This is a genomic window from Bradyrhizobium sp. Kon10 (assembly GCF_055807395.1).
This window is the reverse complement of sequence record NZ_JBVVOZ010000014.1, coordinates 110,868-166,416: the sequence shown is the minus strand read 5'-3', so window position 1 is coordinate 166,416 and position 55,549 is coordinate 110,868. Positions and strand designations below refer to the sequence as shown.

Genomic DNA, 55,549 nt, shown 5'->3' with positions numbered 1-55,549 from the left:
GCAGTTGCCGACTCGCGGTGCTCGCTTTGACCATTCGCTCTTTGCTCGCGTGAGGGGACGTCGCGCATGAACTGGGCATGGACCACTTCGCTCGACGAAATCTGGCGCTCGCCGGCCTTTCCGATGTGGATGACGCTGGCGGCTGCCGGCTTCTTCGGACTGATTCTCCTGATCACGCTGGTGCGTGCCGAGAAGTCGGTCGCCAACGGCGCGCTGACCGTCATCACGCTGCTCGCGATCGGCATCGCGGTGGCCGCCACTATGCGCGTCTATGGACCGACTGGGCCGACCACGCCCAGCGAAGTCCGCGCCCAGGCGGTGGCAGCGGCGAACTTGCCGGCGCTGTCCTGCCTCGACGATCTCGCCGGTGATGCCGTACTCGCCGGGTGCGAGAAGGCGTTGTTCGGCTCGCCCGATGCTGCGGCTGCCGCCGTCTCCTACACCGCGGCCCGAATCGATCGGCTGACCGCGCTCGGCGATGCCGCCTCCGCGGACAAGAACCTGACGCCGGACATGAAGGTGCTGCGCAAGTCGCTGGAGCGGGACCGCTACGGCTTCGTCGCGCAGGTGCTGGTCGCGCGCGACGGCTGCACCCAGTTCGATTGCGCCACCTTCCGCTCGCTGAGGGATCAGCAACAGGTCGCCGCCAACATGGACGCCCATCTCTACGACATGCTGGTCGCGCGCTACGCGCCGGCCTGGAACACGCCCGCCACGGGACCGGCGATGCCGGCCGCGGCCGCGCTCGCGGCGCTGCCGCAGACGATGCCGACGGGCAAGCCGACCAATGCTGAGTTCCCGAGCGCCTCGTCGACGCCACCGGTGAGCATAATGAATCCGGAGCCGGCGACGCGCCCGGCGCCCGCCGCAAATGCTGCTGCTGCCCCGGCGCCGCGCGCAGCGGCCGCAGCTTCAGCTCCTGCCGCGAAGAAGCCGCCGGCGCCGAGGGCCGCGCGTGCCAGCGCTCCGGTTCCGCTGGCGCCACCGGCCGCCGCACCGGCTCCCGCGGCTGCGGATAACCAGTAGATCGGCTTTGAAAACCCGCGGCCGGCCCGTTAATGCTGGGGCATGCCACTTCATCTGATCAAGCTTGCCGTCGGCTGCGACTCCGTCAAGGAATTGAAGGGGTGGATCGCCGAACGGATGCAGACGGCCAAGAAAAAGGGCCTGCCGCAACATCACATCCACATCACCCGCATGGTGCCCAAGCGTGACGCCGAGATCCTCGCGGGTGGCTCGCTCTATTGGGTCATCAAGGGTGAGGTCGCCGCCCGCGAAAAGATCATCGGCATCGAGCCGTTCCGCGACAAGGACGGGATCGGGCGCTGCAGGATCGTGATGCAGCCCAAGGTGATCTCGGTGTCGCCGCGGCCGATGCGCCCGTTCCAGGGCTGGCGCTATCTCGCCGACGATTCCGTGCCGGCCGATCTCGGCAAGTCGGCTGCCGGCACCATCGCCGCGATGCCGGAGCCGATGCGGCGCGAGCTGCGCGATCTCGGATTGCTCTAGACCGCGATATTGTCGATCAGCCGCGTCGTGCCGAGCTTGGCGGCGACCAGGATCCGCAACGGTCCGTCCCCGCTCGAGGTGACCGGCACCAGCATCTCGGCATGGCGCAGCTCGAAATAGTCGAGCGCAAAACCGGCCGCCTTGATCATCTCGGCGCCGCGCGCCATCGCGGGCGCGATCGGTTCACCGGCCCGGATGCGCCCGGCGCTCTCCTTCATGGCGCGGAAGAGCATGGTCGCCGTCTGCCGCTCGTCGGCTGAGAGATAGACGTTGCGCGAGGACATCGCGAGCCCGTCGCGCTCGCGCACCGTGCGCGAGCCGATGACCTTGACGCCGAGGTCGAGGTCGCGCGCCATCTGCGCCACCACCCGCAATTGCTGAAAGTCCTTCTCGCCGAAGATGGCCACGTCCGGCCGGCATTGCGTGAACAGCTTGCCGACGACGGTGGCGACGCCGCCGAAGAAGTGCGGCCGAAAGCGGTCCTCGAGGCCGGCGAGCGCCGGTCCCTCCGGCACGATGCGGGTCGCAAAGCCCTGCGGATACATCGCTTTCACGCCTGGGTGCCAGACGATGTCGACGTCTTCGGCTGCGAGCCTGGCGATATCGGCCTTCCAGGTTCGCGGGTAGGCGCCGAAATCCTCGGTCGGCGCGAACTGGGTCGGATTCACGAAGATCGAGACCACGACGCGGCTGGCGCGCCGCTTGGCGAGGCGAACCAGCGACACATGGCCGTCATGAAGCGCCCCCATGGTCGGCACCAGCGCGACCGTGGCGTTTCGCTTGCGGAGATTGTCGAGGGCGCGTCGCAGGGTGGGGACCGTGCGGGCGATCAAGGGGCCTGCTGACATCAGTACTCGAGGTGGTTGGGCGCGACCGCCTAATCTTAACAAGCGGCGATCGTGGACGCCACGCATCGACATGCCGCACAGCATCCCGCGCAGCGCCGCTCGGGAGTTCGCGACATTGTGGGCTGGATCACAGACGCGATACGGCAGCGCGATTCATGATGAAGAGCGGCGCGCTGCGATTTCGTTATCCTGTCACGCATTTAACTTGACCGCAGACGCGGCCAACTCGAAGATATTCGTTAGGGGTGTTGAGGATCGCTATGCTTGTGCAGGCTAGCCAAGGGCAATCCGGCTCGGCGCACGTCGTCGTGCTCGGCAACGAGAAAGGCGGCTCCGGCAAATCGACCACCGCCCTGCACATCGCGGTTGCGCTTCTGAAGGCCGGCCAGCGCGTCGCTACCATCGACCTCGACTGCCGCCAGCAAAGCTTCACCCACTACATCAACAATCGCTCTGCCTGGGCGCGCCGCACCAGGCTCGACCTCGAGCTGCCGGTGCATCGCTGCATCAAGCTCGGCGAGACCATGCAGATTGCCGAGAACGAAAATTCCGAGTTCCAGCAGTTCATGGAGGCGGTCTCGGCGGTCGAGAGCAGCTTTGACTTCATCGTCATCGATACGCCCGGCACCGACAGCTACCTGATGCGCCTCGCGCACTCGATGGCCGACACGCTGGTCACGCCGATCAACGACAGCTTCCTCGACTTCGACGTGCTCGGCACTGTCGATCCCGCCAATTACGCGGTGACGGGCGAGAGCCATTATGCCGAGATGGTTCGTGACGTCAGGCGCAAGCGCCGCCAACTCGACGGCTCGAGCACCGACTGGATCGTGGTGCGCAACCGCCTCTCGATGCTCGGCTCCCGCAACAAGCAGCTCGTTGCCGACGGCTTGAAGGATTTGTCGCTGCGGCTCGGCTTCCGCTATGTCGACGGCTTTGCCGAGCGCGTCGTCTATCGCGAATTCTTCCCGCGTGGCCTGACGGCGCTGGACGAGATCGACGAGGCGACGCTCGGCATGCGGCCCAATCTCGGCCATCTCACCGCCCGGGAGGAGGTGACGAGCCTGCTGCGCCAGCTCAAGCTGCCGCTCGACGAACGCGGCCGCCGCCGTGCGGCCAATCGCGCCGAGTGGTTCAGCCAGGTCGACAGGCCGCTCGAGGTCCACGACATCCTCGGCGCCTGACGGCGGGCGGTACGGTGCTACTTGTGCGCGATTAGCACCGTCGGCTCCCGCCGGAACCGAGTCCGCGCAAACCCGTTTTCACCCGACGTTCACCCTGAAATTGAACGCGGCGGAGACGTGTTGCGTCGGATGATAGCCTGTTCCCTGATTTAGCCACCTGAGACGGGATGCCTAACAAACGTGTGCGTCGCACAATGAAAGGGCTGTCGGTTCACAAAATTTGGCCTTCCTGTCACGCTGCTGTGACGTATATTGGGGAATAGGCGCGAGGGGGCCAAAGAGCTCCCCGAACAAACACGGTTTCGACAGGGACTTCAGGTGAGACAAGCCTGAGGCTGAGGACGAAAATGAAGCGTGGAATTGCCGTTCTGGTTTGTGTCACTGCCCTCTGCGGCGTCGCCTATTTCACGGCGAGCAAGTGGGCGATCAGGCATGAGACCATCACTTTCTACGATGCTTCGCGCGACAACCGTCCCGTGCCTGTCGACATCGCGATCCGCCGCGACAAGGAAATGCAGGCCAATGCCGGCATGATCACGATGCCCGTCGCAGTGATCAATCACGGCAACACCGTCAAGAACACCGAGTACGGCTTCCTCGCCAACATTTTCGCTGCGCGCGGCTACCTCGTGGTCAGCCCGCAACATGATTTGCCGACCGATCCTCCGATGGTGACCAAGCCCGGCGAACTCTATGTCGGCCGGCTGCCGCAGATCCTGCGCGGTGTCGCCAACATCCACCTCGCGATGCAGGAGATGAAGAAGGTTCAGCCCAACGCCGACTATGAGAGGGTGACGATGGTCGGCCACTCCATGGGCGGCGACATCACGATGTATTTCGCCAAGCAGTATCCTGACGAGGTGAAGAAGGTCGTGACACTGGATAATCTCCGCGTGCCGTTCGTGACCGCGGGTAAGTTCAAGATCCTCTCATTCCGTTCCAAGGATCCGCAGTTCAAGACCGACCCGGGCGTGATCCCCACTGAAGAGGAATGCGAGAAGGCCGGTATCCAGGTCGTGAAGACGGAGTTCCAGCATAACGACATGCGCGACACAGGCCCGGATGACGCCAAGAACTCGATCCAGAGCATGCTGGACAAATTCCTGAGCGATACCGATAGCGCAGTAGCCCCGGTGGACACCACGTCCTCTCCGCCGAAGATCCTCGAGCCTGGTCCGGTCGCCCTGATGGCGCCCGCCAAGAGCTGAAGGCCCTCGGCCATCGTCGAAAACAAGTTCAAGGCGTCTGCCGGCATCCGCCTGCGGAGGCTTTGCTCATTGACCGGGCGGGGCGCGCTATCCACATTGGTGGCCTTGGGACCAATTGCGACCGCGGATGTCCGGCGAACCAGTCAAACCACGCAACAGCGATAGCGTTTCGGCGAAGGCCGAACGAGACGGCGCGTTGCCGCCGGCAAAGACATCGACTTCGGAGGACGTCGCCGCCTTCGTCGCTAAAGCGCGTGCGCTATCGCCGCATGCGCCTGGCGCGAAGGGGCGGCTTATCTTTGCGCTCGACGCGACGATGAGCCGGCAGCCGACCTGGGACATGGCCTGCGCGCTGCAGGCGGACATGTTCCGCGAGGCCGGGGTGCTCGGCAGCCTCGACATCCGGCTGGTCTATTATCGCGGGTTCAACGAATGCCGCGCCAGCGGGTGGATCTCCGACAGCGGCAAGCTTGCGGCGTTGATGAGCAAGATCGACTGCCGCGGCGGCGACACCCAGATCGGCAAGGTGCTGACCGAGGCGCGACGCGAGGCGGTCGCGTCCGGCGTGCGCGCAGTGGTCTTCGTCGGCGACGCGATGGAAGAGAAGGTCGACGAGCTCTGCGCCAAGGCCGGCGAACTCGGCATGCTCAAAGTCCCGGTGTTTCTGTTTCAGGAAGGCCATGATGCCGTGGCCGAGCAGGCGTTTCGCGAGATCGCGCGCCTGACGGGCGGGGCATGGTGCCGATTCGATCCCGGCGCGGCCGCGCAGTTGCGCGAGCTGTTGCGGGCGGCTGCGGCCTACGCCGCCGGCGGGCGCGAGGCGCTGTTGAAATTGTCCCGGACTGCGAGCGGTGCGGCGAAGCTGATCGGCCAGATGAAGTGAGCCGCGCTGGCGACGCTCGCGGCTGTCGCATGCATTCCGTGTGCGAGGGGTCTATATTCGGGCCATGACACTGATCGCCGGCGTTGTCGCCATTATCACCCTTTATCTGCTGCTCCAGATGTTCCGCGCCGCCAATCCGGCGGTGCTGGCGCGTACCATCAAGCTCGGCGGCGGCGTGGTGGCGCTCGCGGTTGCGGCCTTCACGGGCTTGCGGGGCGAACTGGCGGTTGCGATTCCGCTGGGAATATTCGGAGCCGGGCTGCTCGGCTGGACGCCGCTGGCGAATGCTGGCTTCGGCAATATCGGTGGACTATTCGGCGGCGGCGCCACGCGCCCGTCCGGCAAGACCTCGCGCGTGCGCTCGCAATTCCTCGACATGCGGCTCGACCACGATTCTGGCGAGCTCACGGGCGACATCGTCGCCGGGCCGCACGCAGGGCGTGGTCTCCACGAGTTCGATCTCGCTGGCCTGCTGGCGATGGTCCCGGCGTTCGACGCCGAGAGCGTGGCGTTACTGGAAACCTATCTGGACCGCCGGTTTCCCGCTTGGCGTCAGAACGCGCAGGGCGACGCGGCAGGGGGGCAGCGCCGCACGGCGGCGAGCGGCAAAATGACGACGGAGGAGGCCTATCAGATCCTTGGCCTGCAGCCGGGCGCGGGGCGCGACGACATCGGCCGGGCGCACAAGTCCCTGATGAAGAAACTGCATCCCGACCAGGGGGGCTCGACGTACCTCGCTGCCCGTGTAAACGAGGCCAAGGACACTCTGCTTCGTACGCATAACGGCTGACTCCGGCACCACGCTACAAACGCTCGTACCGCGTGAGCTCCGCTGCTCTGTTCGCCGTCGCCGATGCCCGCCATTGCGGCGTGGTTGATCCCTTGCGTAAAGTTTTAACCGTAAATCGTTGACGAGAGGTTGTCGTGGGAACAGCGGCATCACCGCGTCCCAAAAACAAAAATGCCCGCGTAAGCCGCGGGCATTTTGATTGGGGCCGGGCGAGAGATCAGTTGCGCACGGTCATGCAGGAGATCTCGGCGCGCTTCAGGGCGCGGCATACGGCCTCGGCCTGATCCCGCTCCAGCCCGGCGAAGCGGGCGCGATAGAGCTTGCGATTGTCCTTGGCCACGACCGGCTCGGTGAACGGATCTGCCCTGCTGAGCAATCCACGGGCCGAGCTGCGCGCTGCGTCGATGCGCTGCTGGGCTTCGTTCTCGCTTTCGAGCGCGCCAACCTGGACGATCCAACCGCTGTGGGTGACGACCGGCCTGGTCGGGGCGCTCATCTGGACCGGCAGCGGCGCCGGATCGGCCGAGGCGAGCTTGGCGGCCGCGGGAGCGGCCGGCAAGACGCCCAGGATGCCGTTGCCGGTGCCGAAGCCCGCCGGCTGCTCAGGCAATTCAGCGCGGGCAGCCTCGGCTCTAGCTGGCTCTGGCTTGTTGGCGATATCGGCCTTGGCGACGACCGCGCCGGAGGTCTCCGCGACGTCGTTGCGAGGCGTAATCGTGTTAGTGACCTGCGGCGCGACTTGTGTCGGAGCAGCGGACGCGACCTTCACGGTGCCGGCCTTGACCTGAACCGTCTTGACCCGGACCGGCTTCATCGGCTCGGACGATCCCGGAATGAGCGACAGCGGCTGGCTCGAGATCACGCCATTGGTGAGCGGCGCGGGCTCGATCCTGGATTCGGTGGACTTGGCCTCAGGCTTGGGCTGGGCCGGCGGCATCGCGGCGGTTGCGGCGGCTGCCAGCGCCGACAGGCGCGAGGCCGGACGAGGCGCGGGTGCCTCGGGTGCGGCCGTGGCCTGAACCTGCGGAGCGAGGCGGGCCGGGGTGTCGGAGGCGTCGGCGACATCGGTGCTGGCGTCGGCGCCGCTGCGCTCGGTGACCGCCACGACCGTGTGAGTGGTCGCGCCCTTCTCGAGATTCTCCGCGAGCAAATTGCGCATGATGGCGTCGCGCGAACCGCCGCTGCGCCCGCCGAGCACGACCCCGATGAGGTGGCGGTTGCCGCGGCGCATCGAGGTCACGAGGTTGAAGCCAGAGGCGCGGGTGTAGCCGGTCTTGATGCCGTCCACGCCCTCGACGCTGCCGAGCAGGTGATTGTGGTTGCGGATCGACTCGCCGCGCCAAGTGAATGAGGTGGTCGAGAAATAGCGGTAGTAACGCGGGAAGCGTTCCTGGATGGCGCGGCCGAGCGTGGCCTGGTCGCGCGCGGTGGTGACCTGCTCGTCGTTGGGCAGGCCGTTGGCGTTGCGGTAGATCGTCTTGGACATGCCGAGCGCGCGCGCCTTGCGCGTCATCATCGCGGCGAAATCATCCTCGTCGCCGCCGATCGCTTCCGCGATCACCACCGCGGCGTCGTTGGCGGAGCGGGTGACGAGACCCTTGATCGCGTCCTCGACGCGGATGGTCTGGCCCGCACGCAGATTGAGCTTGGTCGGATCCTGGTCGGCGGCGCGCTGCGACACCGGCATCTCGGTGTCCAGTTTCATCTTGCCGGACTCGAGACGCTCGAACAGCAAATAGAGCGTCATGATCTTGGTGAGCGAGGCGGGATGGCGCAGCGCGTCGGGGTTGGTCGACTGGAGCACCGCGCCGGAATTGCCATCGACGATGATCGACGCGAATTGCGGGCTATAGCTCTCGGAATCACCGTGATGCACCCGGTGGTGCGCGTAGTGGCGCCGGGAGCGCCGTGCGTCCGCGGCATCGGTCGTGAAGATCACGGCTGTGGTGACCGTGAGAAGTCCGAAGATGCCAACCCGCGCCAAGCGCGAGGAAGACCAGTTGTTACGAAGCATGGAACCCCGTCCCCGTTTGTGACTTGATCACCGGCTCGTGAGGCGAAATTGTGCCCTGCGGACCCGGGATCATTACCTGCTCAAGCTGTCCCTCCGCCGTTGCTCGCTGCGGGGGACGTTAGCCTGAGCCGCTGTTCTGGCTAAGGTGGTGTTCTCAAACGGCTTTTGACCGTCTGCGGAAGGTGAACACGTGCGGGAATCAGGGTAGGGGCCCGGGGTTTCCAAAAGCTTAAGAAAGCATTGCGGGAACAATCGGGAATTTCTGCAACTTGCATTCATTTTTGTGCGTCGCACAAGATTGTTGACTTTTTTGTGCGTTGCACTAATTGTGGGCAGAGTCAGGGAGCCGGGCTTCCGGACCAAAGCCAGGGAAAAGGGATCCAAGATGTTCAAGGTTGAAGACTTTCAGAACTACGGCAAAGAGCATTTCGAGCAGTATGTCGCCTCCGCCACCACGGTGCAGCACGGCATTCAGGCGATCGCCAGCGCCTATGGCGACTACACCAAGAAGTCGTTTGAAGACACCAAGTCCTTCGTCGAGAAGCTTTCCGGCGTGAAGTCGCTGGACAAGGCGATGGAAGCGCAGACCGATTTCGCCCGTTCCGCCTACGAGACCTTCGTCACGGAATCGCAGAAGATCGCCGGCCTCTACAGCGATCTCGCCAAGCAGGCGTTCAAGCCGGTTGAGACCATCGTGTCGAAGTTCACCCCGGCCGCCAACTGATCTTTCTGGAAGTCCTGGAATCAAAAGCCCGGCTGAAGCAGCCGGGCTTTTTTTAGTTCGGGAGCGGCGGCGGCTCCTAGGTGTGACGCGAAGCTTCGACGCAAGTTTGCCGATGTCCTTGAACACGAGACGGTCTGGGCCGCCGAGGCGATCAGGTCGAAATTCTCGGCGCTGCTGGCGCAACATTGCAGCACACGCGCTGCCATTGCCGCAGTCATTTTGGGCCACGCCGTTGAACTACGGGCAAGTTGGACCGTAGAAAAGCGGAGCCACTCCTCGCGCCAAGCCGCTGCGGTTCATGCGCACTCAGGTTCCTGGTCTCCACGTTCCAAGCAATCGCGTTGGAAGCTTTTGTCAAATCAGTCCGGATTGATTAACGTTCGCGGGGATCGCCGGGCCGGGAATCGGGGCTTCCGCGACGCATCGGCCGGATCTTCGCGCGCTTGCGGCGAGCCGGAAGCGGCCCCATATTCCCTGCAATCGATCCGGGTTGAACCGGACCGGTTGGAAGCGGCGATCCACCAAGGCGGCGCGCTGTGCGAGGCACCCAAGTCGCGGGCCTGCGCGGCGGACCGTCATTCGCTTCCGTGGGGAATTTGAACGCCTGAGCCATGCCGCAACTGACTTCCAGACCAGACCTGTCCGCGGCTGCCGCCGCCCACGCTCCCCGGATGAGCAACGACGAGAACCGTTCCGGGGGCCCGACGGGTCCGAACACGTCGGTGATCACCAAGGTCAAGCCGAAGACCAAGCGGCCGAACCTTTATCGCGTGCTGATCCTGAACGACGACTACACGCCGATGGAGTTCGTCGTCCATGTGCTAGAGAAGTTCTTCCAGAAGGACATCGAGGCCGCGACCAAGATCATGCTGCACGTCCATCATCACGGCATCGGCGAGTGCGGCGTGTTCACCTACGAGATCGCGGAGACCAAGGTGACGCAGGTGATGGATTTCGCCCGCAAGCACCAGCATCCCCTGCAATGCGTGATGGAAAAAAAGTAGGCGATCACGGCCTTCCTGGCCGGCGCATGTTCTGTGTAGCAGTGTGATCGTCGACTGATGCCTCCTGCATGTCCGTTGCGGCCGGCAAACGGGCGGAAATTTGTGCCGGCGCCAATCCCGCCCAAATGGGAACGGGTTTTGCATCGAAAATACCGCAGGTACGTCGCCGCCGACTCGCGGAACCGGTCTTACGCCGCGATCTTGGATAACTATATGTGACAAAGGTTGTTGTTGCCTGACCGGGCGATGGCGATCATGATGGTGGGGGCCATAGAGGACGCGAATGCCGACTTTTTCTCAAAGCCTTGAACAATCCCTGCATCGTGCACTGGCGATCGCCAACGAGCGTCATCACCAATATGCGACGCTCGAGCATCTCTTGCTCTCCTTGATCGACGATTCCGATGCAGCCGCCGTCATGCGCGCCTGTAGCGTCGATCTCGACAAGCTCCGCACGAGCCTCGTCAATTATCTTGAAACCGAATTCGAGAATCTGGTGACGGATGGCGCCGACGATGCCAAGCCGACCGCCGGCTTCCAGCGCGTGATCCAGCGCGCGGTCATCCACGTGCAATCCTCCGGCCGCGAAGAGGTGACCGGCGCCAACGTCCTGATCGCGATCTTCGCCGAACGCGAAAGTCATGCCGCGTATTTCCTGCAAGAGCAGGACATGACGCGCTACGACGCGGTCAACTACATCAGCCACGGCATCGCCAAGCGTCCGGGTGTCTCCGAGGCGCGGCCGGTGCGCGGCGTCGACGAGGAGACCGAGACCAAGGGCAGCGAGGACGCCAAGAAGAAGGGCGAGGCGCTCGAAACCTATTGCGTCAATCTCAACAAGAAGGCCCGCGACGGCAAGATCGATCCCGTGATCGGACGCAATTCCGAGATCAACCGCGCGATCCAGGTGTTGTGCCGCCGGCAGAAGAATAACCCACTGTTCGTGGGCGAAGCCGGCGTCGGCAAGACCGCGATCGCGGAGGGCCTCGCCAAGCGCATCGTCGACAGCGAGGTGCCGGACGTTCTGGCGGCTGCGACTGTGTTCTCGCTTGACATGGGCACGCTGCTCGCCGGCACGCGCTACCGCGGCGACTTCGAGGAGCGCCTGAAGCAGGTGCTGAAGGAACTTGAGGCGCATCCGAATGCGATCCTGTTCATCGACGAGATCCACACCGTGATCGGTGCGGGCGCGACCTCGGGCGGAGCGATGGATGCATCGAACCTGCTCAAGCCGGCGCTGGCCTCGGGCACCATCCGCTGCATGGGCTCGACGACCTACAAGGAATACCGGCAGCACTTCGAGAAGGACCGCGCGTTGGTGCGGCGTTTCCAGAAGATCGACATTAACGAGCCGACGGTCGAGGATGCGATCGCGATCCTCAAGGGCCTCAAGCCGTATTTCGAAGACTACCACCGGCTGAAATACACCAATGAGGCGATCGAGGCTGCGGTCCAGCTCTCCTCGCGCTACATCCACGACCGCAAGCTGCCCGACAAGGCGATCGACGTGATCGACGAGTCGGGCGCGGCGCAGATGCTGGTCGCCGAGAACAAGCGTAAGAAGACCATCGGTATCAAGGAGATCGAGACCACGATCGCCTCGATGGCGCGGATCCCGCCGAAGAGCGTGTCGAAGGACGATGCCGAGGTGCTCAAGCATCTCGAGCAGACCCTGAAGCGCACGGTGTTCGGCCAGGACAAGGCGATCGAGTCGCTTGCGGCATCGATCAAGCTGGCGCGCGCCGGCTTGCGCGAGCCGGAGAAGCCGATCGGCTGCTACCTGTTTTCGGGCCCGACCGGCGTCGGCAAGACGGAGGTGGCAAAGCAGCTTGCGGCAAGCCTCGGCGTCGAGCTGTTGCGCTTCGATATGTCCGAATACATGGAGCGGCACACCGTGTCGCGCCTGATCGGCGCACCTCCCGGCTATGTTGGCTTCGACCAGGGTGGTCTGCTCACCGACGGCGTCGACCAGCATCCGCATTGCGTGGTGCTGCTCGACGAGATCGAGAAGGCGCATCCCGACCTCTACAACGTGCTGCTTCAGATCATGGACCACGGCCGGCTCACCGACCACAATGGCAAGCAGGTCAATTTCCGCAACGTGATCCTGATCATGACCACGAACGCGGGCGCGTCGGATCTGGCCAAACAGGCGTTCGGCTTCACGCGATCCAAGCGGGAAGGCGACGACCACGAGGCGATCAACCGGCAGTTCGCGCCGGAATTCCGCAATCGTCTCGATGCCGTCGTGTCGTTCGGCCATCTCAGCGTCGAGGTGATCGGCACGGTGGTGGAGAAGTTCGTGCTCCAGCTCGAGGCCCAGCTCGGCGACCGCGACGTCACGATCGAGCTGTCCGAACCGGCCAAGGCGTGGCTGGTCCAGCACGGCTATGACGAGCAGATGGGCGCGCGGCCGATGGCCCGTGTGATCCAGGAGCACATCAAAAAGCCGCTCGCCGACGAAGTGCTGTTCGGCAAGCTCAAGGGCGGCGGTCACGTCCGCGTCGTCCTGGTCAAGGACGAGGCCGACGAGACCAAAGACAAGATCGGCTTCGAGTTCGTCGAGGGACCGGTGACGCCGAAGCAGGAGAAGCTGCCCGCCCGCAAGCGTCCGCCGGGCAAGTCCAAGCCGGGTGGTCCCGGCGGCTCGAAGGGGCCGACGTCGAAGGGACCGCTGGTCAAGGTCTGATCGCAGCTCGCAGGAATCGGAAAGGCCGGCTGAGAAGCCGGCCTTTTTCGTTTTGGCACCGCGCGGGCTCTCACCTGCCGGCTTCGGGTGCCTCCCTTATTCGCCGCGCAGGCGCTGGTCGTCTTGCACGCGGACATGCTCGGCGCCGCGCGCGCCCGTGGGTGAGAGCCGCAGCATGCTCAGCATGGCGCCGCACAGGGCGAAGCCGACGGCGGTGAGCAGCGCGATCCGGGTTCCCTCCAATGGATAGCGGCCGAGGAAGAGCGCTACCAGTGCCGCGCCCGTGGTCTGGCCGAGCAGCCGTGCCGTACCGAGCATGCCGCTTGCGCCGCCGGAGCGCTCACGCGGCGCGGCAGCTATCATGGTGCGGTTGTTCGGCGTCTGAAACAGGCCGAAGCCGGCGCCGGCCAGCGCCATCCGCCAGATGACGTCAAGCGGTGTCGGCGCTGCGGGCAGGAAGGCGAGCGCGCCGAGGCCGCAGGCAAACAGTGTCAGCCCGATGCCGCCGAGCAGGCCCGCTGGATAATGCTCGACCAGACGGCCGGCGAGGGGGGCTGCGAAGGCCACCGCGATCGGCCATGGCGTGATCAAGAGGCCCATATGCACCGCCGAATAACCAAACCGGCTCTGCAGGTAAAAGGGGATCGCGACGAAGGCCAGCATCTGCCCACAGAACGAAGCGATCGACGTCGCAATCGACAGCCCGAAGACGGGGATGCGCAGCAGATCAATGGGGAGAAGCGGCGAGGCCATGTGGGTTTCGCGGTAGATCAACAGCAGCCCGGCGACAATGGCGATTGCGAACTGGACCAGGCAGGTGACGAGCGCCTCGCCATGACCGACGCTGTCGATCGCGGCGATACCGACGCCGAACGTGATCGCCGAGAGACCCGCGCTCTGCCAGTCGAAGGAGCGGCCCGCGAGCTTGGTGTGGGGCAGGCTGCGCCAGCCGAACGCCAGCGTCACCACGCCGAGCGGCACGTTGATGGCGAATAGCCAGGGCCAGCTTCCAACCGCGAGAATGCCGGCCGCGATCGTCGGGCCGACTGCGGCCGAGAAAGCCACGACGAGCGCGTTGAGCCCGATGCCGCGGCCGAGCAGGCGACGCGGATAGGTGAAGCGCACCAGCGCCGCGTTGACGCTCATGATCCCGGCCGCGCCGAACCCCTGCACGATGCGCGCGATCGTCAGCAGCGGCAACGTATGCGCCAGCGCACAGAACGCGGATGCAAGCGTGAACAGCACGAGCCCAACCAGGTAGACACGACGATAACCGACGATCTCGCCCAGCGAGGCCAGCGGCAGCAGCGAGATCGTGATCGCGAGCTGGTACCCGTTGACGATCCAGATCGAGAAGGCCGGGCTCGCGTTCAGATCGGCCGCGATCGTCGGCAGCGCCACGTTGGCGATGGCGCTGTCGACCACGGCCATGATGATGCCGAGCGCAATGGTCAGGACCGCCTGATTGCGCTGCGGCTGCGGCAGGCCATCGGCATGCTCGATCGGGACAGATGACATGGTGGAGGCGTGGTTGATTCGAGCCGTAACTGATCTCCGGACTAGGAAATTGCGAGATGCATCGCAACCCGGCAGGACACGGACAGTTCCTGCTTCGGGAGCGGGTCCCCCGGCGCCGCGGGCATGGATCAGGACGGCTTTCGCGGCTTCACCAGCGCGATGCCGACTTTCCGAAAAGAAAGAGCACGACGAGGCCCACCGTCACCGCCGTCGAAGCGATCAGGACAGTGCGATCCCAGTCGATCCGCGTCCGGTCCGAGCGGTTGAAATTGAGAGCCGTGAACAGGGCCTTCATGGCAAATCGGCGCATCGGGCGGCCTCGCGAGGGCCTGCACGATGCCACGCCCGGTGCCGGCCGGCTTGATGCAGCTCAACTCAATGCCGCAACTGGCTCTGCCGGAAGTCGCGCGGCGACATGCCAAAATGCTCGCGGAAGACCCGGCCGAAATGCGAAAGATCGTTGAAGCCCCACGCGAAGGCGATCTCGCTGATGTGACGGTGGGCGAGCACGGGCGAGGCAAGGTCGCGCCTGCATTGCGCGAGGCGCTCGGCCAGCACATGGCGTTGGAACGAGGTGTCCTCGTCGGCGAGGAGATCATTGACGTAGCGCGGCGAAATGCCGAGCGCAGCAGCGGTCTCTGGCAGCGAGAGGTCGGGATCGGCAAGGTTACTGCGAATGTGCGCCTTCAACCTGTAGAGCAGCGCGGAGCGATGGGTCGAGGACGGCAACGAATGGTTGCCGAGCCGTTCGCTCAGCGACATCGCCAGCAGATCGACCGCCTGCTCCGACAGAGCGGCGGCATTGGTCGGCGCCAGCCGGTCCACGCTCTGGCAGAGCCTGAAGATAAAATCATAGGCGAGCCGCTCGAGCGGAACGTCGGCGCCGAACGAGATCGCGGTGAGTGACTCCGTGCCGCCGAGCCGCCGCTGCAACATCTCGCGCGGCACCTTGAAGATGGTCTGCGTGAACGTGTCGTTGAACTTCAGCTCATAGGGACGCGTGGTGTCGTATAGGGCGAACTCGCCGGGATGGATCAAAGTCTCGCGGCCGTCCTGGACGACGCCGCCGTCGCCGCAATTGCCGAGCGCGACGAGAACGAAATCCTGATCCGAGCGCGCGATGCGCGAGGGCGTGCGGAAAACGTGCTGGCGGTCGGAGCTGACCTCGGAGCACACGGCCTTGCCGAGCGAAGCCTGCGTGACCGAGCCGTGAAAGGCGCTGCCAAGGTCCGACTTGCAGTCGAGCCCGACAAAGACGTCGCAGACGATGTCCTGCCAGAGGGCGAGCCGGCGGTAGCCCGGGCTGCCTTCCGTCGTGAACTGGATTGGCATCGCGCAACCCTCCCTTTCACACCCAGCAAAACCGCATGGTGGCACAGATCCAGCCTGACCGCAGGCAAGTTCCGTACCGGGGTGGCAATTCCTTCCGGTCGAGTTTTTGTTCCGTCCTGGTCGAGCGCCCGGCCTCCCGGCTTGCTCAAACAGACTGCATCGGACGTGGCTTCCGATCAACCGGCAATGGAGGTGGCAATGGGCATCGAACATCCGAAATACAAGGTGGCGGTGGTGCAGGCGGCGCCTGCCTGGCTCGACCTCGACGGCTCGATCGAGAAGTCCATCGCCCTCATCCGGGAGGCGGCCGAAAAGGGCGCGAAGCTGATCGCGTTTCCGGAAGCTTTCATCCCTGGTTACCCCTGGCATATCTGGATGGACTCGCCGGCCTGGGCCATCGGCCGCGGCTTTGTGCAGCGCTATTTCGACAATTCGCTCGCCTATGACAGCCCGCAGGCCGAGAAGCTGCGCGCCGCCGTGCGCAAGGCGAAGCTGACGGCCGTGATCGGCCTGTCCGAACGGGACGGCGGCAGTCTTTATCTGGCGCAATGGCTGATCGGGCCCGACGGCGAGACCATCGCAAAGCGCCGCAAGCTGCGGCCGACCCATGCCGAGCGCACGGTCTATGGCGAGGGCGACGGCAGCGATCTCGCCGTTCACGCGCGATCCGATATCGGCCGCATCGGCGCGCTGTGCTGCTGGGAGCATCTCCAGCCGCTGTCGAAATACGCCATGTACGCCCAGAACGAGCAGGTCCATGTCGCGGCCTGGCCGAGCTTTTCGCTCTACGATCCCTTTGCGCCGGCGCTCGGCGCCGAGGTCAATAACGCCGCCTCGCGCGTCTACGCGGTCGAAGGCTCGTGCTTCGTGCTGGCGCCTTGCGCGACAGTATCTCAAGCCATGATCGACGAGCTCTGCGACCGGCCTGACAAGAACGCGCTGCTGCATGTGGGCGGCGGGTTCGCCGCGATTTACGGACCCGACGGTAGCCAGATCGGTGACAGGCTGGCGCCGGACCAGGAGGGGCTGTTGATGGCCGAGATCGATCTTGGAGCGATTGGCGTTGCCAAGAACGCGGCGGATCCCGCCGGGCATTATTCGCGGCCCGACGTGACGCGGCTGCTGCTCAACAAGAAACGATACCAGCGCGTCGAGCAATTCGCGCTGCCGGTCGACACAGTCGAGCCAACGGACATCGCGGCGGCGGCGAGCTGAGCATCTCGGGAGAGGGTATCGCCATGGACATCGAATCCGCAATTCCCGTGCACCTCGAATCGACGCGCTCGCGCCACAAGCGGGTGCCGGATGATTACCAGCCGCCATATCCCTCGTTCGTGGCGCGCTACAAGCCCGCAATCAGCCACGTCGTGATGGCCTATTTTGGCGTGCAGCATCGCGGCGCGCTGCCGGCGGCCGCGACGGAAGCGCTCGCGGAAATCGGCCGGTGCTTCACGGCCGAAGCCAGTCCCTCGCATTGGGACCGCGCGCACTATGTCGATCAGGCTGGTTACGACAACGTGGTCTCGGTTGCCTATTGGGACGACGTCGCGCGCTTCGATGTCTGGTTTGCAGCGGCGCGCGAGGCCTGGACCGGAAAGCAGCGAGACGGCATCGGCACTTTCATCGAGGTGCTGCGCCCGTCAGTCGCGCGGCACGAGACCTTGTTTTCGTCGCTCGGCCGGCCCGAGGGGGTCGCCGCCATCGCCGACGGCATGAGCGGGGAGGTGCAGGAGCACGCCTATTGGGGCGGTATGCGCGACCGCATCCCGCTGTCGCAGACCGACGCGATGGCGCCGGCCGGTGCGCCGGAGCTGATCCGCGATGGCGCGCGGCTGCGGGTTCAGGCGCATGACAATCTCTGCCTGATCCGCTCCGGTCAGGACTGGAGTGACACGGAGGCGTCGGAGCGGAAACTTTACCTCGACGACGTCGAGCCGGTGTTGCGCGAGGGCATGGATTTCCTGCGCGACGACGGCCTCGCGATTGGCTGCTTTGCAAACCGCTACATGCGCGTGCTCTCGGCTGACGGCAGTACGAGCGAAAAATCCTACGGCCAGAGCTGGTGGCAGAGCCTCGCCGCGCTGGAACGCTGGGCGGAGTCGCATCCGACCCATGTCAGGATTTTCGGCGCGGCGATGAAGTATCTCTCCGCGCTCGGGCCGTCGGCAAAACTGCGGCTCTATCACGAGGTCACTGTCGCAACCGCGGACGAACAATTCTTCGAATATCTGAATTGCCATTCGAAAACGGGCATGTTGGCGGCAGTCGAGACCGTAAGCGCCTAACCCAGGCAATGGCCGAGCAGTTCGGCGTGTGCGGCGCAGATGTGATGCGCGCCGGCATCCCTCAGCTCGGCCTCGCTGCCATAGCCATAGAGCACGCCGATCGCGGTCATGCCATTGCTGCGGGCGCCGATGACGTCATGGCTGCGGTCGCCGATCATGATGGCGCTGCTCGCATCGACTTTGGCCTCGTCGAGCGCGTAGCGGAGGAGGTCGCGCTTGTCGACCCGCGTGCCGTCGAGCTCGGAGCCGAACACCCGCTCGAAATACGGCTTCAGGCCAAAATGCTCGACGATGCGGGTGGCATAGACCGCTGGCTTGCTGGTGGCGACGAACATGCGCGGCGTTGTCGCTGCAAGCGTCGCCAGGGTGTCCACGATACCGGCATAGGCTTCGTTCTCGAACAGGCCGATCTCGCTGAAGCGTTCGCGATAGAGGAGCAGCGCGCGATCGGTCAGCTCGTCGCTCCCGGTGAGCCTTTTCAGGCTGGCGTGCAGCGGTGGTCCGATGCACCAGGTCAGTTCGTCCTCGGCCGGCACCGCGAGGTCAAGCCGCTGCAGGGCGTGCTGGATCGAGCGCGTGATCCCGGGCTTTGGGTCGGTCAGGGTGCCGTCGAGATCGAAATAGATTGTAGCCATGCTGGCGCTGCCCGTGTTGATAGTGGCGTCTGTTGATGCCCGTACCGCTTTAAAGCTCGCTATTGATGGAGGGCAAGCGTAGAGTCGTACGATCACCGCCCTTCCCACGGCTTCCATAAGTCTTGTGACTGCCCGATCCTCCGCAAGTCCGAAAGCGGCGCGCTACGGACGGCAGCGAGACCGGCATCGAACAAGTTCGCCGTCCCTGGTCGGGGTCGAGCAGATAATGGCGGAGGAGCACAGATGAACCAGCGACTTGAAATATTGAAGAAGGCCCGCGATCGCATGATCGAGGACCGAGACCCCCATGCGAAAGTTCTGGCCGCTCCCTTCGATCATGACAAGGCCGAGCGGGCGCGGAACAAATTCGTCGAGCTCCAAACGCTGATCGATGCCCTGGACCGCGCAATCACCGCAGAAATGCCGGTCTCGCCGCAGGACCGAAGCGGGCAGTAGCCGAAACCTTATTGCTGTCCCGCCCATTCGACGATCGCGGCCGCATCCGCACCGGCCCGGGCTTTCCAGGTCGTGATCGCGCCCGTTGCGGCCGTTCGAAGCGCTGCGATGAGCGACGCCGGCGCGGGCTCTGCGATGCGGACGCCGTTGTCGCGCATCCGCGCATAGTTCTCGGAGGTGCGATGAGCCAGCAGCGCGAACTGGCTCTGCTCGGTTTCGGCTGCGGCGGCCAGCACCTCGCCCTGCATCGGCTCGGACAGCGCGGCGAATGCCTCGCTGCGGATGAAGGCGATCGAGACCGGCATCGCGTAGTTGATGGCCGTGAAATACGGCAGGAAGTCCCACAGCTTGCGTCCCGCACCGCCATCACCAGAGGTGAGGAACGCATTCAGCCGATGCTCCCTGAGCGCCGTGATGGCCATGTCCATCGGCAAGAATTGCGCATTGGCGCCGGCCGCGCGCATCACCTCGGTCGAATTGCTGTCGTAGCCTCGCACGTTGAGCTTCGGTAAATCGTCGGCCCCTGCAAGCGACCCCTCCGACCAGAGGCCCGTCGCCGGCCAGATCGTCAGATAGAGCAGCTTGAGGCCGCGCGCTGCCAGCGCCTTCTCGTAGAGCGGGCGCGCCCGCGCATTAGCGATGCGGGCCATTTCGACCGATTGGACCAGGAAGGGCAGGGTGGACAGACCGAGGACCGGGTCGAGCCCGGAGAGCGCGCCCGCCAAGGCATCGCCGCCGGCGATCCGGTCGTCCAGCGCCGCGCGCGGCATGTCGCCCGAGCTGATCTTGAGCTCGTTGTCGAAGGCGTTGGTCACGGTGACGAAACCCTTCGTCCGTGCGGCGACGCGATCGGCGAAACTGGTGAGCCCGATCCCGGAAATGTTGTTTTGCGGGTATTCCGTGGTCATCCGCCAGTTGACCTGCGCCATGGCCGGCGCCGCGGACAGGACGAGCACGGCGAGGGCAAGGATCGCTTGGATCCGTTGGGCAGGGGAGCGCATTGGGAGAAACGGGTCAGGCCGCATATATTATCAACTCGTCGAACCATGGCACGATGCCACAACATGGCAGATCACCTTGTTGCATGCTGCGCCGGCGCGCGCCACCATCCTGCCTGTACGTGGTTGGTGCAGATCGTATTGCGCGTCATCGGTGTGCTGCTTGTCTCGCTCACACAGGCGGCGGCATGGGACAGTTCACCGGCAAAAACCGACGTCGCGGTGCCGAGCGTCGAGGAACTTGCGAGGCCGCCGGAGAAGCCGGCGGATGCCCGTGAGAGCGACACCCGGGAGTCGATCTGCCTGATCATCGAGGCTGCCGCGCGCGACGCCAACCTGCCGCTGGAGTTCTTCGCCCGCGTGATCTGGCAGGAAAGCCGCTTCCAGGCCGATGCGGTGGGTCCGACCACGCGCAGCGGCGAGCACGCGCAGGGAATCGCACAGTTCATGCCGGGCACCGCGAGCGAGCGCGGGCTGCTCAATCCGTTCAATCCGGTGCAGGCGCTGCCGAAGTCGGCGGAGTTTCTCAACGAGCTGCGCAACCAGTTCGGCAATCTCGGCCTGGCTGCCGCGGCCTACAATGCCGGGCCGCGACGGGTGCAGGAATGGCTGGCCGGCACCGGTGGGATGCCGGAGCAGACCCGCAACTACGTCTATGCCATCACTGGCGCGACGGTCGATGCGTGGGCCAAGGCAGGCGCGACCGGCAAAGGGCCGCCGAGTTCACCGCCGACGAGCTGTCGCGATCTGATGGCGCTGTTGAAGCGGGCGCCAAATCCCTTCGTCGCCGAGCTCGAGCAGCATGTGCAGCTTGCCGCCGCCAAGGTCTGGGGCGTGCAGCTCGCCGCCGGCTTCGACCGCAACAAGGCGCTGGCGATGTATTCCCGCGCCGTGACGCGCCTGAACGCCGTAATCGGTGACCGCGACCCGAGCCTGCTCTCCTCGGTGATGCGCAGCCGCGGCACGCGCCCCTTCTATCTGGTCCGCATCGGCGCCGACACGCGCAGCGAGGCCGATGACCTGTGCAACCGGATCCGCAAGGCTGGCGGCGCCTGTTTCGTGCTGAAGAACCGCGCCTGAGCGGGCACGGGGCGAATCTCTCTCCCTTGTCATTCCGGGGCGCGCCTCTGGGGCGCGGATCTCTGTGGCCGAATGCATTCCGGGCTCACGACTTCCTCGTGCCCCGGAATGACGGGTAGTGTCTTTGCCGGAGTGGTCACCGGTGAGGTCTTCCTGCTGGCCGGCAAGTGGTGGTTGGGCTAAAACCGCTTCCGAACAGCGAGGAAGTGGAAATATGGTTCGCCAAAACGAGCTCCGCGAGGGCGAGATCGCGATCGAGTTGCCGTCGACGCAGGATGCCGGACTGGTCTTCATTGGCCGCATCCGCACGCCCTGGACCTCACGGCTGGAGACGCCGCGGCAAGGCCGTCACGACGGCCCGGTGTGCCGGCTCGAGATTTTCGATCCGTTCGTTCCGGCGATCAAGGGTGTCGACTTCTACAGCAATCTCGAAGTGCTCTACTGGCTCGACAAGTCGCGCCGCGACATCGTCTTGCAGAGTCCGAAGAACAACCAGAACACCCGCGGCACGTTCTCGCTGCGCTCGCCGGTGCGGCCCAATCCGATCGGCACCTCGATCGTCAAGCTCGTCGGTATCGAGGGCAATACGATTTTGGTTCGCGGCCTCGACTGCATCGACAACACGCCGCTGATCGACCTCAAGCCCGACCGCTGCGAGTTCACGCCGCTCGCTGCGCCGCAGGCGGGAGACTTTCAGACGGAGTAGTCCGTCATTCCCGGGCGCGCCGAAGACGCGAGCTATGATGCGCAATTGCGCATCTGAGAATCCATCGGGCATCAGAGACGGTGGTGAAATGGATTCCGGGTTCGACGCTTTGCGTCGCCCCGGAATGACAGGTGGAGAAAGTCAACCCGCCTGCAACGCCGCGATCAGCTTGGCCGCATTTTCTTCCAGTACCTTCACGTCTTCCTTGCGGCTCGCGGGCGGCAGCATCGCCACGCCGTCGTGGCGGGGCATCACGTGCATGTGGAGATGAAAGACGACTTGTCCGCCAGCGGGCTCGTTGAACTGCTGAACCGTGATGCCGTCGGCCTTGAACGCCTTCATTGCGGCAGCGGCGATCTTGTGTGCGCCGCGGGCGACATGGGCGTAGTCGTCGGACTTGATATCGAGGATGTTGCGGGCAGGCACCTTCGGGATCACCAGCGTGTGGCCGGGTACGCGCGGCATGATGTCGAGGAAGGCGAACACGTGCTCGTCCTCATAGACCTTATGGCAGGAAAATTCGCCGCGCAGGATCTTTGCGAAGATGTTGTTGGGGTCGTAGGCGGTCATGGCAGCTCCTCGGCGGCTCCCTCAATTTTGCGCTTACTGTCACCAGCCACAGCGAACCGTCAAGGCGCCTCGTCGGCGCCTTTCCGGAACGGGCCGAGCTCGGCCAGCTCGCGGCCGGCTTCCGCGACGTAGGCGCGCTCGCGCTTGAGGTAATCGTCGATGGCGCGGCGCAGGCCCGGATCGGCGATGAAGTGGGCGGAATGGGTCGTCTGCGGCAGGTAGCCGCGCGCGATCTTGTGCTCGCCCTGCGCGCCGGCCTCGACGGCTCTGAGCCCGTGCTTGATCGCAAAATCGATCGCCTGATAGTAGCAGACCTCGAAATGCAGGAACGGATGATGCTCGACTGCGCCCCAGTTGCGCCCGAACAGCGTGTCCGAGCCGATGAAGTTGATCGCGCCCGCGATCCAGCGATTGTCACGGCGTGCCATCACCAGCAGCACATCTTCGCTCATGGTCTCGCCGATCAGTGAGAAGAATTCGCGCGTCAGGTACGGCCGCCCCCATTTGCGCGAGCCGGTCTCCATGTAGAATGTGAAGAACGCATCCCAGGCATCTTCGGTGATGTCTTTTCCCGTCAGCCAGTGAATGGTGACGCTGGCGGCGAGTGCGTCGCGCCGCTCGCGCTTGATCGACTTGCGATGGCGTGAATTGAGCGTTGCCAGGAAATCGTCGAAGCTTGCAAAGTCCTCATTGTGCCAGTGGAACTGCTGGTCGGTACGCTGAAGGAAGCCATGCTCCGCGAGCAGTTTCCATTCGTCCTCGCGGGCGAAGGTGACGTGCACCGAGGAGGCCTTGCTGACGCCGCACAGCGCGATGAGCCCGCTCGCCAGCGCCTCCGCAATGCGCTCGCGATCGACGCCGTCGCGGATCAGCAGCCGTGGCCCTGTCGCCGGTGTGAAGGGAACCGAGACTTGCAGCTTGGGATAATAGCGCCCGCCGGCGCGCTCATAGGCGTCAGCCCAGCCTCGGTCGAAGACGTATTCGCCCTGCGAGTGCGATTTCAGATAGCAGGGGACGATTCCGGCGACACGGCCGCCGATCTTGGCCACGAGATGCCGCGGTCCCCAGCCGGTCCGGATCGTGGCAGAACCCGATTTCTCGACAGCTGACAAAAACGCGTGTGAGACGAACGGGTTGTAGGCGGGTTTCAAGACGCTGGCGGAAGTGCCTGGCGGTCCGGATGAGGTTCCCGCGCCATGCCCGTTGCAAGCCTTGCCGGGATTGGCGCAGGCGTTCCAGTCTTCCGGCGACACTTCGCCAATCGAAGGTACGGCCTCAAGGGTGATTTCGGGGGATGTCATTGCGTCAAAGATCGTGCATTGCAGCAGCGACTTCAAGAGGGCGGCGCTAGGGTACGAACCCCTCAAAAATCATCTGATCGGCATACTGTCCGACGCGCGTCCGCTGCTCCGGCGTGCGCACGGTCCAGGCGAGCAGCGCGCAGCCGAACAGGTTCCGGGCGATCCATGGCGCCGGGGCCGGGAGGTGGTCGACCTTGAAGGCGACGAAGTGCGGCTGGGTCTGAAAGCCGTGGCGCAGGTACAGCATGTTCTGGCGTTGGACTGGCGTCAGCTTGGCCCAGTACTCGTCCTCATAGCTCCGCTGCGCGACGATGCCGCGTGGCCGCGAGGGCAACAGCTCGCGCAGCGCCAGCACCTGGTCGGGATCGAAGGACATGCCGACGGCCGGGCCGCTGTACGTCGAGAGCACCTCGGCCATCCGCTTCACCAGCTTGCGGTCGCCGTCAAAATGGCTCTTCAGCTCGATCACCAGCGGCACGCGGCCGGCGACGATCGTGCAGAGGTCACTGAGCGACATCATCCGCTCAGTGGTGTCCTTGAACCTGAGCGCCTTCAGCTCCGCCGCGGTTCTCTCGACCAGCCCGCCGGTGGCCTCGGTGAGGCGGCCGAGCGCGTGGTCGTGATGCACCATGGCTTCGCCGTCGGCGGAGAGCTGGATGTCGACTTCGACCGAGAAATTGCCGGCGATCGCAGCCTGCACCGCGCCCGGCATGTTCTCGACGATGCCACGCGAAATCTCATGCAGGCCGCGGTGGGCGACCGGCCGGGCTGTCAGCCAATCCGGAGCACGCATCGGCCTCAGGCGACCTCGAACACGCCTTCGACCTCGACCGCCGCATCCGCGGGCAGCGAGGCGACGCCGACGGTGGTGCGAGCGTGGCGGCCCTTGTCACCGAAGGCGGCGACCATCAGGTCGGAGGCGCCGTTCAGCACTTTCGGCCCGTCCAGGAAATCGGGCGCCGAGTTGATGAAGCCGCCGAGGCGCACCACGCGCACCACCTTGTCGAGGTCGCCGACCGCTGCCTTGACCTGGGCGAGCAGGTTGACGGCGCAGCCGCGCGCGGCCGCCGCACCATCTTCGAGCGAGACGCCGGCACCCAACTTGCCCTTGGCGATCAGTTTGCCGTCGGGTGCGAAGCAGACCTGGCCGGACACGAACAGTAAATTGCCGGTGCGCACGAACGGCACGTAGTTGGCCACGGGGGTGGGAGCCTCGTGCAGCTTGATGCCCTGTTCCGCCAGTTTCTGCTCGACCGTGCCCGCCATCTTCGACCTCGTTATCGGGGGAATTCATCAGCTCCGGACGCCTGAATTTCGCGGCCGGGCGCGCCCTGTTTCGCCCATCGTGCCGCCACATGCAAGCAACCCGGTAAGGCCGCACGGGGGCCGGCCGAACTGCATTTTCTTGAGGCAGGTCAGCGGGTTCAATGACGAGGCGCAACTTTACGTGAAACCGCCGCAGTTGCGACGCAATGGAACGGTCATTAAAGTGTCGAATCTGCGCTTCCCAAGGGACAGACATGGTGCACCTTTTCCGAACCTCGCTCGGTGTGATGGCGCTCGCGGCGGCCGGTTTCGGCACAGGCGGTGGGGCTCACGCGGCCAATGGTCCGTTCCTTCCGCACCAGGCGCTGTATGATTTGAGCCTCGTCAAATCGCGCTCAAACTCGATCAACAGCGCGCGCGGCCGCATCCTTTACGATTTCGCCGGCAGTAGCTGCGAGGGCTACACCTCGGAATTCCGCCAGGTCTCCGAGCTCGACAGCGGCGAAGGCAAGATCACGCTCAGCGATCTTCGCTCGAATTCCTGGGAGGACGCCGCGGGAAAAAGCTACCGCTTCAAGATCGAGACGCGGATGAACGAGGCCGATTCCGGCCAGGTTGATGGCTCGGCGGAGCGCGACGGCGACCACATCAACGTCAAGCTGAAGCTGCCGGCACCGAAGAATTTCACCCTCGACGGCAAGATCGTGTTCCCGACCGAGCAGATCCAGCGCATCATCGCCGCCGCCAAGGAGGGCAAGCCGCTGCTGGAGCTCTCCGTATATGACGGCTCCGACGATGGCCAGAAAGTCTACAACACGCTGACCGTCATCGGCCAGCCGATCCCGGCCGATCGCACCGCTTCGCCCGATCCGACGACGTCGGACGAGCACATGAAGTCGCTCAAGCGCTGGCCGGTCACCGTCAGCTATTTCGACCGCGACGTCCAGCAGAAGGAAGGCGAGCAGACGCCGGTCTATGCGATGTCGTTCGAGCTCTACGAGAACGGCGTCTCCCGCCAGCTCGTGCTCGACTACAATGATTTCGTGATCTCCGGCGCGATGGGCAAGTTCGAGGTCAAGGACAGCAAGCCCTGCAATTGAGCTTTCGCCGTCATTGCGAGCGTAGCGAAGCCATCCAGAATCTCTCGGCGGAAAGATTCTGGATGGCTTCGTCGCAAGAGCTACTCGAATGGCGGCTGGTTCTCCGCTGCGTCTCCCGCTAGTCTGCTCCCAACCACAAAACCTCGGGAGCCAGCCCATGCCCAAACTCGATCACCTCCGTCCCAGCGGCCTACATCACAATCCAGCGTATTCGCACGTCGTGACCGCAACGGGCCCGCGGACCATCTACATCTCGGGCCAGGTGTCAGTTGACGAAGAGGGGCGGATCGTCGGCGAGGGCGATATCGCCGCGCAGACGACCCAGGTGATGCAGAATCTCGGCCACGCCCTGAAAGCGGCCGGTGCGAGCTACGCCAACATCGTCAAGATCACGACCTTCGTCGTGAATTACAAGCCGGAGCTGCGCCCCATCATCGGCAAGGCCCGCAGCGTCTTCTTCCAAGGCATGGAGCCGCCGGCCTCGACTCTCGTCGGCGTCTCTGCGCTCGCCGCACCCGAATGGATGATCGAGATCGAGGCGATCGCGGTCGCGGATTGAGGCCGCTCACTCCTCCGCCTTCTCCGGCCCTTCATACGCAATGCCGCGGATGACCGCGGCGCTGCCGAATTTCTTCCGCAGGCTGTCCACTGCGCGCTCGGCGTGCGCGGCGCGGCGGTCGAGCATGTCGGTGTCGTCGGCGACCGAGCCTTCACGCAGCGCGCTGACGCCGGCGCCCATCAGGCGAAAGGCGGTGCCGTCGATCTCCTTGGCCAGCATCTCGCGGCAGATCGCGAAAATCTTTGCGGCGAGCTGCGTGGGCGCCGCGATTGACTGCGAGCGCGTGCGCTGGCGGAAATCGGCGGTCTTCAGCTTCAGCGTGACGGTCGAGCCCGCGAGCTCGCCGCCCTTGAGCCGCGACGACGTCTTCTCGCACAGCCGCCACAAAATACGTTCCAGCGTCGCGAAGTCGCGGATGTCGGTCTCGAACGTGGTCTCGCTCGAAATCGTCTTGGCGCCGCGGTCTGGCTCGACGCGGCGGTCGTCGATGCCGCGCGCGAGCCGCCACAGCCTGCGGCCCTCGCTGGGAAACTGCCGCATCATCTCGATCTCATCGGCGTTCTGGAGATCGGCGATGATACGGAAGCCGCGCTGCCCCAGGCGCTCCTGGGTCGCTGGCCCCACGCCAAAAATGAAGCCGACCGGCCTCGAAGCCAGCATCACGCGCGCCTCTTCCTGGTCGAGCGCGGCAAAGCCGCGCGGCTTGTCGAGATCGGAGGCGATCTTGGCGAGAAACTTGTTGCAGGACAGGCCGACCGAGACGCTGATGCCGATGTGGCGCTCGACGTGGCGGGCAAAGCGCGCCAGCACCTTCGCCGGGATCATCCCGTGAACCCGCTCGGTGCCGGAGAGATCGAGAAAGGCCTCGTCGATCGACAGCGGCTCGACCAGCGGCGTCAACGCCTGCATGGCCTGCCGCACCTCGCGGCCGACCCGCACATACTTTGCCATGTCGGGCCGGATCACGGTTGCATGCGGGCAAGCTTCCAATGCCTTGAACATCGGCATCGCCGAGCGCACGCCATAGGTGCGCGCGATATAGCAGGCCGCCGACACCACGCCGCGCTTGCCACCGCCGATGATGACGGGCTTGTCGGCGATCTCGGGATTGTCGCGCTTCTCGACCGTCGCATAAAAGGCGTCGCAATCGATATGGGCGATGGTCAGCGCCGACAGCGCGCGGTGGCGGACGAGGCGGGGGGAACCGCAGGCGGAGCACCGCCGCACGCCCATGTCCAGATCGGCCAGACAATCCCGGCAGAAGCAGCGAGGCCCGGCCGGATCGGAGGCGCTCACGGCACGTCGCGCTCCCAGGTGCGGTCGCCGAGCGCATCGCCCAGCACCTGCCGCGCTGCGGCAACGTTGGTGGGGTGTAGTTCCGATGCGGTCGCAAACGCCTTCACGGTGGCATCGTCGCGCATCACGAAATCGAGCACGCTGAGCAGGAAATTCGGGTCCGACGCGGCGTTGCGAAGGCTCTCCGGACCGACGCCTGTCTCAGCTAGGAACAGGCCCAGCCGCTCCGAATCGCCAGCGACGAAGGACAGCGCCTGAATCGCAACGATTTCAGCGACTTCGCGAGGGTTGTGAACAGGCTTTTTCACGGGCCCGGTTTGCCTTTCCGTTAACTTTCGGTGTCTACTTTGAGCTCATCATGCCCGAGTCTTGCGACCAAGTCTCTGGCGACCGAGTCTTGTCCGGGTCTTGCGGCCCCCAGGCAAGCAACTGGAAACCACATCGCAGAAAGTCGGCCGTCGAGTTTAACGAAACTCAAGCGAATCTGAGGCTAGTTTGAATCCAGTTTTCGAAGCGCCGGCAAGCGGCGCCTGAGGCGTCACATGCATTGCTCTCCTTGCCAATCAGGAGGACGGGATGGCTAAGACCGTCCTGATCGTGGAAGACAACGAGCTCAACATGAAGCTCTTCCGCGACCTGTTGGAGGCGCACGGCTACCAGACCTCGGGCACCAGCAACGGCTACGAGGCGCTCGACCTCGTTCGCAAGATGCGACCCGACCTCGTGCTGATGGACATCCAGCTGCCGCAGGTCTCGGGGCTGGAGGTGACGCGCTGGATCAAGGACGATCCGGAGCTGCGCGCCATTCCCGTCGTCGCGGTCACGGCCTTCGCCATGAAGGGCGACGAAGAGCGCATCCGCGAGGGCGGCTGCGAAGCCTATTTGTCCAAGCCGATCTCGGTCGGCAAATTCATTGAGACGGTCCGGCGTTTCATCGGATAGGAAGTGAGTTCAGAGTGTCCGCGCGTATCCTCGTCGTCGATGACGTCCCTGCCAACGTCAAACTGTTAGAGGCCCGTCTCTCCGCCGAATATTTCGACGTGATGACCGCGTCGAACGGCAACGAGGCGCTGGCGATCTGTGCCCGCGCCGAATGCGACATCATCCTGCTCGACGTCATGATGCCCGACATGGACGGCTTCGAGGTCTGCCGCCGCCTCAAGTCCGATCCCACCACCCACCACATTCCAATCGTGATGGTCACCGCGCTCGACAGCCCCGCCGACCGCAACCGCGGGCTCGAGGCCGGCGCCGACGACTTTTTGACCAAGCCCGTGTCCGATGTCGTGCTGATCGCGCGGGTGCGCTCGCTGACACGGCTGAAGATGATGACGGACGAGCTGCGCATGCGCGCCGTCACCTCGCTCGAGATCGGCATGCAGGCGCCGGAGCGCACCGCGGTGGCCGATACCGGCAAGGGCGGCCGCATTCTGCTGGTCGACGACCGCCAGTCCTCCTATGAGCGGCTGGCGACGCTGCTCGCGGCCGAGCACACGGTCGACGTCGAGCCCAATCCGACGGAAGCGCTGTTCCACGCAGCCGAAGGCAATTACGATTTGCTGATCGTCTCGCTCGATCTCAACAATTTCGACGGCCTGCGGCTGTGCAGCCAGGCGCGTTCGCTCGAACGCACCCGGCACGTGCCGATCCTCGCGATCGCGGAGGCCGAGAACGCGACGCGGCTGCTCCGCGGCCTCGAGATCGGCGTCAACGACTATTTGCTGCGTCCCATCGACAAGACCGAGCTTTTGGCGCGCGCCCGCACCCAGATCCGCCGCCGCCGCTACACCGATCATCTGCGCGACAACGTCCAGAACTCGATCGAGATGGCGATCACCGACGCGCTCACCGGCCTGCACAACCGCCGCTACATGGAGAGCCATCTGGCGACGCTCGCCGAACAGGCCGCGACCCGCGGCAAGCCCTTGGCGCTGATGATCCTCGACATCGACTATTTCAAATCGATCAACGACAATTACGGCCACGACGCCGGCGACGACGTGCTGCGCGAATTCGCCGTGCGGGTGCGCAAGTCGATCCGCGGCATCGATCTCGCCTGCCGCTACGGCGGCGAGGAGTTCGTCATCGTGATGCCGGAGACCGATCTCCACGTGGCCGGCATGGTCGCAGAGCGCCTGCGCCGCTCGATCGCCGGCGAGCCCTTCGCCGTCCACAAGGGCACCAAGCGCATCGAGGTCACGATCTCGATCGGCCTCACCACGCTGGAGCAGAAGGGCGAGGCGGTGGCCGACGTGCTCAAGCGCGCCGACACCGCGCTGTACCGCGCCAAGCATGACGGGCGAAATCGGGTCGTCTCGCACGCGGCGTGAGACGGGCCGAACATAAAAGACGCGAAAACAACCCCATGCACAGTAGCCGGCGCTAGCGGGATCAACGGCTTACGTGCGTCGTGCAAGGACCTGCGCTGAACCGCAATGCCGTTTGACTCGTCGGGCAAAACAGGAGCATTAATTTATCATCGGGCAGTGATGCCGATCTAAGACGAATGCTGTCGCTCCATGACCAGCGTCGTCCCGGCGCAGGCCGGGACCCATAATCCCAAGAAGGGCTTATGGGCGAGCTGGCAACCACGAGTTCTCGTCAAATTGCTTTTTGTGGTTATGGGTCCCGGCCTTCGCCGGGACGACACTGATTATTTTGGCGCGCGCTTGTGCTCCCCCACATCCACCCCCGCATTCCGCAGCAGCACCTTCGCGGCTTCCTTGGCTGCGCGGGCCATTGCGGGGTCGTCGCGGACGAGGTCCTGCGCGATGGAGCCGTCGACCAGCAGCACGAGCTGCGTGGCCAGCGCCTCCGCGTCCGCAACGCCGAGCTCGGTCAGGCGGTCGCGAAACCAGAGCCGGCGGCTCTCCTTGAAGGCCTTGGCGATCTTCTTCACGGTGCGGACTTCTCCGCCGACTTCGGCAACCGCGTTCACGAACGGGCAGCCGCGAAAATCTGAAGACGCGAAGCGCCGCTCCAGCGAATCGAAGGTCGCAAGGATCTGATCGAGCGCCGACTTCGCCGAAGCTGCGGGTTGCGATGGCGGCGGGCGCACGAAGCGGCGTTCGAGGTAGGCGGCGATCAGCGCGTCCTTGGACGGGAAGTGGTTGTAGAGCGTGCGCTTGCTGATGCCGATCTCGGCCGCAATGGTGTCGACGCCGATGGCGCGAATGCCTTGCAGATAGAACAGTCTGTCGGCGGTCTTGAGGATGCGTTCCTTCATGTCGGATTTTTCGGCAGACGGCATAACACAGACCTGTGTAACAAGCGCCTTGACAGCGGCGCGCCGCTGCATTCTATATTACACAGATCGGTGTAATCAAGTCGCACCGCGTCGATCACGTCAAGCGTGCCGCCAGAACAAGAAAAAAGGGAGATCAACCATGCCGCTGCTGCAAGCGCTTCGCCCGACGCTGCCGATCCTGATCGGCGCCTCGCTGATGCTGACGCTCAGCATGGGCCTGCGGCAGTCGCTCGGCATCTTCATGCAGCCGCTGACCCATGACGTCGGCATCTCCGTGTCGGACTTCACGCTGGCAATCGCGGTGCAGAACCTCGCCTGGGGCTTCCTCCAGCCGCTCGCGGGCGCACTCACGGTGCGTTACGGCTTTCGCGTCATCATGATGGCCGGTGCGCTGCTCTACATCGCCGGCCTCGCGCTGCTGACGGGCGCCCAAGGCATGATCTCGGTGATGATCGGGGCAGGGGTGCTGATCGGCATTTCGCTCGCCTGCACCGCCGCGGCGATGGCGATGTCGGTCGGGGCGCGCGCGGCGCCCGAAAGCGTGCGCTCGACCGCGCTCGGCATCGTCTCCGCGGCGGGATCGCTCGGCGCGCTGTTGTCGGCACCGATCGGGCAGGTGCTGGCCGAAAGCTATGGTTGGCGGTTCGGGCTCGGCGGATTCGCGCTGCTGTCGCTGCTGATGCTGCCGGCGGCGTGGTTTGCCGGCCGGATCGACCGGATTCCGCTGCCGAAGAGCAGCGGGCTCGGCGATGTCTCGGCCGCGACGGCCACCACCACGGCGTTCGGCAACGCCTCCTTCGTGGTGATGACGGCCGCCTATTTCGTGTGCGGCATGCAGCTCGTCTTCATCACCACGCATTTGCCGTCCTATCTGTTGATCTGCGGCATGGACCCGATGCTGAGCGCCAAGACGCTGGGGGTGATCGGCGGCTTCAACGTGCTGGGTTCGCTGTTCTTCGGCTGGGCCGGCCAGCGCTGGAACAAGCTCGCGCTGCTCGGCGGCATCTACGCCACGCGCTCGCTGGTGCTGGCCTGGTATTTCATGCTGCCTCCCACGGAGGCCTCGACGCTGGTGTTCGGCGCGCTGATGGGTTTTCTCTGGCTCGGCGTCGGGCCGCTGGTCGCGGGCGCGGTCGCGGAGATGTTCGGCCTGCAATGGCAGGCGATGATCCAGGGCCTCGCCTTCATGAGCCACCAGCTCGGCAGCTTCGTCGGCGCCTATGGTGGCGGGCTGATCTACGATGCGCTCGGATCCTACAACATGGCCTGGCGGATCGGCGTCGCGGTCGGGCTTGCCGCCGGCATCGTCCAGATCGCGTTTGCGCTGATCCGGCCGACCGCGCCCCCGCTGCTGCGGACGGCATAGGCTGTCGCCGGACCGAACTGCATGCCATGGGGATGGTATTGCGCTGCGCTCCATCCGGGCTACAAGCGAGCGGATGGAATTTCCGTAGCCCGGATGGAGCGCAGCGCAATCCGGATTTCGTGCGACGTGATGGAACCGTTTGGCAGCGAGAGACGGCAATTGCGCGTGTGGACCTCGGCACGGATTAGGCAGTACCGGTCCCGGTCGATTGGAGAAGCAGGGCTCTGCATGACGGAAGAACGATCAGGCTTGCCGGTTCTTGGCTTCGCAGATCAAAAATCATTCGAAAGATGGCTCGCGGCTCAACCAGCTGATGCGGTCGGCCTCTGGATCAAGTTCGCCAAGAAGACGGCGACGGTAGCGAAACTGACGAAAGCAGAAGCGGTCGACGCTGCGCTCTGCCACGGATGGATCGATGGAAAGCTGGAAAAGTATGACGACCAACACTGGCTAGTTCGCTTCACGCCACGCAAATCGCGTAGCAAGTGGTCGGCGCTGAACCGCAACAGAGCGCTCGCGCTCATCAAGGAAGGGCGTATGAGACCTGCGGGCCTGGCGCAAATCGAAGCCGCAAAAGCAGATGGCCGGTGGGAGGGCGCCTACGCTCCGGCGAGTCAGGCCGAAGTCCCCGTCGACCTCCAGAAGGCGCTGGACAACAACCCGAAGGCGTCCGCATTCTTTGCAACAGTGAATAGTCGAAATCGCTACGCAATCCTGTACCGAATAGGCAACGTCAAAAAAGCGGAGACGAGGGCGCGCAAGATTGCGGAGTTCGTAGCGATGCTCGAGCGTGGCGAAACAATCCACGGGTAGGAAAGCTGCTGATTATGCGACCGTGTCTTGGTCGGGCCGGTGCATGTGCAGCTGGCGTTGTTCAATCCGCGACTACGGCGTGGGCTCAGTGCGCGCAGCCCGGGACGTCCTGCGCTGCCGCCATCAAAGATTTTTGCTCACCAGCCAGCTGCGGATGGCCTGGATGAGTTCGGCCTTGCGTTCCAGCGGAAGCCAGTGTCCCGAGGGTAGACTGCTCACGGTAAGGTCCGCGCAGGCCGCGCGCATCGGATCGCCTTGGCGATTTCCGGTGATGCTGCAGATCTGGTCAAAGTCGCCGTTGACGAACAGCACCGGCTGCGAGAGGCGGCCGCCATTCGGCGCCCGGCGCGCGTACGCGATGTTGGCCTCATCGTTCAGGTACCACGCGCAGGAGGGACGGAAGCCGTGAACCCTGAACGCCTGCACCAGCACGTCGAAGTCCGCGGGCGGCCACAGAGCCGGGTCAGGTTGAATGAGGGGTGCGCGGTGCGCGGCGCCAAAGCGCCCGCCGTTGCGCGTGACCACCGCATTCGGCGAAACCTTGCCGACGCCCGCGGCATCGCCTCGCCGGAAGATCGAAGCCAGCGATGCCGCCTGGTCTGCATCGAGGTCGGCGACCGCCGCCTCGAAATGCGTCGCGTAGTAGCGGTAGTAGTCCCATTGACCATCAGGATACTGGTCAGCCGGATAGATCGTCCGGTCTACCAGAGGGACGACCGTGCGCAAGGCGTGCCCGTCGGGCTGATAGGCCAGCGAGGTCAATACGACGCCACGGCTGCGCTCCGGCTCATGCGCCGCCAACTCAGCGGCCACGACAACGCCCCAGTCGTGGCTGACCCAGATCGCAGGCTTGCCGCCGAGATGGTCGTGGAGCTCTGTCATGTCCGCCACGACTTCCTCGATGGCGTAAGCGTCGTTGGATGCAGGCGCGGAGGAGCCGCCGAAGCCGCGCAGATCAGGCGCGACGCAGTGCCAGCCGTCGGCGGCGAATGCGTCCATCTGGGCGCGCCACATCAAACCGATGCTCGGCCAGCCGTGAAGGAAGATCATCAACGGTCCGTTGGCCGGCCCGCACGCGATGTAGTGCGTTGTCTGACGCGGCGTGCTGAAATTGTGAGAAATCAGCGTGGAAGGTTGCGTTCGCGCTGCTGCGGCCGAAGGGGGCGTGGTCAGTGCAGCTTCAGGACCGGGCGGGTGAAGTGGTGCTGTCATGGTCAAGCTCCGGTTGACTCACATCGCCCATTGAAATGCAGACCTCGAGGAGGGGCGGGCGTTCGCGATAACGCTTGGGCTAGCGGGCCGTTCACCCTGCCTCTCCCAGGGCTATCGCATATGGAGCCGATTTCTCTGTGGCCATCCTTCGAGACGCCCGCCTTCGGCGGGCCCTCAGGATGAGGACCGAGTGTGCGGCAGGAGTTTCAACGGGCTCCGATGCCGCTTAGCCTCATCCTGAGGAGACCGCGAAGCGGTCGTCTCGAAGGCGCGAGGCGCGCGCTCAGACCGCCGAAAATGCCATATGCGATCGCCCTGCTGTCTCTCCCGGCCCGGCCTGCCTTCGTCGAACGGCCCTGGCGAGAGGGACCGCGCGCTCAACCACATTCGTCATTGCGAGCGAAGCGAAGCAATCCAGAATCCCTGCGCGCAGGCACTCTGGATTGCTTCGTCGCAAGAGCTCCTCGCAATGACGGCGCGGAGAAAGCGTAGCGCGTCAACTTTGGTCTCGTGCGCGGACGTCGCGCGCTGGCGCGCTCGCACGTTTTGGTCGCGAGGGGAGGCCAAAAATGAAACGGGGCCCGCAAGGGCCCCGCAAAAGTCTTCAACGTCCCGCGATGTTACTTGATCTTGGATTCGCGGAATTCGACGTGCTTGCGCGCGACCGGGTCGTACTTCTTCTTGACCAGCTTGTCGGTCATGGTGCGCGAATTCTTCTTGGCGACGTAGTAAAAACCGGTGTCGGCCGAGGACACGAGCTTGACCTTGATGGTGACCGCTTTGGCCATGTTCTGAACCTCAGGAAATAGGGGAATCTGGAGCCGGCCAAACGGCCCGCGTTGGCCGGCAACCTAGCCAGAAACCGCTTGGTGTCAAGGTTTTTGGGCCCAAGAACTACTCAAATCGGCCCAATCACCCCTCGAAGAACCGGTTTTTCGGTCGCGGCAGGCCCAGATTGTCCCTCAAAGTGGGCCCTTCATAGTCTTTGCGGAAAATCCCGCGGCGCTGCAGCTCCGGGACGACCTTGTCGACGAAATCGTCGAGGCCCGCCGGGACGAACGGGAACATGATGTTGAAGCCGTCGGAGCCGCGGCCGACCAGCCATTCCTCCATCTGGTCGGCGATGGTCTTGGCGGTGCCGACGAAGGCGAGCCCGCCATAGCCGCCGACGCGCTGGGCGAGCTGGCGCACGGTGAGCTTGTCGCGGGCGGCGAGATCGACCATCCGCTGCCGCCCGCTCTTGCTGGCGTTGGTCTCCGGGATTTCGGGGAGCGGGCCGTCGGGATCGAAGCCGGAGGCATCGGTGCCGAGGATCACCGAGAGCGAGGCGATGGCGCTGTCGTAATGCACGCGGCTGTCGAGCAGGGCGCGCTTCTCCCTGGCTTCGTCGACGCTGTCGCCGACCACGACGAAGGCGCCGGGCAGGATCTTGAGGTGCTCGGGGTCGCGGCCGACCTTCTCCATGCGGCCCTTGATGTCGGCATAGAGCTTCTGTGCATCCGCGAGGCTGCCGCCGCCGGTGAACACGGCTTCCGCGGTCTCGGCCGCGAGCTGCCTTCCGTCTTCGGACGCGCCGGCCTGCACGATCACCGGCCAGCCCTGCACGGGACGGGCGATGTTGAGGGGGCCGCGGACTTTCAGATATTTGCCCTGGTGGTCGAGCACGTGCATTTTCGACGGATCGAAGAACAGCCCGCTTTCGACGTCGCGCACGAAGGCGTCATCGGCAAAGGAATCCCACAGGCCGGTGACGACGTCGTAGAACTCGCGGGCGCGCTTGTAGCGCTCGGCATGTTCCATGTGGTCGTCGAGGCCGAAATTCAGCGCCGCGTCCGGATTGGATGTGGTGACGATGTTCCAGCCCGCGCGGCCGCCGCTGAGATGGTCGAGCGAGGCGAAGCGCCGCGCCACATGATAGGGCTCGTCGAAGGTGGTCGATCCCGTCGCGATCAGCCCGATCCGCGCGGTGACGGCGGAGAGCGCCGACAGCAGCGTGAAGGGCTCGAACGAGGTCACGGTGTGGCTGCGCTTGAGCGCGTTGACCGGCATGTTCAGGACGGCGAGGTGATCGGCCATGAAGAAGGCATCGAACTTGCCGGCCTCGAGCTTCTGGATCAGCGTCTTGATGTGGCCGAAATTGAAATTGGCGTCCGGCCAGGCCCCCGGATAGCGCCAAGCGCCGGTGTGGATGCTGATCGGGCGCATGAACGCGCCAAGCTTGAGTTGCCGTTGTGCCATCGCGCGGTGTCCGTTCTGGGTGTTGTCGCCGAAGACATAGGGATGCCGCGGAACTCCGCCATCGGGAGGCGCGGGAAGATTATTTTGTTTTTCGCGACACCTTCAGCACAATCCCGTCATTCCGGGGCGTCGCGTAGCGGCGAGCCCGGAATCCATCAGACCGCAGACATCGTGGAGAGATGGATTCCGGGCTCGCGCCAAGAGGCGCGCCCCGGAATGACGGTGGAGAGTGGGGCTGACGCCTCGAACCGATCCGCCGCTCGCGCCGACCAAGCCATGAGCTCGTGAGGAAACATGACATGGCCGACGCAATGACCGATGACAGGATCGTCCGTATCGACCGGCCGATGCCCTGGATCGGGCGGCTGCTGTCGCTGCCGCTGCTGGCGGCAAGCGCCTATCTGCTGTGGAACGTCGGCCTCGGCCTGCGCCAGGATTTTTCCGGTTTCGGAAGACTGGCCGACGACCTCGTGCCGGTGCTGGTGTTCACGGGGCTCGGGCTGCTCGTCGGCATCCCCGGCCTCATCCTGCTGACGTTTCGCACTTTTGTCGTGCTCAACGAGACGCTGCGCCAGATCGTCATCACCAGGCAGTTCGGCCCGCTGAACATTCGCAATCACCGCAATCTCGCCGACTATCACTTCGTCAGCATTACCGACGATGATGATCCGGAGCTCACGAGCTATGACGTCAATCTCTGCGGCAACAAGGGCACCGAGGCCATCGCGCTGACGAGCTTCACCAAACGCGACGAGGCCAACCAGTTCGCCAACGAGCTCGGGCGGTCGCTGAAGCTTCCGGTGCGCGACTATGTCGGGACCGAGCCTGATGATTCCTGATTAAGGCCAGTCACGAGCTGTTGCTACCCATTGCGGAAATTGCCATCCTCGCGGCCGAACACCGCAATGGAAGGCAAAGACCTCAGTGAACGATTCCATTCCCGCGATTCTGCCGCGCGGCAAGGGCCACCAATTTCTTCTCTATGGCGACTCCTGTTCGGGCGTGCCCGCTGCACCGCACGAACAGACCTTCGCCTCGGTCAATGCGGTCGTTCAACGTCTAAGACCGCAACCTGAATTCATTCTGTTTCCGGGCGATGAAATCATCGGACTAACGCCCGATCCGGGCGTGCTGCGCGCGCAGTGGCGCTACTGGCTGGATACGGAAATGGCATGGCTCGACCGTGCGGCCACCCCGATCTGGCACACAACCGGCAATCACACGACCTATGATCCGATGAGCGAGGCAGTGTTTCGCGCGGTGCTGGACCTGCCGAACAATGGGCCCCCGGGGCAAGCCGGCCTCTCCTATTTCGTGCGGCGCGGCGACCTCTTGATGGTGTTCGTCAACACACTCTGGAGCGGCCTTGGCGGTGAAGGCCATGTCGAACTCGCCTGGCTGGAAGCAACGCTCCGGGAACATGGCGACGCCCGACACAAGCTCGTGCTTGGCCATCATCCGGTATTTCCGATCAACGGCTTTACGGGGACTTATCAGCGCGAGATCGGCCACGAATATGCTCGCCCGTTTTGGGATATCCTGGTGAACCAAAACGTGCTGGCCTATCTGTGCAGCCACATCCTCGCCTTCGACGTGCAGGCGCATCGCGGCGTCCTGCAGATTTGCACGGCGGGCGCGGGAACGGCTCACAGGATGCCGGAAGGCGTCGAGTACCTGCATTGCGTTCAGGCTGCGCTTGACGAGCAAGGCTTGCGTTATCAGGTGCTCGATATCGACGGCGCCGTCAGGGAGCGGATGGAATGGCCGTTGCCCGATCCTGATCCTGCCGGGTGGAGAGAGCTGCCGCTCGGAGATGTCGAAGCGCCGTTGAGCGGGTGTGTGCAGAGCGGAGGTCGGATCGAGCTGAGACTGTTGGGGCAAAGCGCCGCGACCGATGTCGCGTCAGCCCAGACGATTTTGACGGCCTTCGCGCCTGGTTCGATCGCGCCGTTCTGGCTCGGGCTCCGCGGGCCGAAGCAAACCCTGACAGCGATCGTTGGTCGTCAGCCGGGGCGTAGTCCGTCCTATTGGTTTGGACCTGATCTTCCAGCAGGCGACGGTTTCGATATCCACGTCACGATCTATCCGGATATGGGTCCCGGCGGTCTCCTGTACCGCCATCACAACTCCTCCCTCTGGTCGTCGTTCACTGCTGCGGCGGCGCAAGGCCTGGAGCAGCTTTCGTGGCCGCGGCATTGGGCGATCGGTCACGGGCAAGGCGGCAGCGAAGACCGCGCCTTCAGAGGTGCGGCCTTGAATGTGCTGATCGCGTGAGCGGGCCTCAAAAAATCTGCGGCTGGGTCAGCTCAAGACATCCTTCTGCATCTTGCCGCCGTAGAAATGGAAGAACGGCACCGGCGCGTCGTGGCGGAGCGGGCCGGTGGCAAGGCGGGTGTCGAGCTCGTTGAGCACGTTGCGCGTCATCGGATGCAGATCGGCAAGCGGCTTTGAGCCGAGCTCGACCCAGACCAACTCGACCAGCTCAGCGTCCGCATGAATCACGCCCTCGACGCGGTGGGTGATCGCGGAGGCATCCGCCGTAAAGAAGCGCGTATCGAACCGCTTGACGCGGCCGGGCGGGGTGATCGCGCGCGCGATCAGGAACAGGCTTGATGGGTCAGGCAACAGGCCGGCATCCGCAAACGGCTTCCAGTTGCCCTCGAGCTTCGGCACTTTGCCCTCCGCCTTGCGGCCGAGGCAAAGGCCGGTCTCCTCGCAGGCCTCGCGGATCGCGGCGATCGCCAGCGACTTCGCGCGCGAGGCCGGTGTCTTCGGACTGCCCTTGGCGAGGTTGGCTTCCAGCTCGGGCGTGATGGGCGCCGCGCAGGGCACGCGATGGTCGTCCTTGTCGACACGGCCGCCGGGGAAGACGAATTTTCCGGGCATGAACACCACCTTGTCGTGGCGCTTGCCGACCAGAACCTTTGGAATGGCGCCGCTGCGATCGACCAGGATCAGTGTTGCGGCATCCTTCGGGCGGAAATAGGGATGGTGGTCGGCTTCCTTGCCCTCGTGAATCTTGGCCTTTTCCCCTTGCGCAATATCCGTCATGTCCTCACCCGAAACCGCTTTTGCTTATTTGGCCTACACCGGCGGAATACCATCCGGCGGGCTGTCGTCAAACCCGTGCATGCGCAGAGCCCATTGCAAGCCGACCACAGCTCCCTTCACCGGCTGCAACAATGCCAGCGAGGCAACGAAGGTGAAGGGCAGATAAGCCGCAAAGCTGAGCCAGACCGGCGTGGTGTAATTGGTCTCGATCCACAAAATGGAAGGCACCACGACGTGGCCGACCATGACGATGACAAGATAGGCGGGCAGATCGTCGGCACGATGCGGGGTGAAGTCGAGGCCGCAGGCCGAACAATTGTCCGCCGTCTTCAGGAAGGCGCGGAACAGCTTGCCTTCGCCGCAGCGCGGGCAGCGGCCGCGAAAGCCGCGCCGCATCGCGCTCCAAAGATCGCGCTTTTCGATCAGGCCGGTCTCGCGCGTCCAGATTTTTGGGACCGTGTTCATCGCTACCAGGCCTTGCCCTTTCCGCTCTTGCCCTTGCTTTTGCCCTTCTTCGCCTTGCCGGATTTCTTCTCCGGCTTGCGCTTGCTCGGGCTGCGTCCGGGATGCGCCTTGAACGAGGGACGGCGCTGCGGACTGGATGACCTGCGGCCGCGCGGTGCGGTCTCGCCGCTCGACGACAGCAGCTCGAAGCGCAGCGCGCCTGCGATCGGGGCTGCTTCGATCAGCCGGACGTCGACCACGTCACCCAGCTGATGCATGGTGCCGCTGCGCGTGCCGACCAGGGCGTGGCGGCCCTCGTCATAGTTGAAATATTCCGTGCCCAAGGACCTGATCGGGATCAGCCCGTCGGCACCGGTATCGGCGAGCTTGACGAACAGGCCGGCGCGCGTGACGCCGGAGACGCGGCCCTGGAATGTCGACCCGATCCGGTCGGCGAGGTGATGCGCGATCAGCCGGTCGACCGTCTCGCGCTCCGCCTTCATCGCGCGCCGCTCGGTCACCGAGATGTGGGCTGCGACTTCGCTTAAGGTTTCCGGCGTCTCGCTGTCGGGCAGCGCACCCTCGCCAAGGCCGAGCGCGCGGACCAGCGCGCGGTGCACGACGAGGTCCGCATAGCGGCGGATCGGCGAGGTGAAGTGCGCGTAGCGGCGCAGGTTCAGGCCGAAATGGCCGTAATTCTCCGCGGAATATTCGGCCTGCGCCTGCGCGCGCAGCACGACTTCGCTCACCAGTGGGAAGTGGTCGTGGCCTTCGAGCTGCGCCAGCACGCGGTTGAACAGAGCGGGGCGCAGCGCGCCAGTTTTGGCGAAGGGAACGTCGAGCGTCTGCAAAAACTCTGCGAGGGCGTGGACCTTCTCCAGCGTCGGTTCGTCATGGACGCGGTAGATCAGCGGCAGCGATTTCTTCTCGAGCATCTCGGCGGCCGCGACGTTGGCGAGGATCATGAACTCCTCGATCAGCCTGTGCGCGTCCAGCCGCTCCGGGACGATGACGCGATCGACGGTGCCGTCGCTCTTGAGCAGGATCTTGCGCTCGGGCAGGTCGAGATTGAGCGGATCGCGCTCGTCGCGGGCGCGCTTGACGCAGGCATAGGCGGCATAAAGCGGCTTCAGGATGGGCTCGAGCAGGGGACCGGTGGTATCGTCGGGCCGTCCGTCGATCGCGGCCTGTGCCTGCGCGTAATTCAGCTTGGCCGCGGAGCGCATCAGGATGCGGTGGAAGCTGTGCGAACGCTTGCGCCCGTCCGGGGCAATGATCATCCGCACCGCGAGCGCGCCGCGCGGTTCGCCCGGCACCAGCGAACAGAGATCGTTGGAGATGCGCTCGGGCAACATCGGCACGACGCGGTCGGGGAAATAGACCGAGTTGCCGCGGTCGAGCGCGTTGCGGTCGAGCGCGGTGCCCGGCCGGACGTAGAAGCTGACATCGGCGATGGCGACGTCGACGATGAACCCGCCCTTGTTGTTCGGATCGGGATCGGGTTGCGCATGCACCGCGTCGTCGTGATCCTTGGCGTCGGGCGGATCGATGGTGACGAGCGGAACGTCGCGCCAATCCTCGCGTCCCCTGAGATTGGCTGGCTCGGCCGCTTCCGCCTCGCGCTCCGCCGCGGGGGAGAATTGCAGCGGAATGTCATGGGCGTAGATCGCGATCAGGCTGATCGCCTTCTCCGACTTGACCGAGCCGAGCTTCTCCTTCACGCGGCCGGAAGCCAGGCCAAAGCCGCGCGAGCGGACGATATCGACGCTGACGAGGTCGCCGTCCTGCGCGCCGTGGGTCTCGGTGGGGGCGATGTTCAGCTCGCGGTCGGCAGACTTCTTGTCGACCGGGATCAGCCGTCCGCCGCCTTCGGGAAGCTCGCGGAACACGCCGAGGATGCGGGTCTTGGTCTTGTCGAAGACCTTGATGATGTGGCCGCGATAGGCCGGACCTTCGCTCTCGTTGGAGGGCTCGACGCGCAGCAGCGCGCGATCGCCGACGCCGGCTGCAGTGCCGGGCTTGGGCCGGCGCGGCATCTGGATGATGATTTTGGGGGGCTCGCCGCTCTCGACCTCGTCCCATTCGGTGGGGGAGGCGATCAGCTCGCCGTCGGCGTCGCGGCCGGTGATGTCAGCGACGAGCGTCGGCGGCAGGCTGTCCGGCTCCGAGATCTTGTGGCGTTTTTTCTTGACGACACCATCATCGGCGAGCTCGCGCAGCATGCGCTTGAGCTCGACGCGATCGGCGTTCTTCAGGCCGAACTCCCGCGCGATCTCGCGGGTGCCGACATTTCCGTGGTTTGCCTTGATGAAGGCGACGATGGCGTCCCGGTCGGGAAAGCCACGGTCATTCTTGCGTTTCACTTAGCCTCTTAAGTCGTGCCGGCACTCTTCTTGGCCGGAGCTTTGGCGGCAACGGCCTTGGTCGCCGACGCCTTGACGGCCGAAGTCTTGGCCGTCGACGACACGGCTGCGCGCGCCTTGCTGGTGGATTCGGATTTGGTTTTGGCCGCGGCTTTCTTCGCGGCCGGTTTCTTCGGCTTTGGCGCGGTGTCCGCGCCATCGGCGGCTTTGGCGGCCTTCGCCTTCTTCGCAGGCTTGGCGGCCTTCTTCGGCTTGCCGCCACCCTTGGCCGCGCGTTCGTCGATCAGCGCGATCGCCTGCGCCAGCGTGACCGAATCCTTCTCGAACTCGCCGGGAATGGTCGCGTTGACACCGCCGGCGGTGACGTAGGGGCCGTAGCGGCCGCCCTTCACCGTGACGGTGCCGAGGGTGGGATGATCGCCGATGACCTTGCCGGGATCGGCGCCGAAACGGCGGCTCGGGCCCTTGGCAATTTTCTCGGCAATCAGCGTCACGGCGCGGTTGAGGCCGATGTCGAAGACCTCATCGCCGGCCTCCAGGCTGGCGTAGGTTTTCTCGTGCTTGACGAACGGCCCGAAGCGGCCGAGGCCTGCGGTGATCGGCTCGCCGGTTTCCGGATGCTTGCCGATCTCGCGCGGCAGCGACAACAGCTTGAGCGCATGCTCGAGCTCGATATCGCCGGGCGAGGTACCCTTGGGGATGCCCGCGCGCTTCGGCTTCTCGCCTTCGGCATAGTCCTTCTGCTCGCCGAGCTGGATGTAGGGGCCGAACCGGCCGGCCTTGACCCAGACGTCGCGACCCGTATCAGGATCCTGTCCCAGCGACCGGTCGGCGCTGGCCTCGCCGTCGGCCGCGAGCTGACGGGTGTAGCGGCATTCCGGATAGTTCGAGCAGCCGACGAAGGCCCCGAACTTGCCGGCCTTCAGATTGAGCCGGCCGTTGCCGCAGCTCGGGCACTGCCGGATGTCGCCGCCGTCGGTGCGCGGCGGATAGATGTGCTGTCCGAGGAGGTCGTCGAGCACGTCGAGCACCTGCGCGACGCGCAGATCCTTGATCTCGTCGACCGCGCCGATGAAGCCGGTCCAGAAATCCTTCAGCACCTGCTGCCAGGAGATCTCGTTGTTGGAGATGCGATCGAGCTGCTCTTCCAGATTAGCGGTGAAGTCATACTCGACATAGCGGCTGAAGAAGCTTTCGAGGAATGCGACCACGACGCGGCCCTTGTCCTCGCCGTGCAGGCGCTTCTTCTCCAGCTTGACGTAGCCGCGGTCCTTCAGGACCTGCAGGATCGAGGCGTAGGTCGAGGGCCGGCCGATGCCGAGCTCTTCCATGCGCTTGACCAGCGAGGCCTCCGAAAAACGCGGCGGCGGCTCGGTGAAATGCTGGGTGACGGCGAGCGACTGCCGCTTCAGCGCGTCGTTCGGGCTCATCGCCGGCAGGCGGCGGGAATCCTCATCCTCTTCGTCGTCGCGGCCTTCTTGATAAAGCGCGAGGAAACCGTCGAACTTGACGACCTGGCCGGTGGCGCGCAGCTCCAGCGTGCGGCCGCCAACCTTGGCTGTGATATCGACCGTGGTGCGCTCCAACTCGGCCGATTCCATCTGGCTCGCGATGGTGCGCTTCCAGATCAGCTCGTAGAGCCTGGCCTGATCGGAATCGAGCCTGCGGCTCATGCTGTCGGGCCGCCGCGACATGTCGGTCGGGCGGATCGCTTCGTGCGCTTCCTGGGCGTTTTTGGCCTTGGCCTGGTACTGGCGCGGGGCCTCCGGCACGTAGGCGTTGCCGTAATCCTCGCCGATCACCTTGCGGGCCTGGGTGATCGCGGACGGATCGATCTGCACGCCGTCGGTCCGCATATAAGTAATGAGTCCGGTGGTCTCGCCGCCGATGTCGATGCCTTCATACAGACGCTGCGCGATCCGCATCGTGTGTGCCGGCGCAAAGCCGTATTTGCGGCTGGCTTCCTGCTGCAGCGTCGAGGTGGTGAAGGGCGCCTGCGGATTGCGCCGGGCCGGCTTGGCGTCGACCGCGGTCACCGCGTAGGCGGCGGCTTCGAGCGCTTTCTTGAAGTCCTCGGCCTCCGCGCCGGTGCCGATGTCGAGGCGCTGGATCTTCTTGCCGTCGGCGCCGACCAGACGCGCCTCGAAGGCATCGCCACGCGGCGTCAGCAGGGTCGCGATCAGCGACCAATATTCGCGCGCCACGAATTTCTCGATTTCGAGCTCGCGGTCGCAGACCAGCCGCAGCGCCACCGATTGCACACGGCCGGCCGAGCGGGCGCCGGGCAGCTTGCGCCACAGCACGGGGGAGAGGGTGAAGCCGACCAGATAATCCAGTGCGCGGCGTGCCATATAGGCGTCGACCAGCGCGCCGTCGATCTGGCGCGGATGCTTCATCGCGTCCGTGACGGCCTGCTTGGTGATGGCGTTGAACACCACGCGCTCGATCTTGTGATCCTTGAGCGCGCGCTTCTCCTTCAACACCTCCAGCACGTGCCAGGAGATGGCTTCGCCCTCGCGATCAGGGTCGGTGGCGAGAATCAGGCGGTCGGCGCCCTTCAGCGATTTGGCGATGTCATTGAGCCGGCCGGCCGCCTTGGGATCGATCTCCCAGATCATCTTGAAATTGGCGTCCGGATCGACGGAACCGTTCTTGGCGGGCAGGTCGCGGACATGGCCGAACGAGGCCAGAACCTCGTAGGACGAGCCCAGATATTTGTTGATCGTCTTGGCTTTCGCCGGCGACTCCACAATAACGATATTCATGTAGTTCCAGTAACTTACGGGGAAATTATGGGCCGAATTCGACGAGATTCGCGTCGGCCGCTTCGACCCGAACATGGGTGGTGAGGCCTCCGCTGTCAAATCGGAGGGTGTTGAAAGGCTCCCGGATCGGAAAAGTTTCATATCGGGTAAGTTGCAAAATACCACCTTGGAGTTGCGGTCGGTGTCAGCGTACAGTTTCGGCGGGGCATGGATTCGGATGGGGTCTGTTGGCAAAGCCAAGAAAGAAACGGGGGCGCGCCGCGTCCGGCGTGCAAGGACGCGCGCGCCACGAGGAACCGGGTGAGGGCGGGGCGGATGAGGCCGTCGCCTTCATCGCCGAGCAGGTGGCCGTACTGCGCAAGCTCGCCGAGCGCCACAGACTGGACGTGCTGCATCATCTCCTGGGAATGACGCAGCTGGAGGCCGACGAGCATTTGCGGCTGCGGACCAGGCGCAAGCTGTCGTGAAGGCGCGGCGGCGATCAGTCCCGTCATCCTGAGGCGCGAGTGGCGCGATGCCAGGCATCGCGCAGGAGCCTCGACGGATGAACGGCTAGGATGCAGCCGGGCTGTCGCCCTTCGAGGCTCGCCCTGCGTTGCAGGCCGAGCACCTCAGGATGACGGTGAGAGATTTGACCGCGCCGCCCGCCCCGCGGCTTTGCGAACGAAGCGAAGCAATCCAGAGTCTTTCTGTAGTGGGATTCTGGATTGTTTCGCTGCGCTCGCAATGACGATACGGCTAGCTATTGCGAAGCGGCATCCGAGCCAATCGCTGGCCGAGATATTTGGCCGTGTTGAAATCGCTCCCGGGCAACGCGCCGTCGATCAAATGTGTCGCCAGCCCGAGCTGACTGCCTAATCGATTGCGGCCGCTCGGATCCTCGCCTCCCGGAATATCAAGTCCGCACCAGAGCATGCCGTGCTGCGCAGCCAGAATCGAAAAGTAGGTCAGCGTGTGGAGCTGATCGCCACTCGCGCAGGCCCCCGTGGTGAAGCCGCCCGCGATCTTGTTGGCCCATCTTTGCCGGCTCCATCGATCACTTGATGCATCGGCAAAAGCTTTGAATTGCGCCGCGGGTCCGCCCATGTAGGTTGGACTGCCAAATGCGACCGCATCGGCGAGGTCAATCGCCTCCAGTAGGGTCTCGTTCTGGAAGCGGCCTGACACGATGTCGTCGCCTGTGATGCGACACAGCACGACGTCCGTCGTAGCCTCCGCTCCGCGTGCCATCGCATGCGCCAGCTTCTCGGTGCTGCCGGAGATGGAAAAAAAGACAATGGCGAGTAGGGGCATGGTGGTGCCACTCTGGGTGTCTAGCTATCTTTGACGCTGTCTACCTTTTGTACAAGGCCCACGACGTCGTCATTGCGAGCGTAGCGAAGCAATCCAGAATCCCTCGGCGGGTCGCAGTCTGGATTGTTTCGCCTCGCTCGCAACGACGCTGCGGACGAGGCGCAAGCTCGTGAGGGGCGCGATTCTAAAGTAGCCCGGATGGAGCGCCGCGAAATCCGGGGCGTCCCGTTGCGGAGAGACTTTCCCGGATTGCGCTGCGCTTCATCCGGGCTACGCGCGGATCCGTCACGCCGACCGCCGGCGCTGCGCGGGGCGCGGCTTCAGGGTGGTGTCGGCCTGGCTGAGCAACCGTCCGTCCGCCGCGCGCAGTTCGAGCTTCCGCACCGGGCGGCCTTTCGTGCGATCGACCAGGATGGTCGCGATTTCCTCCGGGCGATCGTCGAAGGCCTCGCTCCATTGCCGGAGCGCGACCAGGATCGGGAAGGTGCCGCGGCCCTTCGCCGTCAGCACATACTCCTGATAGGAGCTGCCGTCGGAGGCGGGCGCGGTCGCGAGGATGCCGTGCTCGACCAGCGAGCGCAGCCGCACGGCCAAAATGTTCTTCGCCATGCCGAGCTTGCTCTGGAATTCGCCGAAGCGGCGGACGCCGCGCAGCGCCTCGCGGATGATCAGCAGCGACCACCAGTCGCCGATCGCTTCCAGCGACCGTGCGATCGGGCAGGCATCGCCCTCGAAGCTCGTTCGTTTCACCACGGTGTCGTCCCGCTCATTCGACCGGATCCCCGGCGCCGATCACGCGCTTGTGTGGTTGCATCATAAAACCATATGCCCTAGATCGCAAGTGTAGTTTCATTATGCAACCACTGGAGGCGAGCGTGAGGCTCAGCAAAAAGACGGCACTGATCACCGGCGGCAATAGCGGCATCGGGCTTGCGACGGCAAAACTGTTCGTGGCCGAGGGCGCCAAGGTGGTGATCACCGGGCGCAACAAGGAGACGCTCGAGGCCGCTGCGAAGGCGCTCGGGCCGAACGCACTCGCGCTGGCGGCCGATGCCACTGACATCGCCGCCACCGAAGCCGCGATCAAGAAGGGCGCCGAAAAGTTCGGCAAGTTCGATATCGTGTTCGCCAATGCGGGCATCGCAGGCGGTACGCCGCTCGGCTCGGCCACGCTGGAGACCTTCGAGAAAGTCATCAGCACCAACCTGACCGGCGTGTTCTTCACGGTCCAGTCGGCGCTGCCTTATCTCAACGACAATGCCTCCATCGTCCTCAACGGTTCCGTGATCTCCGTGCTCGGCATTCCCGGCTATTCGGCCTACGGCGCCGCCAAGGCCGGCGTGCGCGCGATGGCGCGGATCATGGCGTCCGAGCTGTCGCCGCGCGGCATTCGCGTCAACGTCGTTGCGCCCGGCGCGATCCGCACGCCGATCTGGGGGCCTGCGACCGCAACGCCCGAAGCCGAGAAGGAGTTCGAGAAGCGGATCGCGCTGTCGACTCCGCTCGGCCGCATCGGTGAAACCGATCACGTCGCGAAAACCGTCTTGTTCCTTGCATCGGATGATTCCGCGCACGTGCAGGGCCAGGAGATCTTCGTCGATGGCGGTTCGACGGGATCGCCCGCGGGCGCGCCGATCTATCGCGGTTGATCAATTCAAGTGAAAATTGAATCGGCCGGTGCATCGACAGCGGTTGCGCCGGCCGGTTCCCGCATCCAGCGAGACGTATTTTCTGAAGCTTGCGTGATGCGTTGAACCTTCACGCGTGCTGCCAAGACCTTTTTACGGGCCGGGATTATAAGATCACCCATTTAAGGGAACCGTCATGCCGAAGGCAGCTCGCATTCTCTCACCGATTTCAGTGCCGCGTATTTACACCGAAAAAACCGCGACGCCCGCGAAGCGCTCCGACACAGCCGCGACATCTTCTGCGAAGCGCTCCGACATGTCGGAGTTCGTCGGCGTCGCGCTGTTCTCCGGGATCGGGCTGCTCATTTCGCTGGTTGCCGTCATCCTCGGCGTGCAGGGCGCCTGGTTCTAGCTTTGCGGAACATCCGCCGGTCCATCAGCCGCCGCAGAAATTCTGGCGGCTGATGATGTCGGCGTGGCCTCAGGCCTCGTTGCCGCATGGAGCGCATTGGCGAGCGACTTCTCCCGATGCTCGGGGCCGACCTGGATGCCGTCGGCGATGATGAATTCCGGATTTGTGATGCCCATGAAGGCGAGCACGCCGCGCAGATAGGTTTCGAGGTGCTCCAAAGCTGCGGCTGGCGTGCCGGCGCCGTAATAGCCGCCGCGCGAGATCGCCACGATCACGCGCTTGCCGCCGGCCAGGCCCTCCGGCCCGTTCGCGCCATATTTGAACGTCTTTCCCGCCGCCATGACGCGGTCGATCCAGGCCTTGAGCTGGCTCGGGATCGTGAAATTGTACATGGGCGCGCCGATCACCACGATGTCGGCATCCAGGAACTCGTTCAGAACAGCCGCGCTCGCGGCAAGGTCGGGGCCGAGTTCCGCCGGTGCCGGCGCACCTTGCGCGGCGGCGAGGTGGGGTCCGGAGAGGTGGGCGAGCGGGGTCTGGGTCAGGTCGCGATAGACGATATCCAGCTGCGGTGTCGCCTGACGCAGACGATCGACGATGGCAGCGGACACCTGTCGGCTGACGGAGTGCGGGCCGAGCACGCTGGAGTCGATATGGAGGAGTTTCATTGAGGTCACCCATGGTATATGTTTGTAACCAGAGCTACATGAGTGACTGTCGAAATCTCCGCAAGAACGCACTTTTTTGAGCCATGGGCACATTATTGAAACCTGCGCACACCGATTTGCCTGCCCCTCCGGCGCGGCCGGACCCCAACCACGCCGGTTGTCGCGGCGTCGCCTCGGTGCTCTCGCGCGTCGGAGACAAATGGAGCGTGTTTGTCATCATGGCGCTTGGCGATGGACCGAAGCGCTTCAACGAGCTCAAGCGCATCATCGACGGCGTCTCGCAGCGGATGCTGACCCTGACCCTGCGCGGGCTCGAGCGGGATGGACTGGTGACGCGAACGGTGTTTCCGACCATTCCGCCGCGGGTCGATTACGAACTGACCGCACTCGGCCGCGGCCTCGCGGACCCCGTGCAGGCGCTCGGCAAATGGGCATTCGCGCATCTGCCGGAGATCGAGGGCGCGCGGACGCGCTTCGACCAGAGGAACAACACCTAAAGCAGCGAGACCAGCCCGCCGCCATGGCGTTCGAGCCGGCCGGCCAGCTCGAGCTCCAGCAGTACCGTGCGCACGATCGCGGGCGAGGCGCCGGACATCCGCACCACGTCGTCGATCGAGATCGGGGTGGGGCCGAGCAGGCCGGTGATCTGGTCGCGGTCGTGGCCTTGCGGATCGTTCTCAAACGGCTCGCTGTCGGGCTCGCCTGCGCTGCGCATCACCGGCCGTTCCATGATCGGCTCGACCGCGTTGATGATGTCGGCGGCTTCCGTGACCAGCGTTGCGCCCTGCTTGATCAGATCATTGGTGCCGGCGGCGCGCGGATCGAGCGGCGAGCCGGGCACTGCGAACACCTCGCGGCCCTGTTCGGCGGCCATACGCGCGGTGATCAGCGAGCCGGAGCGGTGCGCCGCTTCGACGATCACCACGCCGAGCGCAGCGCCGGAGATCAGCCGGTTGCGGCGGGGAAAATCGCGGGCGCGCGGCTCGTGGCCGAGCGGCATCTCGGAGATCGCGGCGCCCTTGCGGTCGAGGATTGCCGCGAGCAGGTCGCCGTGCTCGGGCGGATAGATGCAATCATGGCCGCCGGCGAGCACCGCAATCGTGCCGCTCTCGACGCTGGCGCGGTGCGCGGCCTGGTCGACGCCGCGCGCCAGTCCCGAGATGACGATGAAGCCGGCTTCGCCGAGCTGGCGCGCAAGCTGGCCGGCGAATTTCAAGCCGGCGCCGGAGGCGTTGCGCGAGCCGACGATCGCGATCATCGGCCGCATCAAGGTGTTGCTATCGCCGCGCACCGCCAGCAGCGGCGGCGCGTCGTCGAGCGTTGCCAGCCGATCCGGATAGCCATGCTCGCCGGGCGCGAGCCAGGCGATGCCGAACTTGCGGCTCGCGGCCAATTCGGCCCTGGCTTCATCCGCACTACAGATGCGCCCCGATCGCGCCGCCCCGCCACGGCGCGCCAGATCAGGCAGCCGCTCCAGCGCGGCGCGCGCCGTGCCGAAATGATCGACCAGCGACCGAAATGTGCGCGGCCCGACATTGTCGGACCGGATCAGCCGCATGCGGTCGACCCGCTCGGTCTCGGTCAGCTCCACACTCGGATTGATGGCGTCCACGGCAGCTCCTTGTGGGAGTAGCATGGAACAACCTGAGGGCGTGGGCAACAGGGGCGTGCGCTTGCGCGGCCTCGTCGCCATGCTAGATGCGACCCTAGTTGCCAGGAACAGGCCAGCATGCCGTCGTGTTTTCTCAGGCCGAAATGAAGAAAGTGACTTGGCAAAACGTGAGAACAAGCAGGAGCACCTGAACCTGGCTGGGCAATGCGGCACGTCGAAGCTGTGATTGAGATGCTACAGCCCTGCGGCTCGCAGTCTCCTGAAGCACAAGCTGAGGGATACCGAAGTCACCTAGGCCGAGCTGGCTAAACGGCTCAGAAGCACGGGCTAAAGAAAACCGAGGCCCCAATCACGAGCAAGCTGGCGTGCGGCACGTTCCCCTGCCACTTTCTTTCTTGCGTGTATTGCGGCACTGGAACTCGAAGGAGTAGCATTGGGCGAGATTTGATAGCTAAGGCTGGGGGGCCTATGCGTCGATTTCCCGATGTGTTGGTTGGCTTTCTCTTTGGATTTGCCTCGCTGCTCGGGCTTTTCCTGATTAGCTCGGATACAGCGGCGCACTACGAGATATGCGAAGCCACCAAGGAAGGCACAAAAGATTGCGCCTCCTATAATATGTTGTCTTACGCGCTGCACAAAACGGGGGCTGCGCTCGACGCGTACAATGGTGTCATCACCGCTATAGCGACAGCATTTATCGCGTGGTTCACCCTCTCTCTCCGCCAAGCCACGGATCGGCTCTGGGATGCGGGCCGCGAAAGTGGCGAGGCTCAATCCCGCGACATGCAAGAGTCTATCGCCATCGCCAAACGTTCGGCCGATATTTCCGAGCAATCTCTCGTTGCCGGACAACGAGCTTATGTAAGCGTCACCCCCCAGAGAACCGCCCGCAGCAATGTCGACAATGGTGAGATCGTGGCGTGGGGTATCATTCCGGTGTGGTCCAACGCCGGCGATACGCCAACACGGAATATGATCAACCACGTTAGCATGTGGTCGTTCGAACAAGAGCTTGATGATAGATTCGACTTCCCCGATCTTTGGCCGACCAAAAAAGAGATGGAGAGAAAGGTTAGAGCTTTTTTGCCACTCTCCCCCAAGGGGACTGTACAGGGACAGCAAGTTTGGACCAGCGTTGAAAACATCGCCGAAGTTATCGCCGGAAAGCGTTTTCTCTATCTTTGGGGATGGGCTAAGTATGACGATGTTTTCCCCACGACAGATCCGCATGTCACCCGGTTCGCGCTGAGGGTGATTATCGGGGGCGACCCGAAGAATCCAGATCGCATCAGTTTCGAATATCCATATATGGCAAAATATAATTGCGCCGATGAAGAATGCGAGCGCCAAGGCTTTGGCCCATCTTGGATAGCTAGAGAGGTTGCCGTTGATGACCCAAACGCAACGGTGGCGTTTGCGCCATAATACCGCGTGATACCGTGCGGCCCGACATTGTCGGACCGGATCAGCCGCAGGCGATCGACCCGCTCAGCCTCGGTCAGCTCCACACTCGGATTGATGGCGTCCACGGCAGCTCCTTGTGGGAGTAGCATGGAACAACCTGAGGGCGTGGGCAACAGCAGCGTGCGCTTGCGCGACTTCCTCGCGATGCTAAAAGCGATGCCGATAACAAGGGCATCGCCATGATCTCACTCACCGACCTCCAGCGCCGCATCGAGAGCAGCGAGCTTTCGCCTGATGCTGCGATCGCGCAATCGCTCGCGGCGATTGAGGCCAAGGAGAAGGACGTTCACGCCTTCGTCCGCCACGACACATCCGCGAAGGCGCAGGCGTCCGGGCCGCTGCGGGGCATCGCGGTCGGCATCAAGGACATCATCGACACCGCGGATTTTCCGACCGAGATGGGCTCGGAGATCTATCGCGGCTGGCAACCGCGCGCGGACGCGCCTGTCGTAATGATGCTGAAGCGGGCTGGCGCCACCATCATCGGCAAGACCACGACCACTGCGTTTGCCTCACGCGATCCGACGCCGACGCTCAATCCACACAATCTCGGCCATTCGCCGGGCGGCTCGTCGTCCGGTTCGGCGGCAGCGGTCGGCGCCGGCATGATCCCGCTGGCGCTGGGCACCCAGACCGGTGGCTCGGTGATCCGGCCCGCCGCCTATTGCGGGGCTGCCGCGATCAAGCCGTCGTTCCGCATGCTGCCGACGGTCGGCGTGAAGTGCTATTCGTGGGCGCTCGACACGGTTGGCCTGTTCGGCGCGCGCGCGGAGGATCTCGCGCGCGGATTGCTGGCGATGACCGGCCGCACCGAGTTCTCCGGCATCGTCCCGGCGAAGTCGCCGCGCATCGGCGTGGTCAGGCAGGAGTTCGCCGGCGCCGTCGAGCCCGCGGCAGAGCAGGGGCTACAGGCCGCGATCAAGGCCGCCGAACGCGCTGGCGCCAGTGTGCAGACCATCGACTTGCCCGAGGCGGTGCAGGAGGCCTGGCGCATTCACGGCATCGTCCAGGATTTCGAGGCGCATCGCGCGCTCGCCTGGGAGTTTTCGGAGCATCATGACGAGATCGCGCCGATGCTGCGCGCAAGCCTCGATGCAACGGCCGCATTGACGCCAAAGGAATATGACGAGGCGCGCCGGATCAGCCGCCGCGGTCGCCGCGAGCTCGGCGAAGTGTTCGAAGGCGTCGACGTGCTCTTGAGCTATTCCGCGCCGGGCACCGCACCGGCCAAGGAGCTCGCCTCTACCGGCGACCCCAAATACAACCGGCTCTGGACGCTGATGGGCAATCCTTGCGTCAACGTCCCCGTGCTCAAGATCGGCGGCCTGCCGATCGGCGTGCAGGTGATCGCGCGCTTTGGCAACGACGCGCGCGCGCTCGCGGCAGCGTGGTTCCTGGAAGATGCGCTGGCGACATCAGGCTAAAGCGGGCTCGGCGGGGGCAACGCGCTGAACTGCCGGCGACGCCACGCCGGCACTTGTACCTTGCCCGAGCCAGCGTCCGGCGGCTTCGCGGCCGCTCCGATGCAGCAGACGGATGAAGCCACGGCCGAGATCGGTCGATGAGCGCTGCGCCAAACCGTCGATCGAATCTTCCGCGGCGATTTTGGAGAGCCGCAGCGCGGGCATTGCCTGCGATTGCGCCCATTCGATCGCCGCGATTTCGGCATTAAGCGCGGCATTGGCCGTGATCTGGTCGAGCCGGCGGTCGATCGCGGCGAGCGTGATCGGCACATAGCTGTCGCGCGAGGGCGTGAGCTGGATCAGCAGCACGTCGGTCGCAGAACTTTGCTGCACCAGCTTGATGAGCGGCGGATTGCCGCCAAAGCCGCCATCCCAATAGGCCTCGCCATCGATCTCGACCGCGCAATGAACCAAGGGCGGACAGGTCGACGCCAGCGCGACGTCAGCGGTGACCGTGTCATTGCCGAAAATCTGCTGCTGACCGTCGCGGATGCGCGTGGCCGCGATCAGCAGCTTCGGGCAGTTCGCGTCGCGCAGCGCTGCAAAGTTGACGTCGCGCAACAGCGCCTGCCGCAGCGGGTCGAGATCGAAGGGATCGAAATGTCCGGAGCGCAGCGTCGGACCGAACGCGACCGAGCTTCCCGCCGGCGAGAAGCCGCCGACCAACATCAGCGAGCGGAACGAAGCCTCGTGCATCAGCCGGATCCAGAACCGGTTGAGCCGGGCGCGGGCGCCTTCACGGCCGCCTTCGGCGAAGCCGGAGGCGAGCAGCAGCGCATTGATCGCACCGGCGCTGGCGCCGCTGATGGTGTCGATCTCGATGGTCGGATGCTCCAGCAGCCGCTCCAGCACGCCCCAGGTAAAGGCGGCAAAAGTGCCGCCGCCCTGGAGGGCCAGCGACAATTTCCGTGGCGGCCATTTCTGGGGCGGTGATCGCGTCGGTCCCTGATCGCGCGCGATCGGCGCGGCGACGCTTACAATTTCGACCGGTTTCGGCGCGTCCAGAATCGGATCGGGCCTGGGCGGTGGTGGCGGAACGGGAGCAGGCTGTGGCGCTGCAAGCGGTGAGGGCACGCCGGACCAGATATCCGTCGTCGAGAGCAGCCGGCTTGCCGCGGTGCACGCTGCACCTTGCAAACCGCCTTCGTCTTGCGCGCCGACAATCTTCTCGCTCATTCTGAGCAACCGCGTAGAGCCATGCCCACGATCGGGACGACAGCCCAGGAACCCGTTCGTTCATTCAGCCGTGATTCGGCCGCAACTAGCGAACGGCATTTGCGATATAATGCAGAAGGGGTGCCGCGGTATCCGTAGACCCCCGGTCTATCCCTTCTCGCCGATCCGGCTTTCCTTGCCCGATTGCAATCGCTTGATGTTCTCGCGATGCGCATAGAACAGCAGCAGCGTGAGCACCACCGCCAGCGCCGCGAGCGCGAGGTGACCGAACCACCACAGGAATAGCGGCGTGATGAACGACGCCACCAGCGCCGAGAGCGAAGAATAGCGGGTGGTGAAGGCGGTTGCCAGCCAGAGCACGCAGAACACCAAGGCCGCC

Annotated in this window: 55 protein-coding genes (1 of these 55 running past the window's edge); 27 read left to right on the top strand and 28 right to left on the bottom strand. The window is 64.5% G+C overall.

Features of this window, described 5'->3' with window-relative positions:
- Positions 1-66 precede the first annotated feature (66 nt).
- Both AC0L2O_RS20860 and AC0L2O_RS20855 read left to right on the top strand, forming a co-directional pair.
- Positions 67-1,026, top strand: a complete 960-nt coding sequence (locus AC0L2O_RS20860) for a hypothetical protein (protein WP_369723211.1) — start codon at positions 67-69, stop codon at positions 1,024-1,026.
- Positions 1,027-1,068: 42 nt separating this feature from the next.
- Entirely contained in the window at positions 1,069-1,509 is a 441-nt protein-coding gene (locus AC0L2O_RS20855) for a DUF1489 family protein (protein WP_369723212.1), read from the top strand.
- Here AC0L2O_RS20855 and panC read toward each other — a convergent pair.
- Positions 1,506-2,357 carry a pantoate--beta-alanine ligase gene (gene panC / locus AC0L2O_RS20850; protein WP_473371009.1) on the bottom strand — a complete coding sequence of 284 codons (852 nt, stop codon included), beginning with the start codon at positions 2,355-2,357 and terminating at the stop codon, positions 1,506-1,508. The two genes, AC0L2O_RS20855 and panC, sit on opposite strands and share 4 nt — an antisense overlap.
- A 260-nt stretch (positions 2,358-2,617) precedes the next feature.
- On the opposite strand from panC, the gene AC0L2O_RS20845 reads away from it, so the two are divergent.
- The 4 genes from AC0L2O_RS20845 to AC0L2O_RS20830 all read left to right on the top strand — a co-directional run bounded on the left by AC0L2O_RS20845 (position 2,618) and on the right by AC0L2O_RS20830 (position 6,422).
- A complete protein-coding gene (locus AC0L2O_RS20845) occupies positions 2,618-3,541 on the top strand; it encodes a division plane positioning ATPase MipZ (RefSeq protein ID WP_409188320.1) in 924 nt (307 codons plus the stop codon).
- Between the two features lie 347 nt (positions 3,542-3,888).
- Positions 3,889-4,749 (top strand): alpha/beta fold hydrolase, encoded by an 861-nt coding sequence (locus AC0L2O_RS20840; protein WP_369723215.1) that lies wholly within the window; start codon positions 3,889-3,891, stop codon positions 4,747-4,749.
- 127 nt (positions 4,750-4,876) lie between these two features.
- Entirely contained in the window at positions 4,877-5,632 is a 756-nt protein-coding gene (locus AC0L2O_RS20835; protein WP_473371008.1) for a VWA domain-containing protein, read from the top strand.
- Positions 5,633-5,696: 64 nt separating this feature from the next.
- Complete coding sequence (locus AC0L2O_RS20830; RefSeq protein WP_473371007.1) at positions 5,697-6,422, top strand: DnaJ domain-containing protein; 726 nt, start codon at positions 5,697-5,699, stop codon at positions 6,420-6,422.
- A 217-nt stretch (positions 6,423-6,639) separates the two neighbouring features.
- Here AC0L2O_RS20830 and AC0L2O_RS20825 read toward each other — a convergent pair whose 3' ends face one another.
- Positions 6,640-8,436, bottom strand: coding sequence for a serine hydrolase (locus tag AC0L2O_RS20825; protein WP_473371006.1), 1,797 nt, complete (start codon positions 8,434-8,436; stop codon positions 6,640-6,642).
- Between the two features lie 385 nt (positions 8,437-8,821).
- On the opposite strand from AC0L2O_RS20825, the gene AC0L2O_RS20820 reads away from it, so the two are divergent.
- From AC0L2O_RS20820 to clpA, 3 genes are all read left to right on the top strand, one after another.
- On the top strand, positions 8,822-9,160 hold the full coding sequence (locus AC0L2O_RS20820) for a phasin family protein (RefSeq protein ID WP_369723218.1): 339 nt from the start codon (positions 8,822-8,824) through the stop codon (positions 9,158-9,160).
- A gap of 671 nt (positions 9,161-9,831) precedes the next feature.
- On the top strand, positions 9,832-10,164 hold the full coding sequence (clpS, locus tag AC0L2O_RS20815) for an ATP-dependent Clp protease adapter ClpS (RefSeq protein ID WP_014494655.1): 333 nt from the start codon (positions 9,832-9,834) through the stop codon (positions 10,162-10,164).
- Between the two features lie 283 nt (positions 10,165-10,447).
- Complete coding sequence (gene clpA, locus AC0L2O_RS20810; protein WP_369723219.1) at positions 10,448-12,853, top strand: ATP-dependent Clp protease ATP-binding subunit ClpA; 2,406 nt, start codon at positions 10,448-10,450, stop codon at positions 12,851-12,853.
- Positions 12,854-12,949: 96 nt separating this feature from the next.
- Here clpA and AC0L2O_RS20805 read toward each other — a convergent pair whose 3' ends face one another.
- The 3 genes from AC0L2O_RS20805 to AC0L2O_RS20795 all read right to left on the bottom strand — a co-directional run bounded on the left by AC0L2O_RS20805 (position 12,950) and on the right by AC0L2O_RS20795 (position 15,703).
- Positions 12,950-14,371, bottom strand: a complete 1,422-nt coding sequence (locus tag AC0L2O_RS20805) for an MFS transporter (protein ID WP_473371005.1) — start codon at positions 14,369-14,371, stop codon at positions 12,950-12,952.
- A gap of 148 nt (positions 14,372-14,519) precedes the next feature.
- Complete coding sequence (locus AC0L2O_RS20800) at positions 14,520-14,666, bottom strand: hypothetical protein (RefSeq protein WP_369726813.1); 147 nt, start codon at positions 14,664-14,666, stop codon at positions 14,520-14,522.
- 80 nt (positions 14,667-14,746) lie between these two features.
- Entirely contained in the window at positions 14,747-15,703 is a 957-nt protein-coding gene (locus AC0L2O_RS20795; protein WP_369723221.1) for an AraC-like ligand-binding domain-containing protein, read from the bottom strand.
- A gap of 198 nt (positions 15,704-15,901) precedes the next feature.
- Here AC0L2O_RS20795 and AC0L2O_RS20790 point away from each other — a divergent pair, with 198 nt between their 5' ends.
- Positions 15,902-16,918: a carbon-nitrogen hydrolase family protein gene (locus tag AC0L2O_RS20790; protein ID WP_369723222.1), complete on the top strand. Its 1,017-nt coding sequence runs from the start codon at positions 15,902-15,904 to the stop codon at positions 16,916-16,918.
- Between the two features lie 29 nt (positions 16,919-16,947).
- The gene (locus AC0L2O_RS20785; protein ID WP_473371035.1) at positions 16,948-17,988 is read left to right on the top strand and encodes a phenylacetaldoxime dehydratase family protein; all 1,041 of its coding nucleotides are present in this window, start codon (positions 16,948-16,950) and stop codon (positions 17,986-17,988) included.
- On the opposite strand, the gene AC0L2O_RS20780 is transcribed toward AC0L2O_RS20785, so the two are convergent.
- Positions 17,985-18,623 (bottom strand): HAD family hydrolase, encoded by a 639-nt coding sequence (locus AC0L2O_RS20780; RefSeq protein WP_473371004.1) that lies wholly within the window; start codon positions 18,621-18,623, stop codon positions 17,985-17,987. The genes AC0L2O_RS20785 and AC0L2O_RS20780 overlap by 4 nt on opposite strands.
- Positions 18,624-18,866: 243 nt before the next feature.
- On the opposite strand from AC0L2O_RS20780, the gene AC0L2O_RS20775 reads away from it, so the two are divergent.
- The gene (locus tag AC0L2O_RS20775) at positions 18,867-19,079 is read left to right on the top strand and encodes a hypothetical protein (protein ID WP_409188323.1); all 213 of its coding nucleotides are present in this window, start codon (positions 18,867-18,869) and stop codon (positions 19,077-19,079) included.
- 8 nt (positions 19,080-19,087) lie between these two features.
- Here AC0L2O_RS20775 and AC0L2O_RS20770 read toward each other — a convergent pair whose 3' ends face one another.
- On the bottom strand, positions 19,088-20,104 hold the full coding sequence (locus tag AC0L2O_RS20770) for a TRAP transporter substrate-binding protein (RefSeq protein ID WP_473371003.1): 1,017 nt from the start codon (positions 20,102-20,104) through the stop codon (positions 19,088-19,090).
- Positions 20,105-20,125: 21 nt separating this feature from the next.
- On the opposite strand from AC0L2O_RS20770, the gene AC0L2O_RS20765 reads away from it, so the two are divergent.
- Positions 20,126-21,157: a transglycosylase SLT domain-containing protein gene (locus tag AC0L2O_RS20765; protein WP_473371002.1), complete on the top strand. Its 1,032-nt coding sequence runs from the start codon at positions 20,126-20,128 to the stop codon at positions 21,155-21,157.
- Positions 21,158-21,371: 214 nt separating this feature from the next.
- Positions 21,372-21,863: a tRNA (N6-threonylcarbamoyladenosine(37)-N6)-methyltransferase TrmO gene (gene tsaA / locus AC0L2O_RS20760; protein ID WP_473371001.1), complete on the top strand. Its 492-nt coding sequence runs from the start codon at positions 21,372-21,374 to the stop codon at positions 21,861-21,863.
- 141 nt (positions 21,864-22,004) lie between these two features.
- On the opposite strand, the gene AC0L2O_RS20755 is transcribed toward tsaA, so the two are convergent.
- Genes AC0L2O_RS20755 through AC0L2O_RS20740 form a run of 4 tightly spaced genes read right to left on the bottom strand, consistent with a single transcriptional unit; the run spans position 22,005 to position 25,000 of the window.
- The gene (locus AC0L2O_RS20755; protein ID WP_369723226.1) at positions 22,005-22,433 is read right to left on the bottom strand and encodes an HIT domain-containing protein; all 429 of its coding nucleotides are present in this window, start codon (positions 22,431-22,433) and stop codon (positions 22,005-22,007) included.
- A gap of 59 nt (positions 22,434-22,492) precedes the next feature.
- Complete coding sequence (locus AC0L2O_RS20750) at positions 22,493-23,734, bottom strand: GNAT family N-acetyltransferase (protein ID WP_473371000.1); 1,242 nt, start codon at positions 23,732-23,734, stop codon at positions 22,493-22,495.
- Positions 23,735-23,780: 46 nt separating this feature from the next.
- Positions 23,781-24,527, bottom strand: a complete 747-nt coding sequence (locus tag AC0L2O_RS20745; RefSeq protein WP_409188328.1) for a glycerophosphodiester phosphodiesterase — start codon at positions 24,525-24,527, stop codon at positions 23,781-23,783.
- Between the two features lie 5 nt (positions 24,528-24,532).
- Entirely contained in the window at positions 24,533-25,000 is a 468-nt protein-coding gene (locus AC0L2O_RS20740; protein ID WP_409188329.1) for a RidA family protein, read from the bottom strand.
- Between the two features lie 254 nt (positions 25,001-25,254).
- Between AC0L2O_RS20740 and AC0L2O_RS20735 the strand changes: the two genes are divergently transcribed.
- Both AC0L2O_RS20735 and AC0L2O_RS20730 read left to right on the top strand, forming a co-directional pair.
- Complete coding sequence (locus AC0L2O_RS20735; protein ID WP_473370999.1) at positions 25,255-26,100, top strand: cell envelope integrity EipB family protein; 846 nt, start codon at positions 25,255-25,257, stop codon at positions 26,098-26,100.
- 157 nt (positions 26,101-26,257) lie between these two features.
- Positions 26,258-26,659 (top strand): RidA family protein, encoded by a 402-nt coding sequence (locus AC0L2O_RS20730; RefSeq protein WP_409188330.1) that lies wholly within the window; start codon positions 26,258-26,260, stop codon positions 26,657-26,659.
- A gap of 6 nt (positions 26,660-26,665) precedes the next feature.
- On the opposite strand, the gene AC0L2O_RS20725 is transcribed toward AC0L2O_RS20730, so the two are convergent.
- Both AC0L2O_RS20725 and AC0L2O_RS20720 read right to left on the bottom strand, forming a co-directional pair.
- Complete coding sequence (locus tag AC0L2O_RS20725) at positions 26,666-27,955, bottom strand: DNA polymerase IV (protein ID WP_473370998.1); 1,290 nt, start codon at positions 27,953-27,955, stop codon at positions 26,666-26,668.
- Complete coding sequence (locus tag AC0L2O_RS20720) at positions 27,952-28,263, bottom strand: DUF3572 domain-containing protein (protein ID WP_409188331.1); 312 nt, start codon at positions 28,261-28,263, stop codon at positions 27,952-27,954. Before AC0L2O_RS20720 ends, AC0L2O_RS20725 begins: the two co-directional genes overlap by 4 nt.
- A gap of 268 nt (positions 28,264-28,531) precedes the next feature.
- Here AC0L2O_RS20720 and AC0L2O_RS20715 point away from each other — a divergent pair, with 268 nt between their 5' ends.
- Together AC0L2O_RS20715 and AC0L2O_RS20710 are read left to right on the top strand one after the other, a co-directional pair.
- Positions 28,532-28,897 (top strand): response regulator, encoded by a 366-nt coding sequence (locus AC0L2O_RS20715; protein ID WP_008566616.1) that lies wholly within the window; start codon positions 28,532-28,534, stop codon positions 28,895-28,897.
- Between the two features lie 14 nt (positions 28,898-28,911).
- The gene (locus tag AC0L2O_RS20710) at positions 28,912-30,285 is read left to right on the top strand and encodes a PleD family two-component system response regulator (RefSeq protein WP_369723233.1); all 1,374 of its coding nucleotides are present in this window, start codon (positions 28,912-28,914) and stop codon (positions 30,283-30,285) included.
- Positions 30,286-30,608: 323 nt separating this feature from the next.
- Here AC0L2O_RS20710 and AC0L2O_RS20705 read toward each other — a convergent pair whose 3' ends face one another.
- Positions 30,609-31,181 carry a TetR/AcrR family transcriptional regulator gene (locus AC0L2O_RS20705; protein ID WP_473370997.1) on the bottom strand — a complete coding sequence of 191 codons (573 nt, stop codon included), beginning with the start codon at positions 31,179-31,181 and terminating at the stop codon, positions 30,609-30,611.
- A gap of 160 nt (positions 31,182-31,341) precedes the next feature.
- On the opposite strand from AC0L2O_RS20705, the gene AC0L2O_RS20700 reads away from it, so the two are divergent.
- Positions 31,342-32,568 (top strand): MFS transporter, encoded by a 1,227-nt coding sequence (locus AC0L2O_RS20700; RefSeq protein ID WP_473370996.1) that lies wholly within the window; start codon positions 31,342-31,344, stop codon positions 32,566-32,568.
- Positions 32,569-32,796: 228 nt separating this feature from the next.
- A complete protein-coding gene (locus AC0L2O_RS20695) occupies positions 32,797-33,381 on the top strand; it encodes a YdeI/OmpD-associated family protein (protein WP_473370995.1) in 585 nt (194 codons plus the stop codon).
- Positions 33,382-33,504: 123 nt separating this feature from the next.
- Here the strand turns inward: AC0L2O_RS20695 and AC0L2O_RS20690 are convergent, their stop codons facing one another.
- The 3 genes from AC0L2O_RS20690 to AC0L2O_RS20680 all read right to left on the bottom strand — a co-directional run bounded on the left by AC0L2O_RS20690 (position 33,505) and on the right by AC0L2O_RS20680 (position 36,831).
- Positions 33,505-34,593, bottom strand: a complete 1,089-nt coding sequence (locus AC0L2O_RS20690) for an alpha/beta hydrolase (protein ID WP_473370994.1) — start codon at positions 34,591-34,593, stop codon at positions 33,505-33,507.
- 620 nt (positions 34,594-35,213) lie between these two features.
- Positions 35,214-35,381, bottom strand: a complete 168-nt coding sequence (rpmG, locus tag AC0L2O_RS20685; RefSeq protein WP_045008041.1) for a 50S ribosomal protein L33 — start codon at positions 35,379-35,381, stop codon at positions 35,214-35,216.
- Between the two features lie 124 nt (positions 35,382-35,505).
- Positions 35,506-36,831 (bottom strand): LLM class flavin-dependent oxidoreductase, encoded by a 1,326-nt coding sequence (locus AC0L2O_RS20680; protein ID WP_473370993.1) that lies wholly within the window; start codon positions 36,829-36,831, stop codon positions 35,506-35,508.
- Between the two features lie 299 nt (positions 36,832-37,130).
- On the opposite strand from AC0L2O_RS20680, the gene AC0L2O_RS20675 reads away from it, so the two are divergent.
- Together AC0L2O_RS20675 and AC0L2O_RS20670 are read left to right on the top strand one after the other, a co-directional pair.
- Positions 37,131-37,670 (top strand): hypothetical protein, encoded by a 540-nt coding sequence (locus AC0L2O_RS20675; protein WP_473370992.1) that lies wholly within the window; start codon positions 37,131-37,133, stop codon positions 37,668-37,670.
- A gap of 85 nt (positions 37,671-37,755) precedes the next feature.
- On the top strand, positions 37,756-39,105 hold the full coding sequence (locus AC0L2O_RS20670) for a metallophosphoesterase family protein (protein ID WP_473370991.1): 1,350 nt from the start codon (positions 37,756-37,758) through the stop codon (positions 39,103-39,105).
- Between the two features lie 27 nt (positions 39,106-39,132).
- Here AC0L2O_RS20670 and AC0L2O_RS20665 read toward each other — a convergent pair whose 3' ends face one another.
- From AC0L2O_RS20665 to topA, 4 genes are read right to left on the bottom strand one after another with little or no spacing between them, the layout of a single operon-like run.
- The gene (locus AC0L2O_RS20665) at positions 39,133-39,882 is read right to left on the bottom strand and encodes an NUDIX hydrolase (RefSeq protein WP_369723241.1); all 750 of its coding nucleotides are present in this window, start codon (positions 39,880-39,882) and stop codon (positions 39,133-39,135) included.
- A gap of 33 nt (positions 39,883-39,915) precedes the next feature.
- On the bottom strand, positions 39,916-40,356 hold the full coding sequence (locus AC0L2O_RS20660; RefSeq protein ID WP_473371034.1) for a DUF983 domain-containing protein: 441 nt from the start codon (positions 40,354-40,356) through the stop codon (positions 39,916-39,918).
- The gene (gene rnr / locus AC0L2O_RS20655; RefSeq protein ID WP_473370990.1) at positions 40,350-42,689 is read right to left on the bottom strand and encodes a ribonuclease R; all 2,340 of its coding nucleotides are present in this window, start codon (positions 42,687-42,689) and stop codon (positions 40,350-40,352) included. The genes AC0L2O_RS20660 and rnr overlap by 7 nt, the downstream gene beginning before the upstream one ends.
- An 8-nt stretch (positions 42,690-42,697) precedes the next feature.
- A complete protein-coding gene (gene topA / locus AC0L2O_RS20650; RefSeq protein ID WP_473370989.1) occupies positions 42,698-45,454 on the bottom strand; it encodes a type I DNA topoisomerase in 2,757 nt (918 codons plus the stop codon).
- A gap of 227 nt (positions 45,455-45,681) precedes the next feature.
- On the opposite strand from topA, the gene AC0L2O_RS20645 reads away from it, so the two are divergent.
- On the top strand, positions 45,682-45,921 hold the full coding sequence (locus tag AC0L2O_RS20645; protein WP_369723243.1) for a hypothetical protein: 240 nt from the start codon (positions 45,682-45,684) through the stop codon (positions 45,919-45,921).
- A 271-nt stretch (positions 45,922-46,192) separates the two neighbouring features.
- On the opposite strand, the gene AC0L2O_RS20640 is transcribed toward AC0L2O_RS20645, so the two are convergent.
- Positions 46,193-46,747, bottom strand: coding sequence for a flavodoxin family protein (locus AC0L2O_RS20640; protein ID WP_473370988.1), 555 nt, complete (start codon positions 46,745-46,747; stop codon positions 46,193-46,195).
- A 285-nt stretch (positions 46,748-47,032) separates the two neighbouring features.
- On the bottom strand, positions 47,033-47,500 hold the full coding sequence (locus tag AC0L2O_RS20635) for a winged helix-turn-helix transcriptional regulator (RefSeq protein WP_473370987.1): 468 nt from the start codon (positions 47,498-47,500) through the stop codon (positions 47,033-47,035).
- 122 nt (positions 47,501-47,622) lie between these two features.
- Between AC0L2O_RS20635 and AC0L2O_RS20630 the strand changes: the two genes are divergently transcribed.
- A complete protein-coding gene (locus AC0L2O_RS20630) occupies positions 47,623-48,396 on the top strand; it encodes an SDR family oxidoreductase (RefSeq protein WP_369723245.1) in 774 nt (257 codons plus the stop codon).
- Between the two features lie 175 nt (positions 48,397-48,571).
- Entirely contained in the window at positions 48,572-48,787 is a 216-nt protein-coding gene (locus tag AC0L2O_RS20625) for a hypothetical protein (protein WP_369723246.1), read from the top strand.
- Here AC0L2O_RS20625 and AC0L2O_RS20620 read toward each other — a convergent pair.
- On the bottom strand, positions 48,784-49,455 hold the full coding sequence (locus AC0L2O_RS20620; protein ID WP_473370986.1) for an FMN-dependent NADH-azoreductase: 672 nt from the start codon (positions 49,453-49,455) through the stop codon (positions 48,784-48,786). The genes AC0L2O_RS20625 and AC0L2O_RS20620 overlap by 4 nt on opposite strands.
- Positions 49,456-49,538: 83 nt before the next feature.
- Here AC0L2O_RS20620 and AC0L2O_RS20615 point away from each other — a divergent pair, with 83 nt between their 5' ends.
- The gene (locus AC0L2O_RS20615) at positions 49,539-49,952 is read left to right on the top strand and encodes a winged helix-turn-helix transcriptional regulator (protein WP_473370985.1); all 414 of its coding nucleotides are present in this window, start codon (positions 49,539-49,541) and stop codon (positions 49,950-49,952) included.
- Here AC0L2O_RS20615 and dprA read toward each other — a convergent pair.
- On the bottom strand, positions 49,949-51,091 hold the full coding sequence (dprA, locus tag AC0L2O_RS20610) for a DNA-processing protein DprA (RefSeq protein ID WP_473370984.1): 1,143 nt from the start codon (positions 51,089-51,091) through the stop codon (positions 49,949-49,951). The two genes, AC0L2O_RS20615 and dprA, sit on opposite strands and share 4 nt — an antisense overlap.
- A gap of 1,151 nt (positions 51,092-52,242) precedes the next feature.
- On the bottom strand, positions 52,243-52,620 hold the full coding sequence (locus AC0L2O_RS20605; RefSeq protein WP_473370983.1) for a hypothetical protein: 378 nt from the start codon (positions 52,618-52,620) through the stop codon (positions 52,243-52,245).
- Between the two features lie 90 nt (positions 52,621-52,710).
- Here AC0L2O_RS20605 and AC0L2O_RS20600 point away from each other — a divergent pair, with 90 nt between their 5' ends.
- Positions 52,711-53,955 carry an amidase gene (locus AC0L2O_RS20600; RefSeq protein WP_473370982.1) on the top strand — a complete coding sequence of 415 codons (1,245 nt, stop codon included), beginning with the start codon at positions 52,711-52,713 and terminating at the stop codon, positions 53,953-53,955.
- Here the strand turns inward: AC0L2O_RS20600 and AC0L2O_RS20595 are convergent.
- Both AC0L2O_RS20595 and plsY read right to left on the bottom strand, forming a co-directional pair.
- Positions 53,947-55,170 carry a patatin-like phospholipase family protein gene (locus AC0L2O_RS20595; RefSeq protein WP_473370981.1) on the bottom strand — a complete coding sequence of 408 codons (1,224 nt, stop codon included), beginning with the start codon at positions 55,168-55,170 and terminating at the stop codon, positions 53,947-53,949. The two genes, AC0L2O_RS20600 and AC0L2O_RS20595, sit on opposite strands and share 9 nt — an antisense overlap.
- A 147-nt stretch (positions 55,171-55,317) precedes the next feature.
- On the bottom strand, positions 55,318-55,549 hold the final stretch of the coding sequence (gene plsY / locus AC0L2O_RS20590; RefSeq protein ID WP_409192860.1) for a glycerol-3-phosphate 1-O-acyltransferase PlsY. Its footprint extends 365 nt past the window's final position; only the last 232 of its 597 coding nucleotides appear in the window; its start codon lies beyond the right edge, outside the window; it ends in the stop codon at positions 55,318-55,320.

Bases quoted from the DNA above. Each gene is read 5' to 3' on its own strand.
- AC0L2O_RS20860 (WP_369723211.1), top strand. From the start codon at position 67: ATGAACTGGGCATGGACCACTTCGCTCGACGAAATCTGGCGCTCGCCG.
- AC0L2O_RS20855 (WP_369723212.1), top strand. From the start codon at position 1,069: ATGCCACTTCATCTGATCAAGCTTGCCGTCGGCTGCGACTCCGTCAAG.
- panC (WP_473371009.1), bottom strand. From the start codon at position 2,357: ATGTCAGCAGGCCCCTTGATCGCCCGCACGGTCCCCACCCTGCGACGC.
- AC0L2O_RS20845 (WP_409188320.1), top strand. From the start codon at position 2,618: ATGCTTGTGCAGGCTAGCCAAGGGCAATCCGGCTCGGCGCACGTCGTC.
- AC0L2O_RS20840 (WP_369723215.1), top strand. From the start codon at position 3,889: ATGAAGCGTGGAATTGCCGTTCTGGTTTGTGTCACTGCCCTCTGCGGC.
- AC0L2O_RS20835 (WP_473371008.1), top strand. From the start codon at position 4,877: ATGTCCGGCGAACCAGTCAAACCACGCAACAGCGATAGCGTTTCGGCG.
- AC0L2O_RS20830 (WP_473371007.1), top strand. From the start codon at position 5,697: ATGACACTGATCGCCGGCGTTGTCGCCATTATCACCCTTTATCTGCTG.
- AC0L2O_RS20825 (WP_473371006.1), bottom strand. From the start codon at position 8,436: ATGCTTCGTAACAACTGGTCTTCCTCGCGCTTGGCGCGGGTTGGCATC.
- AC0L2O_RS20820 (WP_369723218.1), top strand. From the start codon at position 8,822: ATGTTCAAGGTTGAAGACTTTCAGAACTACGGCAAAGAGCATTTCGAG.
- clpS (WP_014494655.1), top strand. From the start codon at position 9,832: ATGAGCAACGACGAGAACCGTTCCGGGGGCCCGACGGGTCCGAACACG.
- clpA (WP_369723219.1), top strand. From the start codon at position 10,448: ATGCCGACTTTTTCTCAAAGCCTTGAACAATCCCTGCATCGTGCACTG.
- AC0L2O_RS20805 (WP_473371005.1), bottom strand. From the start codon at position 14,371: ATGTCATCTGTCCCGATCGAGCATGCCGATGGCCTGCCGCAGCCGCAG.
- AC0L2O_RS20800 (WP_369726813.1), bottom strand. From the start codon at position 14,666: ATGAAGGCCCTGTTCACGGCTCTCAATTTCAACCGCTCGGACCGGACG.
- AC0L2O_RS20795 (WP_369723221.1), bottom strand. From the start codon at position 15,703: ATGCCAATCCAGTTCACGACGGAAGGCAGCCCGGGCTACCGCCGGCTC.
- AC0L2O_RS20790 (WP_369723222.1), top strand. From the start codon at position 15,902: ATGGGCATCGAACATCCGAAATACAAGGTGGCGGTGGTGCAGGCGGCG.
- AC0L2O_RS20780 (WP_473371004.1), bottom strand. From the start codon at position 18,623: ATGGCTACAATCTATTTCGATCTCGACGGCACCCTGACCGACCCAAAG.
- AC0L2O_RS20775 (WP_409188323.1), top strand. From the start codon at position 18,867: ATGAACCAGCGACTTGAAATATTGAAGAAGGCCCGCGATCGCATGATC.
- AC0L2O_RS20770 (WP_473371003.1), bottom strand. From the start codon at position 20,104: ATGCGGCCTGACCCGTTTCTCCCAATGCGCTCCCCTGCCCAACGGATC.
- AC0L2O_RS20765 (WP_473371002.1), top strand. From the start codon at position 20,126: ATGGCACGATGCCACAACATGGCAGATCACCTTGTTGCATGCTGCGCC.
- tsaA (WP_473371001.1), top strand. From the start codon at position 21,372: ATGGTTCGCCAAAACGAGCTCCGCGAGGGCGAGATCGCGATCGAGTTG.
- AC0L2O_RS20755 (WP_369723226.1), bottom strand. From the start codon at position 22,433: ATGACCGCCTACGACCCCAACAACATCTTCGCAAAGATCCTGCGCGGC.
- AC0L2O_RS20750 (WP_473371000.1), bottom strand. From the start codon at position 23,734: ATGACATCCCCCGAAATCACCCTTGAGGCCGTACCTTCGATTGGCGAA.
- AC0L2O_RS20745 (WP_409188328.1), bottom strand. From the start codon at position 24,527: ATGCGTGCTCCGGATTGGCTGACAGCCCGGCCGGTCGCCCACCGCGGC.
- AC0L2O_RS20740 (WP_409188329.1), bottom strand. From the start codon at position 25,000: ATGGCGGGCACGGTCGAGCAGAAACTGGCGGAACAGGGCATCAAGCTG.
- AC0L2O_RS20735 (WP_473370999.1), top strand. From the start codon at position 25,255: ATGGTGCACCTTTTCCGAACCTCGCTCGGTGTGATGGCGCTCGCGGCG.
- AC0L2O_RS20730 (WP_409188330.1), top strand. From the start codon at position 26,258: ATGCCCAAACTCGATCACCTCCGTCCCAGCGGCCTACATCACAATCCA.
- AC0L2O_RS20715 (WP_008566616.1), top strand. From the start codon at position 28,532: ATGGCTAAGACCGTCCTGATCGTGGAAGACAACGAGCTCAACATGAAG.
- AC0L2O_RS20705 (WP_473370997.1), bottom strand. From the start codon at position 31,181: ATGAAGGAACGCATCCTCAAGACCGCCGACAGACTGTTCTATCTGCAA.
- AC0L2O_RS20700 (WP_473370996.1), top strand. From the start codon at position 31,342: ATGCCGCTGCTGCAAGCGCTTCGCCCGACGCTGCCGATCCTGATCGGC.
- AC0L2O_RS20695 (WP_473370995.1), top strand. From the start codon at position 32,797: ATGACGGAAGAACGATCAGGCTTGCCGGTTCTTGGCTTCGCAGATCAA.
- AC0L2O_RS20690 (WP_473370994.1), bottom strand. From the start codon at position 34,593: ATGACAGCACCACTTCACCCGCCCGGTCCTGAAGCTGCACTGACCACG.
- rpmG (WP_045008041.1), bottom strand. From the start codon at position 35,381: ATGGCCAAAGCGGTCACCATCAAGGTCAAGCTCGTGTCCTCGGCCGAC.
- AC0L2O_RS20680 (WP_473370993.1), bottom strand. From the start codon at position 36,831: ATGGCACAACGGCAACTCAAGCTTGGCGCGTTCATGCGCCCGATCAGC.
- AC0L2O_RS20675 (WP_473370992.1), top strand. From the start codon at position 37,131: ATGGCCGACGCAATGACCGATGACAGGATCGTCCGTATCGACCGGCCG.
- AC0L2O_RS20665 (WP_369723241.1), bottom strand. From the start codon at position 39,882: ATGACGGATATTGCGCAAGGGGAAAAGGCCAAGATTCACGAGGGCAAG.
- topA (WP_473370989.1), bottom strand. From the start codon at position 45,454: ATGAATATCGTTATTGTGGAGTCGCCGGCGAAAGCCAAGACGATCAAC.
- AC0L2O_RS20640 (WP_473370988.1), bottom strand. From the start codon at position 46,747: ATGCCCCTACTCGCCATTGTCTTTTTTTCCATCTCCGGCAGCACCGAG.
- AC0L2O_RS20625 (WP_369723246.1), top strand. From the start codon at position 48,572: ATGCCGAAGGCAGCTCGCATTCTCTCACCGATTTCAGTGCCGCGTATT.
- AC0L2O_RS20620 (WP_473370986.1), bottom strand. From the start codon at position 49,455: ATGAAACTCCTCCATATCGACTCCAGCGTGCTCGGCCCGCACTCCGTC.
- AC0L2O_RS20615 (WP_473370985.1), top strand. From the start codon at position 49,539: ATGGGCACATTATTGAAACCTGCGCACACCGATTTGCCTGCCCCTCCG.
- dprA (WP_473370984.1), bottom strand. From the start codon at position 51,091: ATGCTACTCCCACAAGGAGCTGCCGTGGACGCCATCAATCCGAGTGTG.
- AC0L2O_RS20605 (WP_473370983.1), bottom strand. From the start codon at position 52,620: ATGCTACTCCCACAAGGAGCTGCCGTGGACGCCATCAATCCGAGTGTG.
- AC0L2O_RS20600 (WP_473370982.1), top strand. From the start codon at position 52,711: ATGATCTCACTCACCGACCTCCAGCGCCGCATCGAGAGCAGCGAGCTT.
- AC0L2O_RS20595 (WP_473370981.1), bottom strand. From the start codon at position 55,170: ATGAGCGAGAAGATTGTCGGCGCGCAAGACGAAGGCGGTTTGCAAGGT.